This window comes from Mesorhizobium sp. M0862, from assembly GCF_040319795.1.
Lineage (GTDB): Bacteria > Pseudomonadota > Alphaproteobacteria > Rhizobiales > Rhizobiaceae > Mesorhizobium.
Window position 1 is genome coordinate 167,089 of sequence record NZ_JAMYOJ010000009.1, and the last position, 53,796, is coordinate 220,884.

Sequence of the window (53,796 nt, forward strand, 5' to 3'; positions counted from 1 at the left end):
ACGGACCATGTCGAACGGCAGCCGCAGCCGGGCAATCGCCTTCTTGGCGTCTGCCATCTCGTCGGCATTCATCTGGGCAAAGTCCTTGCCGCGCAGCACTTCATTCCCGGAGAAGGTTAGCCGGGCGTCGACTTCGATCTCCGGGATTTCCCTGACCGGCCGATTCTTCTCGTGGCCTTCGAACATGGCCTGGCTGACGCGGTTTTCTGCCGCGCGCGGCTTTTGCTTCTCCCTGGTGTCGGGCGCCACAGGCGAGAACATCGCCAGAAGTTTCTCGATCAGCTCGCGCGATTTCCAGAACAGCCGGAAGGCTTCGTCGAAAACAGGGTGATCCTCGTGCCGCGACACAAGCACGGCATGCAGCGTCCAGTAGAAATCGTCGCGCGAACCGATGCCGGCGGCCAGCACCGCCTCGATCGCATCCTTGACCGAAGCCGGCCCGACGCGCATGCCCGCTTTGCGCAAGGTGCGGGCGAAATAGACGATGTTGTCGGCGATGCGCCCGTCTTCCGTCGCCTCTCTGGGTTCGGTCTCTTTGGGGTAAGCACCCGGCGCCTTCACTGCCCTACTCCGCCGCCGCCAGTTCGGCCTTGACCTCATCGAGGATGCGCCGGCCCTCGCCCGCGCCGATGCGGGCAATGTCGTCCTGGTATTTCAACAAAACGCCGATCGTGTCGGAGACGGTTTCGGGATCGAGCGCCACCTTGTCGAGTTCGGTCAGCGCGCCGGCCCAGTCGATGGTTTCGGCGACACCCGGCGCCTTGAACAGCTCGACCCGGCGCAGCTTCTGGATGAACGACACCACTTCCGCGGAAAGTCGGCTGTTGGCCTGCGGCACCTTGCGGCGCACGATCTCCAGCTCGCGCTCGGCATTGGGATAGTCGACCCAGTGATAGAGGCAGCGCCGCTTCAGCGCGTCGTGGATTTCGCGGGTGCGGTTGGTGGTGATGATGACGATCGGCGGCTCCTCCGCCTTGATCGTGCCAAGCTCGGGCACCGTCACCTGGAAATCGGACAGGATTTCGAGCAGGAACGCCTCGAAGGCTTCGTCGGTGCGGTCGAGCTCGTCGATCAGGAACACCGGGGCCGCACCCGCCTTGCCGGTCAGCGCATCGAGCACCGGCCGGCGGATCAGGTATTTTTCGGAAAAGACATTGCGCTCCATGTCGGAGCGGTCGACCGAGCCTGCCGCCTCCTCCATGCGGATTTCGATCATCTGCGCAGCGTAGTTCCACTCGTAGACGGCGGAGGAGACGTCGAGCCCTTCATAGCATTGCAGGCGGATCAGCCGGCGGCCGAGCGCCTGCGCCAGCACCTTGGCGATCTCGGTCTTACCGACGCCGGCCTCGCCTTCTAGGAAGAGCGGCCGCTGCATGCGCAGCGACAGGAACAGCACCGTTGCCAGCGAGCGATCCGCGACATAGTCCGCACCGGTCAGGAGATCGAGCGTTTCGTCGATCGTCCGCGGCGCGGGGCGCGGTTTCAGCTCGGTCATTCTTTCTCCGTTGCCGCCTCTGCTCCGCTCTGCAGCACGTGGTAGTCGCGGGCGTGGTAGATCAGCGGCCGCAAATTATCGCCCATGCGCAGGCCTGTCACCTTGCCAAAAAGCACACGATGGGTGGCGAGATCCTTGGTATCGATCAATTCGCAGTCGAAAACCGCAAGAGCGCCCTTCAGGGTAGGCGCGCCCGTCGATATGACATCCCACTCGCCAAGCGCGAAACGCTCATCGGCCGACAGGCCGGTCAGGCCTGAAAACGCCACGGATAGGGGCTGCTGGTGCGAAGCCAGCGTGTTCAGCGCAAACCGGCCGTTTTGCACGAACAGCTCGTTCTTGGCATTCTCGCGGTTGAGACAGACGAGAACCGTCGGCGGCGTGTCCGACACCGAACAGGCGGCAATCACCGTCGTGCCGCGTTTGCCGGCGGCCCCGTCGGTGGTCACCACATGGACGTGGCCGGCAAAATGCGCCATCGCGTCGCGATAGGCCTGCGGCCCTATGTCGTTCAACTTCAACACCGATGATTTTCCATAAGCAGGAATCCAAGCGTTATATATGGCGGCACACAATAGGCCACAAGCGAAGTGGTTGACGCCAATCCGCAATTCCCGTGTTGCGCCTGGGGCGGGCAGCCTTTAGGTCTTGGCACAAGAGACGCTGGAAGCATGCGACCGGCACGGAGGAATTCGTCGTCAGAATGCGACCCCTAACAGCTGTAATAGCGGCACTGCTCTGGCTGCTGCCGGCAAGCGCCGGCGCGCAGACTTTGCTTGTCGGCGTCGCCGCACCCCTGTCCGGTCCGTCGGCGATACTTGGCAAGCAGATCGAGGCGGGTGCTGCCCTGGCAGCAGAAGCCAACGGCGCCGAGATCAAGACGGTCGACGATGCCTGCACCGCCGATGGCGGGGCTGCCGCCGCCAGGGAATTCGCCGCTGCGAAGGTCGATATCGTCGTCGGCTTCCTCTGCACCGAGGCGATCCAGGCGGCGCTGCCGATCCTCAAGGACGCCAACATACCGGTCATCACCGTTGGCGTGCGCACCGAAAGCCTGACCGACCGCCGCGCCAAAACCGGCTGGCCGGTCTACCGGCTGGGGCCACGCGGCGACGACGAGCGCAATGCGGTGGCCGGCATCCTGACCCGGCTGTGGCAGAGCGAATTGTTCGCCATCGTCGATGACGGGACCATCTATGGCCGCGAAATCGCCGAGACGCTGCGCGCAGCGGCCGAACAGGCGGCGCTGAGGCCGGTCTTCACAGACACGTTCCGGCCGCAGCTCGACAACCAGATCGGGCTGATTGGCCGGCTTAAGAAATCAGGCGCCACGCATGTCTTTGCTGGTGGCGACGGCGACGACATCGCCATTATGGGCCGCGACGCCGGCCAGCTCGAGGCCGGCATCGTCTTTGCCGGCGGCGAGAATTTGCGCACGCCACCCGGCGATGTGCCTTACGCCGTCGGCACGCTGATGATCGCGCCGCCGGAATGGGCCGATGTCGCCGATCCCACGGTGCTGGCGGCGTTTACGGCCAAAAACATCGCGCCGGATGGCTATGCCTTGCCGGCCTATGCGGCGGTGGAGATTGCCAAGGCGGCCTCGGCCCCGGCCGCGCCCGAGACCTCGGGCAAGGGGCTGGCCGACGCGCTAACCGGGCATGATTTCACCACCGCGATCGGCCCGCTGCGGTTCGACGACAAAGGCGATCTGAGCCAAAACCTCTATCGCGCCTTCCGGTTCGACGGGACGCGTTTCGTGCCGGCGGAGACGAATTGATGTTTCGCACCGGGCCGCGCAATCTGATCACCGATGTCGCCGGCCTGCGCGTCGGCAACGCGTCGGACGCAAGGTTGAAATCGGGCGTCACGACCGTGCTGTGCGATGAACCGGCGGTCGGTGGCGTGCAGATCCTCGGCGGCGCGCCGGGCACGCGCGAGACCGACCTGCTCGAACCGCACAATTCCATCGAGGCGGTCCATGCCGTGGTTCTTTCGGGCGGTTCGGCCTTCGGCCTCGACGCCGCATCGGGCGTGCAGGCGGCGTTGCGTGAAAACGGCATAGGCATCGATGTCGGCGGCTTTCGCGTGCCGATCGTGCCGGCGGCGATCCTGTTTGACCTGCGCAACGGCGGCGACAAGGATTGGGGCCGTTATCCTCCCTACCGCGACCTCGGCTACGAAGCCGCCCAGGCGGCAACAGTCGAATTTCCGCTCGGCACAATTGGCGCCGGCACCGGCGCGCTAAGCTCCGGGCTGAAGGGCGGCCTCGGCTCGGCCTCGACCGTGCTCGACAGCGGCATCACCATCGGCGCGCTGGCCGCCGCCAACCCGACCGGCTCGGTGACGATTGCCCGTACACGCTATTTCTGGGCGGCGCCCTTCGAGATCGGCGATGAGTTCGGCGGGCTTGGTTATCCCTCGCCAATGCCGGACGATGCTAGGCGGATCCTGTTGAAATACCGCGACAAGCGTGTCGGTGGACAAGCCGAGGCCGGTGGCAACACCACCATCGCCGTCATCGCCACCGATGCCGTGCTGTCCAAGGCAGCAGCCAAGCGGCTGGCCATTTCAGCGCATGACGGCTTCGTGCGCGCCATCTGGCCGGTGCACACGCCGGCCGACGGCGATCTGGTGTTCGCGCTGGCGACGGGGAAGAGCGGCATAGAACTCAGTGCCGACGATGCCGTCGATTTCTTTGCCGCCGCCGGCGCCACCATGGCGCGCGCCATCAGCCGCGGCATCCATGCCGCGACGCCGGCCGAAGGCGATCTGTTTGCGGTGTGGTCGTCGCGCTGACTTTCAATCAGGTCGGGTCGGACTCTTCTTCCTCGAAGCTGACCGCGACATCCGAATTCGCCGACAGCCAGACTTTCTGGCCCTCGACCTCGGCAAGCAGGCTCAAGGGAATGTAGTGGTGATGCCCCTGATGGGCGCCCTCGCCGCTGTCGGCCTTGGTCAACTTGATCCGCTCGCCATCGACCCGGTCGACGGTGCCGATGTGAACGCCGTCGGCGCCGATCACTTCCATATGCTCGCGAATCTTGCTGGCCTCATTCATGGGGTGTTCTCCTTTTGAAAACGATCGACGATAACAAACAGAGGCGAAATTGGATGCATCGCCTTTTGAATGGCACGATGTTTTGACTGTCTCGTGATAGGGAACGATCGAACCACGGCAGGCGGAGCGGAACCCCGATGCGAAATCTCGTCCTGATTGGCGTTTGCCTGCTGGTCCATCTGGCATCCGCCATCGCCGCCCGAGCGGGCGATGTCGCCGAGCTTGAAATCCTCGGCTTCAGCAAGGATGGCGGCGTCTTCGCCTTCGAGGAATATGGTGTGGCAGACGGTTCGGGCTTTCCCTATGCCAATCGCCACTACATCAACACCGCCGACGACACGTTCCTGAAGGGCACGCCAATCCGGGTCCGGCTGGAGGATGAGACCGCCTCGCTCGAGACGGCCCGTCAGCAAGCCAGGCAAAAAGGCGAAGCAATCATTGCCCAGGCCGAGCTTACCGCCAACCGCGGCATCACCGCCGGCTTCAACCCGGTGACCGAACTGTCGGCCGACCCGTTCCGCATGGTGGTGAACCCACGGCCGATCTTTTCGCCGGTCGACCCGCCGCTGGAATTCCGGCTGGACGAGATCGGCATGAATGACACCGAAAGCTGTCAGAGCCAGGGCGAGGTCAACGGTTTTCGCCTGCTGCGGATCGAGGCCAGGGATGGCGGCCAGACCCATCTGCTGCATGAGGATAAATCGATCCCGAAAAGCCGTGGCTGCCCGAACGGCTACAGGATCGGCGCGGTGCAGACGTTCTCGATGGACAGCATCAGCGCCTATGCGGTGCTGATCGCGGTGCGCCAATACGGCTTCGAAGGGCCGGATTTTCGCTGGATCGCCGTGACCGGACGCCTGTGACAGCGCTCGATCAATCCAGCTGGCGCAAGCGCGCCGGAAATCGCGTCAGCCGCGCCATACCATCGACGGGCGCGGCGCTTGTCGGCGCCTTGCTGTGGGCGATGGCCATGGGCGCCAGCGCGCTGACCGGTCTTTGGCTCGACAGTTGGGAGACCCCGGAAAAGATCCGCTTCGTCGTCCTGCTGTTTGCGACCGGCGCGGCATTGGCCTTTCCCGTCGGGTTGTTCGCGGCGCGGCTGGTCTCGCTCGACCGGCATTGGGAGGTGGCGTTCGCCGCCGCCTTCGTCTGCCTGCTTGCCACGACGCTCGCCTTCACCGGCGGGTTGTTTGCGCTGCAATACCGCTCCTATTATGCCGAATGGCACGCGGAGGCCTTCACCGCCCGGTGGGCGTTCGAACTGGTCTTCACCTCGCTGACGGCGCTCTACCAGTTCGTGGTGCTGGGTATCAGGCTCTATTTTCCGCTCGGATTCATCGCGCTTGCCGCCGCCAGCGTGTGGTTTGCACGCCAGCAGCGTTGAGCATTCGGTCCGCCTCTGATAGGAGGCGCACTTAACCACCGACATATCAGGACTGACGGATGATCCCTCGCTATTCCCGGCCGGAAATGGTCGCCATCTGGTCGCCGGAAACCCGCTTCCGCATCTGGTTCGAGATCGAGGCCCATGCCTGCGATGCGCTGGCCGAGCTCGGCGTCATTCCCAGGGAAGCCGCCAAGACCATCTGGGAAAAAGGCGGCGCCGCCCAATTCGACGTCGGCAAGATCGACGAGATCGAGGCCGTCACCAAGCACGACGTCATCGCCTTCCTCACCCATCTCGCCGAATTCGTCGGGCCGGATGCGCGTTTCATCCACCAGGGCATGACCTCATCGGATGTTCTCGACACCTGCCTTGCGGTGCAGCTCGGCCGCGCCAGCGATATCCTGCTGGCCGACCTCGACGGCCTGCTCGCCGCGCTGAAGCGCCGGGCCTTCGAGCACAAGGACACCGTCACCATCGGCCGCAGCCACGGCATTCATGCCGAGCCGACCACGTTCGGCGTCAAGCTGGCGCAGGCCTATGCCGAGTTCTCACGCTGCCGCGAGCGGCTGGTGCACGCGCGAGAGGATATTGCCACCTGCGCCATATCGGGCGCGATCGGCACCTTCGCCAACATCGATCCCTATGTCGAAGAACATGTGGCGAAAAAGCTTGGGCTGAAGCCGGAGCCGGTGTCGACGCAGGTCATCCCTCGCGACCGCCATGCCATGTTCTTTGCCACGCTCGGCGTCATCGCCTCGTCGGTCGAGCGGCTGGCGACCGAGATCCGCCATCTGCAGCGCACCGAGGTGCTGGAAGCGGAAGAGTATTTTTCGCCGGGCCAGAAGGGCTCGTCGGCAATGCCGCACAAGCGCAACCCGGTGCTGACCGAAAACCTCACCGGCCTTGCCCGCATGGTGCGCTCCATGGCCTTGCCGGCGATGGAGAATGTCGCGCTCTGGCACGAGCGCGACATTTCGCATTCCTCGGTCGAGCGCATGATCGGCCCGGACGCCACGATAACACTCGATTTCGCGCTGTCGCGGTTGACCGGCGTCATCGACAAATTGCTGGTCTATCCCGACAACATGCTGAAGAACATGAACAAGTTCCGTGGCCTTGTGCATTCGCAGCGCGTGCTTTTGGCGCTGACGCAAGCCGGCGTCAGCCGCGAGGACGCCTACCGCCTGGTGCAGCGCAACGCCATGAAGGTATGGGAACATGGCGCTGATTTCCTTGAGGAATTGTTGGCCGACAAGGAAGTCACCGCAGCGCTGCCCGAAGCCGAGATCCGCGAGAAATTCGACCTGGGCTATCAGACCAAGCATGTCGATACGATCTTCAAGCGGGTTTTCGGATAGGATCTTCCATGCGGCTGGATGTCCTTTCCGACATCCATGGGAATCTGCGCGCGCTTGAGGCGGTTCATGCGCAGATCAAAGACGCTTCTCCCGACATCATCGTCAATCTGGGCGATTGTCTCTCCGGGCCGCTATGGCCTGAAGAAACCGCGCAATATCTGATTGCACAGAATTGGCCGACCGTGCGCGGCAATCACGACCGTGTGCTGGTCGAGCCGCCTGCTTCCGGGTTGGAAGACGTCGATGCTTTCACTCACCAACGCCTGTCCCAGGCGTCATTGACCTGGCTCTCGGCATTGCCGGTCGCCCTGTCGCCTGCCCCGGACATCCTGCTTTGCCACGGCAGCCCGAGTGACGACAACGTGTTCCTGCTCGAGCAAGATGGAGGCAGCCACTTCCACCCGTCCAATGAAAAGCAGATCAGGCACAAGCTCGGCAGCGCCGGCGCCGGGCTGACCTTGTGCGGCCATACACATACGCCGCGCCTTGTGCGCTTGTCGGACAACCGGACAATCCTCAATCCCGGCAGCGTCGGCGTCCAGGCATTCCCCGGCCTGACCGTGACCGGCAGTCCGCATGCCCGCTACGCCATCGCGACGCGCAAGGACGGACAATGGTCGTTCAGCCATCACGTGGTCAATTATGACTGGACCGAAGCATCCGGCCGCGCCACGGCGACCGGATTCGACAACTGGGCGCACGGGCTGCTGACGGGCTACGCCGCCGGCTCGGTGTAGGACCCGAACCGCCGCTCAGCCTGCGGTGCCCGGCACGGTGCGGATAACCGTGCCCCACGGATCTTCACGGCTCGTTTCCTCGGTTGCCTTGTCCGAGCGCATCTCGACCCAGGCCAGCCCCGAGCGGGACGGATCGCGGCGGCCGGCGCCGGCGCTGTGCCACGAATTGCCACCGATATGATGGTGGTAGCCTCCCGACGACAGGAACACCGCCTGCCCTCCATACTTAGCGACCGTGTCGAAGCCAAATTCGTCGTGCCACCAGGCCTCGGCATCTTCCGGCCGGCCGACGCGCAGATGGACATGGCCGATAATGCTGTTTTGCGGCGCGCCCTGCCAGCCGGCGTCACCGGCCGGCACGCTGCCAACCACGGCGGCCAGATTCAGCCGCTCGGTCGCCATGGCGATCTTGTCGCCGTTCCACTTCCACTCCTGCGGCAGACGGTCCCTATAGATTTCAATGCCGTTGCCTTCGGGGTCGGTCAGGTACAAAGCCTCGCTGACCAGATGGTCGGAGGCGCCCTCGATGCGGATCTTGTTGGCGGCGGCATGGTTTATCCAACGGCCGAGATCGGCGCGGCTGGGCAGAAGGAAAGCGGTGTGGAAAAGGCCGGCGCTGCGCGGATCGTCGGGCTTGGCCGCTGCGTCAGGCTCGATGACCAGCAGCGGGCGCTCTGCAGCGCCCAGCGTGATGGCGCCATCGGCGCGGCTCAATTCCTGCAGGCCGACAACAGCCCGGTAGTAATCGGCAAGTCCTTCGGCGTCGCGCGCCTTCAGGCCCACGCGTGAAACGCTGACGGGGGTCGTCGCGGCAAAAGGCAGTTCGCTCATAAAACTCTCCGTTCAGCGCATTATCCCAGGCCGCGCCACCAGTCTATTCTGTTGTCGATCTCTTCCTGCCTCAAATCGTCGATCCTGATCGTTCACACAAGATGGAAAGAATCGAACAGGTTGTTCACGATTGTGATGCACCGCATGCGTCAGCGCGGGTTGCACGAGACACGGCCGCTCGCTATCTCAGCGCCATGAAAGTCAAAGACGCAGATATTCTGATCGTGCCGGGCTACACCAATTCCGGCCCCGAACACTGGCAGACACGCTGGCAGTCGAAACTGTCGACGGCGCGCCGGGTCGAGCAGGCGGAGTGGTCGAAGCCGGTGCGCGAGGACTGGACGACGAGCGTGGCGAACGCTGTCAACGAGGCCGAGCGGCCGGTGGTGATCGTTGCCCATTCGCTCGGTGTGGCGGCCGCGGTGCAGGCCATTCCGCAGTTCAGGAAGCCGGTCGCCGGCGCGTTTTTTGTCGCGCCGCCCGACGTCGCCAACCCGGAGATAAGGCCGCGTCACCTGATGACCTTTGGTCCCTATGCGCGCGAACCGCTGCCCTTCCCGTCCATCGTCATCGCCAGCCGCAACGATCCGTTCTGCGCCTTCGAGGTTGCCGAGGACATTGCCGCTGCCTGGGGTTCGCTGTTCATCGATGCCGGCGAAACCGGTCACCTCAATGAGGATGCCGGCTTCGGCCCGTGGCCGGAAGGGTCGATGACCTTCGCCAAGTTCCTGACCGACCTCAAGGCCTGACCGGGCAAGGCACCACGCCTCAGCCCTTTATCGAATCGTTCATGCTTTTGATGAGTATCTTTGCGCCGAGCGAAATCAGCGCATGGTCCGAGCCCATCGCCAGCAGCCGGTAGCCCATCGCCACGACGCGGCCGGCAATCGCCGGCTCAACGACGTAGATCGCCGCATGCTTGCCCGCCTTGCGCGTCCGCTCGGCGATGGAGGCGACGGTTTCCATCATGCTTTCCAGCGTCGAATTGACGGTGGCGCCATTCGACCAGGCGATGGAGAAATCCGATGGGCCGAGGAAGATGCCGTCAATGCCCGGCGTGTCGAGGATGCCGTCCAGCGCATCGAGTGCGGCGCGCGTTTCGACCATGGCAAAGGCCATGGTGCGTTGATTGGTGTCGCGCAGCCATTCGGCGTGGTCGCCTTTGCCATGGCGCGGAAAAGCATAGGTCGGGCCCCAGGAGCGCTCGCCCATCGGCGGATATTTCATCGCCGCGGCAAAGAGTTTTGCATCGGCCACCGAATTCACCATCGGTGCAATCACCGCCTCGGCACCGAAATCGAGGGCGCGGCTGGCCATGTCGAAGCGGCCGACCGGAATGCGCACCAGCGCCGGCTTGTTGGCGGCCAGCACCGGCACCAGGCCGCGCAAGACCGAGTCTTCGTGGTGTCCGCCATGCTGCATGTCGAGCGTGACGGCGTCAAAACCCTGCTTGGCGATGATTTCGACCGTCAAAGCGTCCGGAACGCCGGACCAGGCGGTGAACAGCGTTTCATCCGCCGCCAGGCGTGACTTCAGGGACATGGGTGCTTTCCTCGTTGGGTAGAGCCTTGTAACAGGCCTACGCACAGTTTCAGCCGGAAAAGGCTGAAAAGGCAAAGAAAAACCGCCCGGCTGGACCGGGCGGTCGATTGGTCCAGCGCTACTCGCTCTAGGTGTTCTTGATCTGCTCGATCGCCTGCGCCATCAATTCGTCCATGGTGCGGCGGATCTGGTGATCCGACTGGTCGACGCCGGCGGCGTCGAAATCCTTGCGGATCTTGCGGAATACGTCGTGATCGCCAGCTTCCTCGATGTCGGAAACCACAACTTCCTTGGCATAGGCGTCGGCGTCAGTGCCGGACTTGCCCAGCTTTTCGGCTGCCCACAGGCCAAGCGCCTTGTTGCGGCGTGCCGAAGCCTTGAAGCGAAGTTCTTCGTCGAAGGCGAATTTGCGCTCAAAACCCTCTTCGCGGTCTTTCATGCTGCTCATGGCTTCCCTCCGATGAAATCGATTCGCGTTGGTGATGGATATGTGTGCTGCCGCAGCACAAACCAAAAGGGCGCGGGCCGGTCAATATGCTACATCGCTTGCTGCGCTGCGGCATTTCATTCCTGAAAGCGGTCGATGGAAAGGATTTGCCGATTGAGCAAACGCTGTGATTGGGATAGACCCGGCATTGAACCCCACCCGTCGCCGCACCAATTTAGGCAGACGGACAGGAACTGGTCGCTTGCCGCCTGCCCGCAAATCCAGAGAAAAATCAGATGAAAAATCGCCGCCGCGTTTATGAAGGCAAGGCCAAGATCCTCTATGAGGGACCGGAACCGGGCACACTTATCCAGTTCTTCAAGGATGATGCGACCGCATTCAACAAGAAGAAACATGAGGTCATCGACGGCAAGGGTGTGCTCAACAACCGCATTTCCGAGTACATCTTCAACCATCTGAACCGCATGGGCATTCCGACCCACTTCATCCGCCGGCTCAACATGCGCGAGCAGTTGATCAAGGAAGTCGAGATTATTCCGCTCGAAGTGGTGGTGCGCAATGTCGCCGCCGGCTCGCTGTCCAAGCGCCTCGGCATCGAGGAAGGCACCGTTCTGCCGCGCTCGATCATCGAATTCTATTATAAGGCCGATGCGCTCGACGATCCGATGGTGTCGGAAGAGCACATCACCGCTTTCGGCTGGGCAAGCCCGCAGGAGATCGACGACGTCATGGCGCTGGCCATCCGCGTCAACGACTTCCTCTCCGGCCTGTTCATGGGTGTCGGCATCCAACTCGTCGATTTCAAGATCGAATGCGGCCGCCTGTTCGAGGGCGACATGATGCGCATCGTCGTTGCCGACGAGATCTCGCCGGATTCGTGCCGGCTGTGGGACGTGGCAACGCAGGACAAGCTCGACAAGGACCGTTTCCGCCGCGATATGGGCGGCCTCGTCGAAGCCTATCAGGAAGTTGCCCGCCGCCTCGGCATCATGAACGAGAACGAGCCGCCGCGCCCGACCGGCCCGGTGCTCGTCGCCTCGACCGATGGCCTCAAAGGCAAGCCGCACTAAGTCTTCATTTCTTGACGCAATTCCGGACGAAAAACCGCTTCAGACTTTTCCTGGAATTGCTAAGTCTTCGAACAGGAACCTGTCCAGCATGATCAAGGCCCGCATCACCGTCACCCTCAAGAACGGCGTGCTCGACCCGCAGGGAAAAGCCATAGAGCACGCTCTGTCCGGACTGGGGTTCGGCGGCGTCGGCCAGGTGCGGCAGGGCAAGGTCTTCGACCTCGAGCTCTCGGAGACCGACAAGGCCAAGGCTGAAGCCGATCTGAAAGCCATGTGCGACAAGCTGCTGGCGAATACGGTGATCGAGAATTACGCGGTGGAGATCGCTTGATATGAAATCAGCTGTCGTTCTTCTCCCCGGCCTCAACCGCGACCGCGACATGATTGCGGCGCTGACCAAGATCTCCGGGCAGGCGCCGGCGACCGTCTGGCAGACCGACACCGAAATCCCCGATGTCGACCTGATCGCCATTCCCGGCGGCTTCTCGTTCGGCGACTATCTGCGTTGCGGCGCCATTGCCGCGCGCATGCCGGTCATGCGGGCGGTGGCGGAAAAGGCGGCCAAGGGCGTCATGGTCATCGGCGTCTGCAACGGCTTCCAGATCCTGGTCGAGGCTGGCCTTTTGCCCGGCGCGCTGATGCGCAATGCCTCGCTGAAATTCGTCTGCCGAGAGGTGAAGCTCGAAATCGCCAACGCCAACACCATGTTCACCCGCCGCTACCAGCCGGGTCAGATCATCCGCACGCCGGTGGCGCATCACGACGGCAATTATTTCGCCGACGCCGACACGCTTGCCCGTCTCGAAGGCGAAGGACAGGTGGTGTTTCGCTATGCCGAGGGCAGCAATCCCAATGGCTCGATGAACGACATTGCCGGTATCGTCAGCGAGAAGGGCAATGTGCTCGGCCTGATGCCGCATCCCGAAAACCTGATCGAGGCAGCGCATGGCGGAAGCGACGGCCGCGCCCTGTTCGAAGGCGCGCTCGGCATCGCCGCCTGATATCTCTTCGAATTCCTTTCAAAACGCGGGGGCGGTTGACCATGAGACTGATGATTGTTCGCCTAGGTCCCCTGGCTGCTGCCGGCTTGGCGTTGGCGTCCTGCCAGTCCAGCCCGAAGAGCGCGCCGGTCCCCACGGGCAAGAGCGCTTCGCTGCTGGCCATGGAACAGGTAGCGATATCGGCCCACAAATGCTGGATCGCCAGCAAGGATCCCGCCTTCAAATCCTATCAGATGGCCAATGAGCTGAATTCGTTCAGCGGCACGCCCCGCTTCCTGCTGGTGCCGGCCAAGCATTATGGCGGCAAGCCGCTGCTGGTCGTCCAGGCGCAAGGCAATTCCAGCCGCGTCGACGTGTTCGGTCCGCTGATGGACGATCCGCTCGGCGCGCGCATCGGATCCGACATTGCGCGCTGGCAAACGGGCAACCCCTCCTGCAACGCGGCCGCCTGACGCCATGGGCCGCTTCCTGCAGTTTGCGGGATTGGTCATAGGTCTGGCCGGGCTTGTCCTGCAAGCGTGCATCACCATCCCGGCATCGATGGAGGCCGGCCGCAGTTTTCTCGGCTCCATCGTCTTTCTGTTCAGCTTCTTCACCATCCTGACCAACATCGGTGCGGTGCTGGTCCATGTCTCGCTGCTGTCGCCTTCGGGCTACGCCTGGCTGCCCGCCTTTGCCGGACCGCGGATGCGGGCCGGCGTCGCCGTGTCCATCGCGCTTGTCTTCATCGTCTATGCGACGGTTCTGGCGCAGCTCTGGCAGCCGCAGGGGCTGTTCCTGCTCTGTGACGTGCTGCTGCACTATGTGACGCCGGTGCTGTTCGTGCTGTGGTGGCTTATTGCAGGCGCTGACGGCAGGACACGCTGGAGCGACATTTCGTGGTGGATGGCCTATCCGATCGCCTATCTCGCCTATGCGCTGGCGCGCGCACCGATCGCAGGCGAAGTGCCCTACCCGTTCCTCGACGTTGCGAAAAACGGCGCGGCCAACGTCGCCCTTGCGGCGCTGGCCGTCACCGGTGTTTTCCTGGTGCTGTGCATCCTCGCCGTGCTTGCCGATAAGGGCGTCTCACGCCTCAGGGCTCCGGGCACACGCCGCTGACCAGACTACAAGTTAGTCCCAGAATCGCCTGATGCCTTCGCGGTGAGCGTCGTCACGCGACACACCGATGTCCCTGAGCTGCTCGTCGGTCATTTCGAGCAAAGCCAGGCGGCCGCGACGGCGCTCGATCAGCACGTCGATCCATCGCGCCAGCGATCTGACCACATGCACGATCCGGCCGACAAAGCCTCGCCGGCTGGACGGGCAAGGCCCGACGAATTCAATGCCCGCGCAGCGAATTGTCTCGATTGTATCCATTGTCTTTCTGCCAACCTTGCAAATTGTACCCATCTTGGTACGGTTCTGATATGCATTGACACCCGATCTGGTGCAATATACAGAATTGTCACCATGACAAATTGGCTCCCTGACCTCACCATCGGTTCCGGCCCGCTTTACCAGCGCCTTGCCGACAGCATCGAGTCGGACATCGACAAGGGCGTCATCGATGCCGGGGCAAAATTGCCGCCGCAGCGCGATCTCGCCTATGATATCGGCACGACGGTCGGCACGATCGGCCGAGCCTATCAGCTGCTGCGCGAGCGCGGCCTGGTGAGCGGCGAAGTCGGTCGCGGGACCTATGTGCTGGCGCAGCAATCGGAAGCGTCACCCGAATTCGCCGAGCCTGCCGTGCAAGGCACGCGCTATGTCGATGCGCCGCCCGGCAAACTGCGTTTCGACAGCACTGCCGCGCCCGACATCGGCCAGGGCGCCATTGTCGCTGACATGCTCTCGCGCACGGTGCAGGAACACCCGCACGAGATTTCGAGCTACACCAGGGATTTTCCGGAGCGCTGGTTCGAGGCCGGCGCCCGGTGGCTGTCGCGCAATTCGTTCCGTCCGGCGGCCGACACCATCGTTCCCACGCTTGGCACGCATGCCGCGGTGATGGCGGCGATTGCGGCACTGACCACGCCGGGCGACTATGTCGTCTTCGAGCACCTCACCTATTCGCAGATCGCCCGCAGCGCCGGGCTGATCGGGCGGCGCATAGCACTGGTGGCATCGGACGAAGAAGGCCTCGATCCCGAGGATTTCGAACGCGTCTGCGCGCAGAAGCACCCGAAGATGATCTTCCTGATGCCGACGGTGCAGAACCCGACGCTGGCGATCCTGTCGGTTTCGCGCCGCGAGGCGATCGCCCGCGTCGCGCGCGCGTACAATGTCATCGTCATCGAGGACGATCTCTATGGCGGCCTGACCGAAGATCCGACGCCGCTCATCGCCGAATATGCGCCCGAGCGCACCATTGTCGCCGGCGGTCTGTCGAAATCGGTCGCGGCAGGTGTTCGCGGCGGCTGGCTCTCCTGCCCGCCCGCCTATCGCCATCGCATCCGCGTCGCCCACAAGATGATGACCGGCGGAATGCCGTTCCTGCTGGCGGAGGTGAATGCGCGGCTGGTGCTGTCAGGGCAGGCTGGCGATATCCGCAAACGCAGCATTGCCGAAATTGCCGCCCGGATCGCCATCGTGCGCGAGACACTGGCCGGTTTCGCCTTCAAGTCACACGGCAGCGTGCCCTTCGTCTGGCTGACGCTGCCCGATCCCTGGCTGTCCGGCACTTTCAGGAGCGCATGCCTCGAAAATGGCGTGCTCCTCGACGACGAGGACGAGTTCAAGGCGGGGCGTTCCGAGCAGGTTTTTCACGGCGTGCGTTTCGGCGTCTCGCAGCCAAGGCGGCGCGAGGACATCACCGGCGGCGTCGCGGTGATCCGGCGGCTGCTGGAGGAAGGCCGCGCCGGCTACGACAGTTCGTCCTGACTCGATCCTCCTGTATCCCGATCTTCAGGTTCAGCCCTCTGCCTTGAAGTTTTTGGCTTCCTTCGCGCCCTTGTCCTTGCCGTGCTTCTCGGCCAGGTCCTTGGCCTGCTTGGGCGAAACGTCGGTGGTCTCGGCAATATGCATGGCCTCCTTGTCGGAGAGGCGATTGTCTTTCTTGCCTTGCTTGGTGGCCATGTCGAAATCTCCTGATTGGTTTGAGGCCTAACGGCCGGGATGCCATAGCGTTCCCCAGCGGCTCCCCGCTACCATCGTCGCCCTGTGGTTTTCCGGCGTTTTTCGTCATCCAATGGGGTGTATCACGCCAAAGCTTGCGATATGAGGGGACTCAAATTCCCCTCTCCCATGGACATCAATCGCCGCCCATGACCATTTCCAATTCCGTGCCGATCACCCCGGAACTCATAGCCGCGCATGGGCTGAAGCCCGACGAATACCAGCGCATCCTCGATCTGGTCGGGCGCGAACCGAGCTTTACCGAACTCGGCATCTTCTCGGCGATGTGGAATGAGCACTGCTCCTACAAATCCTCGAAGAAATGGCTGCGCACGCTGCCGACCACCGGGCCGCAGGTCATCCAGGGTCCGGGCGAGAACGCCGGCGTGGTCGATATCGGCGACGGCGACTGCGTCGTCTTCAAGATGGAGAGCCACAACCATCCCTCCTACATCGAGCCCTACCAGGGTGCGGCGACCGGCGTCGGCGGCATATTGCGCGACGTCTTCACCATGGGCGCGCGGCCGATTGCGGCGATGAACGCTTTGCGCTTCGGCGCACCGGACCATCCCAAGACCAGGCACCTGGTCAGCGGCGTGGTTTCCGGCGTCGGAGGATACGGCAACGCCTTTGGCGTGCCGACCGTCGGCGGCGAGGTCAATTTCGACGCCCGCTACAACGGCAACATCCTGGTCAACGCCTTTGCCGCGGGCCTCGCCAAGACCGATGCGATCTTCCTGTCGGAAGCCAAGGGCGTCGGCCTGCCGGTCGTCTATCTCGGCGCCAAGACCGGGCGCGACGGCGTCGGCGGCGCCACGATGGCCTCGGCCGAGTTCGACGACAAGATCGACGAGAAGCGCCCGACCGTGCAGGTCGGCGATCCCTTCACCGAAAAATGCCTGCTCGAAGCCTGTCTTGAGCTGATGGCGTCTGGCGCCGTCATCGCCATCCAGGACATGGGTGCGGCCGGCCTCACCTGTTCGGCGGTCGAGATGGGCGCCAAGGGCGACCTCGGCATCGAGCTTCACCTCGACCAGGTGCCGGTGCGCGAAGAGCGCATGAGCGCCTATGAGATGATGCTGTCGGAGAGTCAGGAGCGCATGCTGATGGTGCTGCGCCCCGAGAAGGAAAAGGAAGCCGAGGCGATCTTCCACAAATGGGGCCTCGACTTCGCTATCGTCGGCAAGACCACCGACGATCTGCGTTTCCGCGTCATCCATCAGGGCGACGAGGTCGCCAATCTGCCGATCAAGGACCTTGGCGACAAGGCGCCGGAATATGACCGCCCCTGGGTCGAGCCGAAGAAGCCGGCGGCGCTCGCAGCCGGCGATGCGCCGAAGGCCGACGTTGCCGATGCGCTGTTGAAACTGCTCGGCGGGCCGAACCTGTCGTCGCGCCGCTGGGTGTGGGAGCAGTACGACACGCTGATCCAGGGCAATTCGCTGCAGCTTCCCGGCGGCGACGCCGGCGTGGTGCGCGTCGAAGGCCATCCGACCAAGGCGCTCGCCTTCTCCTCCGACGTCACGCCGCGCTATTGCGAGGCCGACCCGTACGAAGGCGGCAAGCAGGCGGTGGCCGAATGCTGGCGCAACCTCACCGCCACCGGCGCGCTGCCGCTGGCGGCCACCGACAACCTCAATTTCGGCAATCCGGAACGGCCTGAGATCATGGGCCAACTGGTCGGCGCGGTGAAAGGCATTGGCGATGCCTGCCGGGCGCTCGGCTTCCCGATCGTGTCGGGCAATGTCTCGCTCTACAACGAAACCAATGGCCAAGGTATCCTGCCGACGCCGACCATCGGCGGCGTGGGGCTGATTGCCGACTGGTCGAAGATGACCCGTATCGGCTTTGCCGCCGAGGGCCAGATGATCCTGCTGGTCGGCGCGCCCCCAAGCTGGGGCAGCCATCTCGGCCAGTCCGCCTATTTCAGAGACATTCACGGTCGGACCGACGGGCCGCCGCCACCCGTCGACCTCGCCCATGAAAAGCGCGTCGGCGACCACGTGCGCGCGCTGATCGCGTCGGGCGTCGTGACCGCGGCGCATGACCTTTCCGATGGCGGCCTGGCGATAGCCCTGGCCGAAATGGCGATGGCGTCCGGCATCGGCGCCACCATTCCGGGGCTCGCCGGCACCGACCCGATCCCGGTCTGGTTCGGCGAGGACCAGGGCCGCTACCTCCTGACGCTGTCCGTCGATCCGCAGAGCAAGGAATGGGACGCCATCCGCGACGAACAGAGCAGGCTCGGCATCTTTGCGCCATGGATCGGCTCGACCGGTGGAAACGAAGTGAAGCTCGGCGATGCCAGGGCGATCCCGGTCAGCGAATTGACCGCTGCCCACGAAGGCTGGTTCCCGAACTTCATGGACAAGTCCAGTTGACCAGCCTGGCAGCCCGGACGCTGATCGCAGTCGTCTTCTGGCCGTCGCTGTTCTTCTTCTGGTTCCTCGGGCCGTTCGTCTTTTTCCTGCTGTCGACGACCTCGAGCGAGGTCTGTCCGCTGCTGGAAAGGCGTGACCAGTTCCTTGAGGCGGCCAATGGCACACTGCAGATGCTGGCCTTGCAAAGTCTGATCTATGCGATCCCCATCGTCTGCCTGGTGCTGTGGAGCCGCCTTTTGCCGAACCCGGCGCGCGCAAGGCATGTCGCCACCTGCATCAAGCTATTTGCCATTGCGGTCATTACCGGCGCGCTGTGGGAATACGGGTCATCGCTGATCTGCGACGGCTATGGCCAACCATTCTTTTCGCCCTTGTGGCAGATGACCAGCTATCTCCCGATTATCACCCTGGCGCTCAACATCCCGCTCTATGTCCTGGTGTTCAGCCTTGGCCGGGGGTTCTCGACCCGCGACGACATTACAGAAGATGGTGTGGTTCACCCGCGGCAGGATGGCCCTTAGACACTGCGTCGCCGACAGAACGGCTTCAACCCGGACCAGAAAGGCTTTAGGCTGCCGTCCGAGTCACTCGTGCCTAGCCGCCCAGAACAGGATTTTGCCATGGCAATGGATGCCCACGACATCGAAAAACTGATCAAGGACGGCATTCCGGACGCCAAGGTGACGATCCGCGACCTCGCCGGTGACGGCGATCACTATGCAGCCGAAGTGGTGGCCGAAAGCTTCCGCGGAAAGAGCCGCGTCCAGCAGCACCAGATGGTCTATGATGCGCTGAAGGGCAATATGGGCGGCGTGCTGCACGCGCTGGCGTTGCAGACCAGTGTGCCGGACTGACGCCAGGCTGGCCTAGCGCGTCGGCGGCTGGCTTGCCAACACGGCAATGATCGGCCCTGCCGGATATCTTCCGCCGACAATCATCCTGTCGCCATCCGACAGCGCGGAGACCGCGCCGTCGAGGAACAGCGCGTTGCGGCATTGTAGCGCGTCGCGAAACAGCCGCGCAAAGCTGCCGAAACTTACCTCAGACCGCGAGATCGCCAGCAAAACGGTGTTTTCATCGCGCACGCCGACGCCGTTGCGGACGTAGCGCGAGGTTCCGTTCGGCTCGAAGCGTGGATGAATCTGGCCATCGATCACCAGCATCGGGCCCGACTGCGTGGCGAAGGCGACATCGGGTTTGGCGGCGGCATAGGCGTTGCTTTCCATGACAGCCGCCTTGCCGTCCTTGCCGACCAGAAAGACGCCGTTCGGCTTCAGGAAGAAATTACCTTCGCTATCGGCAAGGTTGAGCGGCGACTTTTCGCTGCCGTTCTCGACCAGCAGGCCGACCGGCGACAAATCCTCGTGATACATGCCGCCATTCATGGCGAGCAGCACCGGCCTCCCCTCGCCCGCAACCGCCTTGCCGAAGGCCTCCAGCGAGCCGAAGGGCTTGCCGTCGGCACCGACGTGAAAGACAGCGAGGTTGTAGGTCCGCAGGTCGACCGTGCAGACGACATAGGTCACCGCCTCGAAGGCGACATTCCGGCAAGGCGCGGGCAGGTCACCGCCAATGACCAGCGGCGGCGGCTCCGGGCGTCTCGGCCACCAGACAACGGCAATCGCGGCCAGCAGGATGGCGATCGGAAGGGCGGCGCCATATCGTCTTTTCATCATGTCCCGGAGGCTGCAATCGGCAGGGATGCTTGGCCCAAGACAGGCGATCCTTTGCGCCATTTCCGCGACGGCGGCGCAAACATCTTGTTTCGGCCCATCTATGGGTTTATTTGATGGCTATGCTTCGAGCCTGACTCCCACAGGCGTGAAAGGATATCTCATGAGCGGCATCAACGACTACATCGACAGCGAAGTGAAGGGCAACGACGTCGTCCTTTTCATGAAGGGCACGCCCGGTTTTCCGCAGTGCGGCTTTTCCGGCCAGGTCGTCCAGATCCTCGATTACATCGGCGCCGACTACAAGGGCGTCGACGTGCTGACCTCGGCCGAACTGCGCCAAGGCATCAAGGAATATTCGAACTGGCCGACGATCCCGCAGCTTTACGTCAAGGGCGAATTCGTCGGCGGCTGCGACATCATCCGCGAAATGTTCCAGGCGGGCGAGCTGCAGACGTTGCTCGTCGACAAGGGCGTCAGCGTCAAAGCGACAGCCTGATTCTGAGTTGAGACGGGGCAGCCCCGCCCCGGCAAAATGTTACCTCCCCCTATCGGAGTGAGGACGAACTTATGCGCCGGCATGCCGGCGCATATTCGTTTTGAAGATCGGACCCGCCGTGGACCAGCCAGCAAAAGCGCCGCAACAGGCACGCAAATTGCCTATTCCGCGCTGGGAATTCATCGCGCTTTGCGCGGCACTGATGGCGTTGAACTCGCTGGCCATCGACATCATGCTGCCGGCACTGCAGCAAATCGGCGCCACGCTTGGCGTTGAGAATGAAAACCACCGCCAGTATGTGATCACCGCCTATATATTGGGCTTCGGTGGCGGACAGCTTTTCTTCGGACCGATCTCGGACCGGTTCGGGCGCCGCGCGCCACTCGTTGCCGGGCTGGCGATTTATGTCGTGGCGGCGGCAGCTGCCGCCATCGCCCCGTCATTCGCCGTCCTGCTGCTGTGCCGGCTGGTGCAAGGCATCGGTGCGGCGGCGACCCGCGTCATCGCCGTCTCGATCGTGCGCGACACGTTCGACGGTCGGCGCATGGCCGAGGTGATGTCTCTGATCTTCATGGTGTTCATGGCCATCCCGGTGATCGCGCCTGGGATCGGCCAGTTCATCATGCTGTTCGCAACATGGCACTGGATCTTCGTCACCATGGCCGTCGGAGCGCTGATCGTGTCGGCGTGGTCGCTGCTGCGGCTGCCGGAGACGCTGCATCCGGAGTACCGCCGGCCGCTGACAGTCTCATCCGTCGTCGGTGGTTTCCGCATCGTGCTCACCAACCGCATGGCGCTTTGCTACGCCTTTGCCAGCACCTTCATTTTCGCCGCCATGTTCGGCTTCATCGCCTCCGCACAGCAGATCTATGTCGACATTTTTCATGTCGGCGAATTGTTTCCTGTCATCTTCGCGGGTGTCGCCGGCGTTCTCGCTTTTTCGAACTACCTCAACTCGCGCCTGGTCGGCCGCATCGGCATGCGCCGCCTGTCGCAGAGCGCACTGCTGTTGTTCCTGGTGATCAGCCTTGCCTGGCTCACCGTTTCGCTTCAAATGAAGATGCCACTCTGGCTGTTCATCACCTTCTTCGCCAGTGCGATGCTCCCGTTCGGCGCGCTCGGCGCCAATTTCAACGCGCTCGCGATGGAACCGCTCGGCCAACTGGCGGGCACCGCGTCGTCCATCCTGGGCTTCATGCAGACTTTTCTCGGCGGCATCCTCGGCACGCTGATCGGCCAGGCCTTCAACGGCACGGTGACGCCGCTTGCCGCCGGCTTCTGCAGCGTCTCGGTCGCGGCCCTGCTGATGATCCTGATCGCCGAGCGCGGCAAGATGTTCCAGCCGCACAACCCACCCATTTCAGGGCACGTCACCGACCTGCATTGAGCGACGCGCCTTGAGATTGTTGGTCTCAAAACCGCATCCACCTTTATGCGACGCGTTTCAGGATGCGCCGCCAATCACTGCCGTGAAACGAGGGAACAGCGGGCGCCCTGCGATGGCGCCACCCATGCTGTCCGACAGCGGCATCGGCAGAGCCTTGTCGAGCGCTTCGAGCACGGATGACACAAAGACCCGGTTGAGCGAGGCATCATCTCCCATATGGGAGAAAGTGGCGCGCGGCTTGCCCATCAGCGTGCCGTTTTTGCGAATTGAAAAACTCAGCGTCAGGGTCAGGCCAGCACTTCCAGGCGGCGGCTGCCAACAGGCAAAGATCGCGTCGAACATTTCGTCGATGGTGTCGATGGGATCGGGGCTACGACACGCGCGCTCCTGCGATCGTGCCTCAGTGGCGCAGGCGACCAGGGCAAGTGCAAGTGCCGTTGCGACAATTGCGGACCGATGTTTCATTTCGCGGCTCCGGCTTCGCGAGAGATTGGACCACTATAACAGAGCCAATATACTTGACGAAAGCGTCTACCGGCAGTTGGACCGACTATTGCGCCCAGAGTTCCCTGCGCAACTCCTGCCAGCTTTCCTTGTCCGGGGCGACAAGAATGCCGCCGTCGATATGCGAGGGCAGATAGGCGCTACCGTCGATCCGCGCGGTGTAGCCGCCGGCCTCGGCGTGGATCAGCACACCGACCAGATGGTCCCACGGCATCAGTTTGTTGTAGACGACGAAATGGGCATGGCCGCTGGCCAGAAGACGGTATTCATGTGCCGCGCAGCGATAGCCGAACTGCGACAGGGTCTTGGTCTGGTTGCGCGCCAGGAGCGAGCGTTGCGGTTCCGCCAGATATTGCCAGGAGACGGAGCCGGTCATCTGCGAGATCGGCACGGCATCGGCGACGTGCACCGTCTCCAGCGCGCCATGCGCATGGCGGATATGGCTGCCGGCGCCCTTGGCGCCGATCAGCCAGTCCCGGCCTACGGGGTCATGGATGATACCGGCGACGGTTTCGCCCTTGACGACGACGCTCAGCATGACGCCGAAGAGCGGCACGCCGGAGGCGAAGTTGAAGGTGCCGTCGACCGGGTCGACGACGAAGGCGAGGTCGGCATCGCCGAGCCCCTGAAGCAGCGCCGGATTGTCGGAACAGGCTTCCTCGCCGACGATCATCGCCGTGGGATAGCGCTCGCGCAGCCTGGCCGTGATCAGCCGCTCGGCGTTGATGTCGGCCTCGGTCACCAGGTCGGCAGCCGAGGTCTTCTGTCTGATGTCGCCCTCGCCCAGCCGGCGAAAGCGTGGCATGATTTCGGCCCTGGCTGCATCGGCGAGAAGCTCGGCCAGCCAGTCGATCGCTTGGTCGTCAAATATCATCGGAAATGTCTTGTCCTGTGCTGAGGCTGCCATTGAGGGCGGCAAAGTCGAACAGCTTTCTGTCGAGCAGATGCGACGGCCTGGTGTTGGACAGCGCGCGCAGCATCGTATCCTTGCGGCCCGGCATGCGCTTTTCCATATCGTCCAGCATCGCCTTCATGGCGTTGCGCTGCAGGCCTTCCTGGCTGCCGCAGAGATCGCAGGGAATGATCGGGAATTTCATAGCGGCGGCGAATTTTTCCAGATCGACCTCGGCGCAGTAGCTCAGCGGCCGCAGCACCATGACGTCGCCGTCGTCGTTGAGCAGCTTTGGCGGCATGGCGGCAAGGCGGCCGCCATGGAACAGATTCATGAAGAAGGTTTCGAGAATGTCCTCGCGGTGGTGGCCGAGCACCAGCGCCGAACAGCCCTCCTCGCGCGCGATGCGATAGAGATGGCCGCGCCGCAGCCGCGAGCACAGCGAACAATAGGTGCTGCCCTGAGGCAGCTTGTCGGTGACCACCGAATAGGTGTCCTGATACTCGATGCGATGGGCAATGCCATGCGCATCGAGGTAGTCGGGCAAAATGTGCTTCGGAAAATTCGGCTGGCCCTGGTCGAGATTGCAGGCCAGCAGCTCGACCGGCAGCAGCCCGCGCCATTTGAGATCGAGCAGCACGGCCAGCAGCCCGTAGGAATCCTTGCCGCCGGACAAGGCCACCAGCCAGCGGTCGCCGGGCCTCGCCATGGCGAAATCCTCGACCGCCTGACGGGTTAACCGCAACAGCCGCTTACGCAGTTTGTTGAACTCGACGGAAGACGGCACTTCGGCAAACAGCGGATGGAAGCCGCCTTCAGCAATCGGTTCAACTGTTTCGATGTCTGCCAGCATGTTCATGGCTTGTCGCTTTCCATAGCCGAGAGTGCCGGATTAGCGGACATGGCCGACAAAGAAAAGGCCGCCTCGACGGGCGGCCCTTTCCAGTATCGCAGAAAAGCGATCGCTTAGCGCGAATAGAATTCGACGACCAGGTTCGGCTCCATCTGCACGGCGAACGGAACATCGGCCAGGCCGGGGATGCGCGAGAAGGTCGCGACCATCTTGTTGTGATCGACTTCGATATAGTCCGGCACGTCGCGCTCGGCGAGGCCGACCGCTTCCAGCACGATGACCAGCTGCTTCGACTTTTCGCGCACTTCGACGACATCGCCCGGCTTGCAACGGTACGAGCCGATGTTGACGCGCTTGCCGTTGACGTTGACGTGGCCGTGGTTGACGAACTGGCGAGCCGCGAAAATGGTGGGCACGAACTTGGAGCGGTAGACGACCGCGTCGAGACGCGACTCGAGCAGGCCGATCAGGTTCTCGGAGGTGTCGCCCTTGCGGCGATCAGCCTCTTCATAGACTTTGCGGAACTGCTTTTCGGAGACATCACCATAGTGACCCTTCAGCTTCTGCTTGGCGCGCAGCTGCAGGCCGAAATCGGAAAGCTTGCCCTTGCGGCGCTGGCCGTGCTGGCCGGGGCCGTATTCACGCTTGTTGACCGGGGACTTCGGGCGGCCCCAGATGTTTTCGCCGAGACGGCGGTCGATCTTGTACTTCGCGGATTCGCGCTTGCTCATCGCATTCCCTTTCAAAACAAACCACCCGGAGCCTCATGGTCCGGGTGAAGGAAACGCGCCCTCCTCTGGCCTCCGTTTTCGAGGCCTGACAGGGTTTTCCCACGCAACGCGGCGGAAAACCCACGGGACACGTCAGTCTAGACAAAACCCAGGAAACGATAAACCTGCTTTCCCGGGCTTGCCATGCAAAAGAAACAACCGGGCATTGCGGCCCGGTGTTGGTGCGCTCGTTAAACGGAGATTTGAGCAGAGTCAAGCGCGTCGCTGGCGCTGGGCCCGGCAACCATATCACGTCTTTGGCGTTGAGTGCCGTGCCGGATGCGGCGGGAGGTTGTTGCGCCGACGGCATTTAGGAAGGGACTGGAGCCAAAGGAGCCCGAAGTCGCATGAAGAAGTTTTTCCTCTCGTTGGTCGGTGCGGCCGTCCTGGCCGGGACGATGTCGATCGCCGTGCCCGAGCCAGCGATGGCCAAGCATTGGCAGGGCCACAAGCATCGTCAGACCTGCCATGTCGTGGTGAAGAAGAAGGTCATCTGGCGGCATGGCCACAAGAAGGTCATCCGCTACAAGGTGAAGCGCTGCTGGTGACGTCAGGGGTTTCGGGCTTGGCCTGAACCGAAGAAGCCCGTGGTTTCGGCCACGGGCTTTGTTTATCGACTCGGTTCAAGGTTTCAGTCTGCCGATTTCTTCTCCGGCAGGCCTTTGCGCTTGGTCTCTGCGAATTCCTCGAGCTGCTTTTCGCTCATCGAATTGTACATCGACTTCGACGCGCCTTGAAGTTCGCTCTTCCTGGTCTCGCCGCGCTTGGCCGACAGGGCTGCGCCCGCGGCCTTTTGCTGTGCTTTTGAGGTTGCAGGCATATCGGCTTCTCCTTTGCTGCCAGAGGAAGAAACGTTGCGCTCCGGCGACGGTTCCAGCGCTGGCGGTCAACTTCCGTTCCGCGCTCATGCCTGCCCATGGTCGGCCGGCACTGCCGGCAAACCACCTTCCCGTGCCCGCAACGCCGGTGTAGGACGGCGCCATGAAATCGTTGAACGATCCCTCGCAGGCACTCGCTACCGGCCTCGCGAAAATCCGCACCGAGTTCCATGTGCCGGAGGCATTTCCCCCTGATGTAATGGCCATGGCACAGACGGCGGCCAGGCGCGTGCCCGACCAGCATGCCGACCGCACCGCGATGCCCTTCGTGACGCTCGATCCCGCGGCTTCCACCGATCTTGACCAAGCGTTTTCGATCGAAGCGAGCGGTAGCGACCTTCTGTTGCACTATGCGATTGCCGACGTAGCCTGGTTCGTCGCGGACGGCGACGCGGTGGATCGCGAAGCCTGGGCGCGGGGCGAAACCCTGTATTTGCCGGACGGCAAGGCCGGGCTCTATCCCCGGGTGCTTGCCGAGGGCGCCGCGAGCTTGCTGCCCAGCGGTCCGCGTCCGGCTGTCATCTTCACGGTCCGGATCGCCGACGACGGAGCGGTAAGGCTGGATGGCGCGGAGCGGGCAATCATTCAAAGCCGCGCCAAGCTCGCCTATGACAGCGTGCAGGCCGCCGACGTCCCAGTCGGCTTCGCCGAAATCGCGCGGCGCATGGCGGCGGCCGAAGAGCGTCGCGGCGCTTCGCGCGTCGACCCGCCCGAGCAGGAGGTGGAACAGCTTGCCGATGGCACGTTCCAGCTTGCGTTCAGACCGCTGCTGCAATCCGAGCAAGACAACGCAGCACTTTCGCTGGCCGCCAACATGGCGATTGCCGACGCCATGCTGGCACACAGGACCGGCTTGTTCCGGGTGATGGCGCCGCCCGATGCTTCCAAAGTACAAAGACTGCGCAGCGCGGCACGGGCCTTAGGCCTGTCCTGGCCTCCTTCGACCAGCCTGCCCGACTATCAGCGAACCCTCGATCCGACCAACAGGCAACAGGCAGCGCTGATGCTGGAAATCCGCCGCGCCGGCTCCGGTGCGTCCTACCAACCCTATGAGGAAGGCGTTGTCCCCTGGCACGAGGCGATGGCCGCGACCTATGCCCACGCCACCGCGCCCCTGAGGCGGCTGGCCGATCGCTACGTCGTGCGCTGCGTGCTGGCCATCGCCAACGGCCAGCCGGTGCCGCAAGCCGTTACCGAGGCGTTTTCCAGACTGCCGAAGGTGATGGGCCGCGCAGGCGCCCGCGCCTCGCAGATCAACCACGCGGCCATCGACCTTGCCGAGGCGGTAATGCTGAGGGGGCGCATGGGTGAAACATTCAAGGCCGTCGTCACCGACGTCGGTGATCAGCGTGTGCGCGTTCAGCTCTCGGACATGCCTGTCGTTGCTAATGTGAAGGCCTCAGGGTTCAGGCAGGGCGATGGCCTGACGCTAAGGCTTGTTTCGGCCGATCCGGATCGGCGCGTCATTGTCTTCGAGCCTGCCTAAAGCGCGTCGGCGACGCGCTTTAGTTTTTTCGTTTTATGCATGTCGTTGTCCCAAAACCGCTGCGCACTTTTGGGCGACATGCATTAGTCTAGCGCGCGCTCAATCCAAAACCCTGCATCAGCCGGCTGATGGCGAAGTCCGCCTTTCCCGAGGTAAAGACGGCGATGTCGGGCTCGCTTTGCGGCAATGGCCCGTCGACAGCCGGAAGCAGCGACAGAGCACGCCGCGCAATCGCTTCGGCCGGGTCGATCCAGTCGACCGGCCAGGGCGCGGTCTTGCGCATGCGATTGGCCAGGAACGGATAGTGCGTGCAGGCGAGCACGACGATGTCCGTGCGCAAATCGTCATGCTGGACGAAACACGGTGCGATCTCGGCACGCACGGCCTCCTCGTCGACAAAGCCCTCGCGCATGTAGGCCTCGGCCAGTCCGGCGAGATTGTTGCTGCCGACCAGCCGGACATGGCATTTCTGCGCCCATTTGCCGATCAGGTCGCGCGTGTACTGGCGCTTCACCGTGCCCGGCGTCGCCAGCACCGAGACCAGCCCGGACCGGGTGCGCTCGGCCGCCGGCTTGATCGCCGGCACGGTGCCGACAAAGGGATGGCCAGGGAATTTTTCCCGCAACGCATCGATCACCAGCGTCGAAGCGGTATTGCAGGCGACGACCGAAATTTCCGGATCAAAACGGTCGAGCAGCTTGGCGAAGAGCTCGACTATATGGGCCTGCAGCGCCGGCTCTTCCCACGCGCCGTAGGGAAAGGCCTTGTCATCGGCGACGTAGACGAAGCGCCGGTCGGGCATCAGCACGCGCGCTTCGCGCAGCACGGTCAATCCGCCAACGCCGGAATCGAACATCAGTATCGGACGGTGGCTCATTGATATCGGACCATGAAAGAGGCTGGATCAGAAGGCTTGGCGGTCATTGGCCAATGCCGTTCTATCTGCAACCATCATGGCCTTGAAGTGGCGAATGTTAGCAACTTCCATGCAAAGCCGGCGAAGACGACCTTGCCTCGGTTGCTCTAGAGCCCGCGCTTGCCGAAGCCGGCGGGCCGCGGACGGCCCAGAGGCTGGGCGGACGGCACCGAGCGCGTGGCCGGTGTGGCGTTGCGCATGGAAGACTGTGTCGTGCTGCTGGCCGTCCGGCCGGATGCCGCAGGCATGGGCGTATCGCCATCGAAATCGAAAACCGATGTCAGTTCGTCGATATTGATGCCCGCCACCGGCTTAGCCACCAGAATCGTGCACCAAAGGCCAAAGATCGACAGCGCCAGCAGGTTCAAACCGCTGGACGTGCTTTCCGGATTGTTGAAATCGATGACCAGCAGCGTGCCTGCCTGCAGAAAGGCGTAGATGGCGCAGAACACGATGTAGGACCACAGGATCCAGGCTTTGCCGTTGGCGTCGCGGCTGCGTCGCCAGGCGATGTTGGCACGCATGACCACGGCCAGGAGGGAAACGACCAGAACCGCGCCAAGGCCGAAATTGGCCATGGCGCGCGCGACCATACCGATATTCTCGCCGAGCTGCGGCTCGACCAGGATGATCGCCGGCCCGGCGGCGGATGCGTTTTCAGGATGATCGACGGCGGACATGATCTCAATGAACTGCTGTTTGCGGCATTTCAGCGTTCCCTGCCATATCCGCTTGGCAAAATGAAGCTTTTGCAAACACCGGTCGCGGCACAGACGACCCATTCTGCACGGATCGTCGTTTGCGCGGCCAAATAGGCTTTGATATACGCTCCGCATACCCGGCCGAAGCCATGCGGGCGAGGCCGTTTTGTTCCCCAAAAGCGAGGCATTCTTTTCATGGCGAAGATCAAGGTGGCGAACCCGGTCGTCGAGCTCGACGGCGACGAGATGACCCGCATCATCTGGCAGTTCATCAAGGACAAGCTGATCCACCCTTATCTCGACCTGAAGCTCGAATATTACGACCTCGGCGTCGAGCACCGCGACGCCACCAACGACCAGGTGACCATCGATTCGGCCAATGCCATCAAGAAATGGGGCGTCGGCGTGAAATGCGCGACGATCACGCCCGACGAGCAGCGCGTCGAGGAATTCAAGCTGAAGAAGATGTGGAAGTCGCCGAACGGCACCATCCGTAACATTCTCGGCGGCACCATTTTCCGCGAACCGATCATCATGAAGAACGTGCCGCGTCTGGTGCCGGGATGGACCAAGCCCATCATCGTCGGCCGTCATGCTTTCGGCGACCAGTATCGCGCCACCGACTTCCGCTTCCCCGGCAAGGGCAAGCTGACCATCAAGTTCGTCGGCGAGGACGGCAAGGTGATCGAGCATGACGTGTACGACGCACCCGGCGCCGGCGTTGCCATGGCGATGTACAATCTCGACGACTCCATCCGCGAATTCGCCCGCGCCTCGCTGAATTACGGCCTGCTGCGCAATTATCCGGTTTATCTCTCGACCAAGAACACCATCCTCAAAGCCTATGACGGCCGCTTCAAGGACATTTTCCAGGAGGTCTACGAGGCTGAATTCGAGGCCGAGTTCAAGGCGAAGAAGCTGTGGTACGAGCACCGGCTGATCGACGACATGGTGGCCTCCGCCCTGAAATGGTCTGGCGGCTATGTCTGGGCCTGCAAGAATTATGACGGCGACGTCCAGTCCGACACGGTGGCGCAAGGTTTTGGCTCGCTCGGCCTGATGACCTCCGTGCTGATGACGCCGGACGGCAAGACGGTGGAAGCGGAGGCCGCGCACGGCACCGTGACGCGCCACTATCGCCAGCACCAGAAGGGCGAGGAAACCTCGACCAATTCGATCGCCTCGATCTTCGCCTGGACGCGCGGCCTCGCCCACCGCGCCAAGCTCGACGATAATGCCGAGTTGAAGCGATTTGCCGACACGCTGGAGAAGGTCTGCATCCAGACGGTTGAGAGCGGCTTCATGACCAAGGACCTGTCGCTCTTGATCGGTCCCGACCAACCATGGCTGTCGACCACCGGCTTCCTCGACAAGATCGACGAGAATTTGCAGAAGGCGATGGCGTAAGCCGGCAGCCATGGCCAAGCCGGTCGTCTACGGGGCGGACTACAGCGTCTATGTGCGCATCGTCCGCCTCGTGCTGGCGGAAAAAGGCATCGACTACGACCTTGTGCCGGTCGATGTCTTTGCCGCCGAGGGCACTCCCGCCTGGTACTTCGAGCATCACCCTTTCGGCCGCATTCCGGCCGTCGAGCATGACGGGTTTCGCCTGTTCGAAACCAGCGCAATCGCCCGCTATGTCGACGAGGCGTTCGACGGCCCGGCACTGCAGCCAAAAGACGCCCGCACCCGCGCAACGATGAACCAGATCATCGGCATGCTCGACGCCTATGCCTACAGATCGATGGTCTGGGACGTCGCCGTCGAGCGGCTTGAGAAGGAAGCGCCAGACGAGGCACTGGTCGCCAACGGGCTGCGCCAGGCGGAAACGGTGCTGCGGGTGCTCACCGCACTCAAGCCTCCCGGGCCGTGGCTGCTCGGCGACCAGCTGACGCTGGCCGACCTGCATGCGGCATCCATCATCGCCTATTTCGTCAAGGTCGCCGACGGGCAAAAGCTGCTTGCGGCGTTCGCCGACATCCAGGCCTGGTGGGACGGCATCGCAAAACGTCCGAGCCTGGCGGCGGGCTGATATGGGTTCGGGCCATGGCTGACCCATCTCGCCAGGACGCGCTCACCATCGCCAGAATTGTCAGGGTCAACCACGCCGGTGAGTTCGGTGCGATCAGGATCTATTCGGCGCAGATTCTTGTCGCCAGGCGCTTCTGGCCGGATTGCGTGCCATCCTTGTCGGAGATGCTCGGGCACGAGCGCACGCATTGCGCCGCCTTCCGTGCCGCCATGCCGGCGCGGAAGGCGCGACCGTGCCGGGTGATGCAATTCTGGAGCTGGGGTGGCTGGCTGCTGGGTTCTGTCACCGCCCTGCTCGGTCCGCAAGGCATCTGGGCCTGCACGGCGGCGGTTGAAGCGGCGGTGCATCGCCATCTGGACGATCAGCTGTTTTTCCTCGCCAATCGCGACCACGACTTGCAAGGTCTCATCCTGGCGATCCGCGAGGAAGAGCTCGCCCATCTCCATCACGCCGAAGAGCAGCTGAAATCGCCCGGCCCGGCGCTGAACTTTTTACGGTCGCTGATTTCGATCGCCACGGACGTGCTGATCTGGCTGTCCACCTGGGGCGATTCCAGCAGAATGACGCGCGCCCTGAAGGCGGCGAAAAGAACTAGACTAGCTAGACGGACCGTCTAAGAGCTGATTGCCGGCTTGCCACTATCAGCCACAGAATGGCAAGCACGGCGGCGAAGGCCGGAAAGCCGCACACGAACCAGATACGACATAGGGTGGCTTTCAGGCTGCCTCCAGCGCCGCCCTCACCGCGGCGATCGCATCATTGGCCTTCGAGGCGTCCGGACCGCCGGCTTGCGCCATGTCGGGCCGTCCGCCGCCGCCCTGCCCGCCCAATGCGGCCGAGGCAACGCGCACCAGATCGACAGCGCTGAAGCGGCCGACGAGATCGTCCGTCACGGCGACCACGACGCTTGCCTTGTTGTCTTCGCCCGCACCGACGAAGACGACGACGCCGGAGCCGAGCGATGTCTTGCCGGCATCGGCCAGCGGCTTCAAATCCTTCGGCGACACGCCGGAAACCGCTTTGCCGAGGAAGCCGATACCGGCGACGGTTTCGGTGGTGGCCGGAGCATCGGCCGCGGCACCACCGCCCAGCGCGAGTTTCTTGCGCGCTTCGCTCAGCTCCTTCTCGAGCTTCTTGCGCTCCTCGAGCAGCGTCTCGACACGCGCCGGCACGTCGGCCGGCGAGATCTTCAGCACGGCCGCAGTTGCCTTCAGGCGCCTGTCCTGCTCATCGAGATGTTTGCGCGCGGCTTCGCCGGTCAGCGCCTCGATGCGGCGCACGCCGGCGGCGACCGCGCTGTCGGAGACGACACGGACCAGGCCGATATCGCCGGTCGCCCGGACATGGGTGCCGCCACAAAGTTCGACGGAATAGGGTCTATTGGCCTTGGCGCCATGCACGCCGGTGCCCATCGAGACGACACGCACCTCGTCACCATATTTCTCGCCGAACAGCGCCATGGCGCCCTCGGCAATGGCGTCATCGACCGACATCAGGCGCGTCGTCACCGGGCTGTTCTGGACGACGATTTCGTTGGCCATGCGCTCGACCTCTTCGAGATCTTCGGCCGAGATCGGCTTGTTGTGCGAGATGTCGAAGCGCAGGCGCTCGGGCGCGACCAGCGAACCTTTCTGCGCGACATGGGTGCCCAGCACCTCGCGCAGCGCCTCATGGATCAGATGCGTTGCCGAATGGTTGGCACGCAGCCGGGTGCGGCGCGCATGGTCAACCTTCAGCTCGACGGCTGCACCTGGCTTGACCGTGCCGTTCGTCACCTTGCCCAGATGCACGAACAGGCCGTCGGCCTTTTTCTGCGTGTCGGAAACCTCGATCGAGAAACCTTCGCCGGAGATGATGCCGGTGTCGCCCATCTGGCCGCCCGACTCGCCATAGAACGGCGTCTGGTTGACGACCACCGCCACCGCGTCGCCCTTGCCGGCGCTATCGACTGTCTTGCCGTCCTTGACCAGGGCCTGGATGAGGCCTTCCGCCTGTTCGGTCTCGTAGCCGAGGAATTCGGTGGCGCCGGCCTTCTCGCGTACAGAAAACCAGATGGTCTCGGTGGCCGCGTCGCCGGAGCCAGCCCAATGCTTGCGCGCTTCGGCCTTCTGCTGCTCCATCGCATGGGTGAAGCCGGCAAGGTCGACCGAGATGTTGCGCTGGCGCAGTGCGTCCTGCGTCAGATCGAGCGGGAAGCCGTACGTGTCATAGAGCTTGAACGCCGTCTCGCCATCCAGCATATCGCCGGCGTGCAGCGTATCTGTCGCCTCCGAGAGCAGGCCGAGGCCGCGCACCAGCGTCTTGCGGAACCTGGTCTCCTCGAGCTTCAGCGTCTCGGTAATCAGCTGTTCGCCGCGCAGCAGTTCGGGATAGGCCTGGCCCATCTCACGCACTAGCGCCGGCACCAGCTTCCACATCAACGGCTCCTTGGCGCCGAGCAACTGCGCATGGCGCATGGCGCGGCGCATGATGCGGCGCAGCACATAGCCGCGGCCTTCGTTCGACGGCAGCACGCCGTCGGCAACCAGGAAGGAGGACGAGCGCAGATGATCGGCAATGACGCGGAAGGAGGCGACCGTCTCCTTGTCCGGGCCCTGCCCGAGCGCTGACGAGGCCGCATCGATCAGATGACGGAACAGGTCGGTCTCGAAGACGCTCTCCACCCCTTGCAGGATGGACGCCATGCGCTCCAGGCCCATGCCGGTGTCGATCGACGGCCGCGGCAGGTCGATGCGCTCATCCTTGGTGACCTGCTCATATTGCATGAACACCAGGTTCCAGAATTCAAGGAAGCGGTCGCCATCCTCCTCCGGGCTGCCGGGAGGGCCGCCCCAGATGTGCTCGCCACGGTCGATGAAGATTTCCGAGCACGGCCCGCACGGTCCGGTGTCGCCCATAGCCCAGAAATTGTCGGAGGTCGGGATGCGGATGATGCGGTCATCGGAGAAACCGGCGATCTTCTTCCAGAAGCCGGCCGCCTCGTCATCGGTGTGATAGACGGTGACCAGCAGCTTGTCCTTGTTCAGCCCGAACTCCTTGGTGATCAGGTTCCAGGCCAGTTCGATGGCGCGCTCCTTGAAATAGTCGCCGAAGGAGAAATTGCCGAGCATTTCGAAGAAGGTCAGATGGCGCGCGGTGTAGCCGACATTGTCGAGGTCGTTGTGCTTGCCGCCGGCGCGCACGCTTTTCTGCGCAGTGGTGGCGCGCGAATAGGACCGCTTCTCCAGGCCGGTGAAGACGTTCTTGAACTGCACCATGCCGGCATTGGTGAACATCAGCGTCGGGTCGTTGCGCGGCACCAGCGGGCTCGAGGCCACGACCTCGTGGCCCTCCTTGCGGAAATAGTCGAGGAATGTCGACCGGATCTCGTTCACGCCACTCATGAGTGCTGCCTTTTCGCGAAAACCGCCGGCACGGCCGGCGGACACTGGTCTCTGCTTTTTAGAAGATTGACTTGGCCTTTTAGCGGGCACGCCCCACCCTGTCCAGAAACACGGAATTGGGCCAATCCGGCAACTGCCAAGCCGGCTTCACGCTGCCCAAAAACGAAAACCGCCGGCGCGAAGGCCGGCGGTTTGAAACGCAATACTAAAGAACTCGGTTACTTAAGCATCGGATAATAGACTGGATTTATGGCCGAACTCTGGCCGTGCCCTACATGGCGCCGGATTCTTCCTCGAAGCCGTCGTCGCTTTCGCCGCGCTCGGGGCCACCATTTTCAAGAAATTTCTCGGCGATCAGCCCGGCATTCTGCCGCAGCGCAAGTTCGATCTCACGCGCCGTGTCGGGATTGTCGCGCAGGAACAGTTTGGCGTTTTCGCGACCTTGGCCGAGACGCTGCGAATTGTAGGAGAACCAGGCGCCGGACTTCTCGACCACGCCGGCCTTGACGCCGAGATCGACCAGTTCGCCGGTCTTGGAGACGCCCTCGCCATACATGATGTCGAACTCGACCACCTTGAAGGGCGGCGCCAGCTTGTTCTTGACCACCTTGACCCGGGTCTGGTTGCCGACGACCTCGTCGCGGTCCTTGACCGAGCCGATGCGGCGGATGTCGAGGCGCACCGAAGCGTAGAATTTCAGCGCGTTGCCGCCGGTCGTGGTTTCCGGCGAACCGAACATGACGCCGATCTTCATGCGGATCTGGTTGATGAAGATGACCATGGTGTTGGAGCGCGAGATCGAGGCGGTCAGCTTGCGCAGCGCCTGGCTCATCAGACGAGCCTGGAGACCGGGCAGCGAATCGCCCATCTCGCCCTCGATTTCAGCGCGCGGCGTCAGGGCGGCCACCGAATCGACCACCAGAACGTCGATGGCGCCGGAACGCACCAGCGTGTCGCAGATTTCCAGTGCCTGCTCGCCGGTGTCCGGCTGCGAGATCAAGAGGTTTTCCAGATCGACGCCGAGCTTGCGGGCATAGACCGGGTCGAGCGCATGCTCGGCATCGACGAAGGCGCAGATACCGCCCTTCTTCTGGGCTTCGGCAACTGTGTGCAGCGCCAGTGTCGTCTTGCCCGAGCTTTCCGGCCCGTAGATCTCGACAATGCGGCCGCGCGGCAGGCCACCGACGCCAAGCGCGATGTCGAGGCCAAGCGATCCGGTCGGCACGGTTTCAATCTCGACGACCTGCTCGTTGGCGCCCAGCCGCATGATCGAGCCCTTGCCGAAGGCGCGCTCGATTTGCGACAGCGCCGCGTCCAGAGCCTTTGATTTGTCCACCGCTTTGTCCTCTACAAGCCGCAAAGTATTCTGAGCCATGATACATCACCCCTTGGTCGTCAATGAAGGCCGGACAATCCGTAATCCCTGCCCTATTTGTACCTTTTTTGTTCTCGTTTGGCAAGAGGGGTCAAATATCTGAAAAGCAATCTTTATCCGGATTTGTTCTTTTTTTGTCTCATGGTTTCGTTTCCGGATGTATCCACCATTGGGCCAGGCGCTCCGGCGGTTTGGCTCCGCCCGAATCGCTGGCTTGCTTGCGAAGCTCCGTCGCACAGCCTAGCGCTTGTCTGGTTCGAATAACAAAGGTCATATCGCCTACATGGTGAAATCAGCAAAAATACTGGCGGTGGGCGGCGCCCATATCGACCGGCGCGGTCAGGTGTCCGGTGCTTACGTGCCGGCGGCGTCCAACCCCGGCACGATGCGCGAGGATGTCGGCGGCGGCGTCTTCAACGCGCTGCGCAGCCTCGTGCGGCGCGGCGTCTCGGCCTCGCTTTTGTCGGTGCGCGGCGGCGATGCCTCGGCCGAGACGGTTGCGCGCGCCATCACTGAGGCCGGCATTGCCGATCTGTCGGCGGTGTTCCTCGACCGCACCACGCCGAGCTACACGGCGCTGATCGATCGCGACGGCGAGCTGATCACCGGCTTTGCCGATATGGCGCTCTACGATTTGGCGTTCCCCAAGCAGATCCGCCGCTCCAAGGTGCGCGAGGTGGTCGCCGAGGCCGATGCGGTGCTCTGCGACGCCAATCTGCCATCAACGGCGCTGGAGCGGCTGGTGGGGCTCGCCGCCGGCAAGCCGGTGTTCGCCATCGCCATTTCGCCGGCCAAGGTGGTGCGGCTGATACCGGTGCTGAAGGAACTCGCGCAGGTCTTCATGAACCGGCGCGAGGCCATGGTGCTGGCCGGCGTCGATGCCAATGCCACCGAGCGCGAGACCGTCGACGGACTGCGCTGCAGCGGCCTCACCAGTGGCGTGGTGACGGCGGGCGACGGCCCGGTGCTGGGATTCGACGAAGCCGGCGCCTTCTCTATCCTGCCGCCGGCGCCGAGAAAAGTCGCCGACGTCACCGGCGCCGGCGACGCGCTGGCCGGCGCCACCATCGCTGCCCTGCTGCGCGGCCTGCCCCTGCGCCAGGCATTGCGCGAGGGCGTTGCCGCCGCCACGCTGGCCATTGAAAGCGCCGACGCGGTTCCGGCCTTCACGATTGCGACCTTCACCGAGGCACTGGCTCTTGTGCCCGACGCGCAGGAAATGGCATGAGGGCGGCCAATTGCCATTGCCGGAGCGCGACGTCCAAGCGGACGCGCGGATCTCCGGATCGGAGACCATCATGACACCGCAAAGCGCCCGCCCCTTCATCGACCTCCACGCGCCCGTGGCCGAGGCGCTCGCCGCTGGCCGCCCCGTCGTGGCGCTGGAAAGCACCATCATCACCCATGGCATGCCTTACCCCGACAATGGCGCCATGGCCGCCAATGTCGAAAAGATAATCCTGGACAATGGCGCGGTGCCGGCGACGATCGCCGTGGTCGCCGGCCGCATCAAGATCGGGCTTTCCGACGGCGAGCGCGAGTCGCTGGCGATGACCGGCGACGCCATGAAGCTGTCGCGCGCCGATCTCGGCTTTGCGGTGGCGCAAGGCCGCACCGGCGGCACCACGGTCGCCGCCACCATGATCGCGGCCGACATGGTCGGGATAAAGGTGTTCGCCACCGGCGGCATTGGCGGCGTCCACAAGGGCGCGGAAAAAAGCTTCGACATCTCGGCCGATCTCGACGAGTTGGCGCGCACCCCGGTCATCGTCGTCTCGGCCGGCGCCAAGGCGATCCTCGACATCGAAAAGACCCTGGAAGTGCTGGAGACGCGCGGCGTGCCGGTGATTGGCCATGGCTGCGAGACGATGCCGGCCTTCTGGTCGCGGCATTCGCCGTTCCGCGCGCCGCTGACCCTGCACAGACCGGAAGAGATCGCGCATTTCTACAAGACCAGGGCGGCACTTGGCCTGGTCGGCGGCACGCTGATCGCCAACCCGGTGCCGCAGGACGATGAAATCCCGGCCGACGAGATGGCCGGCTATATCGAGGCCGCGCAGAAGGCGGCGGAAGTGCAGAATGTGACCGGAAAGGCGGTGACGCCGTTCCTGTTGGGCAAAATCCTCGAACTGACCGGCGGCCGGAGCTTGAAGACCAACATCGCGCTGGTCGAGAACAATGCGCGGCTGGCGGCGAGGATTGCCAAGGCGCTGTAGGATCGCCTACGTCGGCGGGACAGCACCCCCCTCTGGCCTGCCGGCCATCTCCCCCGCAAGGAGGGAGATTAACAGCTTAGCCGCAGGCTCCCATTTTCAACGATGGTGATTGGCGAAGGCCAATGTGACAACTGATCTCCCCCCTTGCGGGGGAGATGTCCGGCAGGACAGAGGGGGGTGGGAAGAAACGCGACGGTCCCGGTTCACTTCCCCGCCCGCCGCCCCGCCTCATACGCCCGGCGCGCCCACACCCTCATCTCGTCAGGATCATCAAACGCGTCGTCGGGAATGCTCCAGTACGGCATCGCGACCAGCTTGCCGTGGCGGGTGCCGGTATAGGTCCATTGCTTGCAGCCGGCGGCTTCGAAGTCGGGCGCGCTTTGCTCGTCAGCCTTGAGCAGCAATTCGCCGCGCAGCACGATAGCGACGATGACGCCGTCGAAATAGATACCCTTGCCGCCGAACAGTTTTCGGATACTGACCGGGCCGAGGCCTTCGAACAGCTCTTCGATGCGTTCATTGTCCATGCCGCAATCATGTCACCGGGCTTGCCATGGCTGCAACCAAAAACCATGCTGGCAAGTTGAGAGCCATCCGTCGGAGTTTTGTCATGCCGCTGCTGCTCAAGGGATCCTGCCGCTGCGATGCCGTCCATTTCGAGGTGGAGAGCAACACGCCGGTGCCGTTCATGCTGTGCTACTGCTCGATCTGCCGCAAGCAGCAGGGCGGCGGCGGCTTCGCCATCAATCTCGGCGCCGATTACAAGACGCTGAAAATCAAGGGCAAGCGCAATCTCGGCGTCTACCAGGCCGAGATCGCGGACGACGAGCATCCAAAGTGTGAGATTTCGACGGGCGAGCGCAATTTCTGCAAGAAGTGCGGTTCGGCGCTCTGGCTCTACGATCCGACATGGCCGGACCTGGTCCACCCCTTCGCCTCGGCAATCGACAGCGAGTTGCCGAAGCCGCCGGAGAAGGTGCATCTGATGTTGAAATACAAGGCGAGTTGGGTCGAGCCGGTGATCGGCAAGAAGGACAATGCGTTCGACGTCTATCCCGAGGAATCGATCGCCGACTGGCACAAGCGGACGAAGATGTGGGTGAAGTGAGGACTCGGAGCGCGACTTCCGATGGTTAGCGCTGCCCCTCACCCGGCCCTTCGGGCCGTTCGTCATTCGAAAAGCCAAGCAATTGGCTTTTCGCCCGCTGCGCGGACCATTCCTCACCTCCCCGTGAACGGGGCGAAGGAAAGATCAGGCGGAAGCGCGCGCTTCAGCCAGCGCCTTCAGGTCGGCGGGCTTCAGTTCGACGGATTCGCCGCAGCCGCAGGCCGAACTCTGGTTCGGGTTGTGGAAGGTGAAGCCGGTGCGTAGCGTCGTCTGCTCGAAATCCATCTCGGTGCCGAACAGGAAAAGCGCAGCCTCGGGCGCGACATAGACATGCGCGCCGTCGCGCTCGATATGGTCGTCCTTGGTGTTGGGCTCGGTCACCAGGTCGACCGTGTATTCCATGCCGGCGCAGCCGCCCTTCTTGATGCCGAGGCGAATGCCATGCGCATTGTCGCGCGTAGCGACGATCTCGCGCACCCGGTCGGCTGCCTTTTCGGTCATCGTGATGACGGCGAAGCGTCCCATTCTTTTTCCTCTTCCATTCCATGCAGGTTCAAGGCCTGCCGAATGATTCCTCACCTAAAATGGTGAAGTTTTACCACTGGTGCAAGTGCACCAACCTCAGTCAACCTAGTACCAGCCCACCGCCACCTGCGCCTCTTCCGACATGCGGTCGGGCGACCAGGGCGGGTCGAAGGTCATGTTGACCTCGACGCCGGAGACGCCTTCGACGGCGCCGACGGCGTTTTCCACCCAGCCGGGCATTTCGCCGGCCACCGGACAGCCGGGCGCGGTCAGCGTCATGTCGATCTTGACCGCGCGGTTGTCCTCGATGTCGATCTTGTAGATGAGGCCGAGCTCATAGATGTCGGCCGGTATTTCCGGGTCATAGACCGTCTTCAGCGCCGAGACGATGTCGTCGGTCAGCCGCGCCAGTTCGTCGGCGGGAATGGCCGAGGCGGAAACCAGCGGATTGATGGCTGCTTCCGGCGCGGTGGTGTGGCTCGCATCATCCATGGTCGTCATCCAAAGAACCTGTCACCCGAAGAACTTGCGCGCTTTTTCCAGCGCATCGGCCAAAGCGTCGACTTCGGCCCTGGTATTATACATGCCGAACGATGCCCTGCATGTGGAGGTTACGCCAAAGCGTTTCAACAGCGGCTGGGCGCAATGGGTGCCCGCGCGGACGGCAACACCTTGCCTGTCTATCACCATCGACACGTCATGGGCATGAATGCCCTGCAACTCGAAGGAAATGATGGCGCCCTTGTCCGGCGCGTCGCCGAAGATGCGCAGCGAGTTGATGGCGCGCAGCCGCTCGTGCGCGTAGGTCTTGAGGTCGGCCTCGTGCGCGGCGATGCGCTCGCGGCCGATCTTTTCCATGTATTCCAATGCTGCGCCCAGCCCGATCGCCTGGACGATCGGCGGCGTGCCGGCCTCGAAGCGGTGCGGCGGCTCGTTGTAGGTGACGACGTCTTCCGCCACTTCCTCGATCATCTCGCCGCCGCCCATGAAAGGGCGCATGGCCGAGAGAATATCCTTCTTGCCGTAAAGCACGCCGATGCCGGACGGCCCGTAAACCTTGTGACCGGTGAAGACGAAGAAATCGCAGTCGAGGTCCTGGACGTCGATCGGCATGTGCACGGCGCTCTGGCTGCCGTCGACCAGCACCGGAATGCCGCGTGCATGGGCGATGCGCACGATTTCCTTGATCGGCGTCACCGTGCCCAGCGCATTCGACATCTGGGTGATGGCGACGAGCTTGGTCTTGTCGGTCAGGCGCTTTTCGAAGTCCTCGATGTGGAAGACACCGAGATCGTCGACCGGCACCCACACCAGCTTGGCGCCCTGCCGCTCGCGGATGAAATGCCACGGCACGATGTTGGAGTGATGCTCCATGATCGACAGCACGATCTCGTCGCCCTCGCCGATGTTGGGCATGCCATAGCCGTAAGCAACCGTGTTGATCGCGGCTGTCGTGTTCGACGTGAAGATGATGTTGTCGGTGCTCGGCGCGTTGAGGAAGCGGCGCACCGCCTCGCGCGCCTTTTCGTACGCGTCGGTCGCGGCATTGGACAGGAAATGCAGGCCGCGATGGACGTTGGCGTATTCCTGGGAATAGGCGTGCTGGATCGTATCCAGCACCACCTGCGGCTTCTGCGCCGAGGCGCCATTGTCGAGATAGACCAGCGGTTTGCCGTAGACTTCGCGCGACAGGATCGGGAAGTCGCGGCGGATCGCCTCGACGTCGTATGGGGTGGTTTCGATCTTCTGGTCCATTACAAGCTCTCTTGAGGCACCGCCTCACTTCGTCACGCACCCCTCATCCGACCGAGCTTCGCTCGGCCATCGCCCGGGGCGAGTCACTTGCCTCGCCCGTCCTTCGGACCCCACAAGGGGAGAAGGGAAAGAGGCGCTTACCCGTGCGCCACAAACCAGTCGTCGAGCCTTGTTTCCAGGGCCTCGACGATGGTTTCGTCGTCCAGTTCCTCGATCACTTCGGCGACGAACGCCTTGACCAGCAGGCCGCGGGCGCTCTTCTCGTCGATGCCGCGCGCCATCAGATAGAACAGATGGTTGTGGTCGATCTCGGTGACGGTCGCGCCATGGCCACAGATGACGTCATCGGCGAAGATTTCGAGCTCCGGCTTGGTCGAGAACTCGCCATCATCCGACAGAAGCAGCGTGTTGCAGGCCATCTTGGCGTTGGTCTTCTGCGCGTATTGGTGGACGTTGATGCGGCCCTGGAAGACGCCGCGCGCCTTGCCGGTCACGACATTGCGGATTACTTCCGTCGACGTCGTATGCGGCACGGCATGGTCGAGCACCATGGTCACGTCGGTATGGGTGTCGCCGGCGAGCAGGTTGATGCCGCGCAATTTGAAGTCGGCGCCTTCGCCCGTGGTCTTCACCACGATCTCCTGGCGCACAAGCTTGCCGCCGGCATTCATGAAAAACAGTGTCAGTTTCGAATTCTTGCCGAGATGCGCCTTGAACTGCGCCAGATGGGTGGCCGTCTCCGGCTGTTCCTGAATGATCAGCCAGGTCACCTCGGCGCCTTCGTCCAGCACCAGCTGGCTGACGGAGCTGGCCAGAGCCGCGCCCTCGCCCGCCTGACGCTCGACGATCGCAGCCTTGGCGCCGGCGCCGACACGCACGGGAAAGCGCACATGGGTCTGTCCGCCGGCTTGCAGGTTCTGCAATTCGATCGGCTTCTCCAGTGCTGCGCCATCGGCGACGTCGACGAAATAGCCGTCGGCGACGAAAGCAGTGTTCAGCGCGCCGATGGCGTCATCGCTGCCATAGGGGTCGAGGCCGGGCGCAATCGAGCCATCGGTCAGCTTTTCCGACAGGCGCTGGACGGTCACGCCTTCGATGGCAGGGAATTTCGCAATCGAGACGCCGTTCAGAACTGCCAGCACGGCGGAACCTTCGACGATGGGCGCCAGCCCCTTGGCGGCGGCCGTCGGATCGAACGCCGGCACCGCAGTCAACAGCCGGCGCAGGTCAGTGTAATGCCAGGATTCGATGCGCCGCGTCGGCAGCCCGTGCTTGATCGCCTCAATGGCGTCGTCGCGCTTCAGCATCACCGCGCCGTCGCCCGGCAGCAGCGACAGCCGCTCGCCGAAAGCGTCGATCAACGCCGTTTCGGCCTGTGTGCGCTGGGGTTGTGTATGCATATTCATCAGTTTTGCCCCGCCTTTCAGCATAAAATGGCCTTCTGGCATCTCACGCGGCTTCGCCGATCACGCCGGCATAGCCATTGGCTTCGAGATCGAGCGCCAGCGACTTGTCGCCGGACTTGATCACCTGGCCCTTGTACAGGACGTGCACGCTGTCGGGCACGATGTGCTCGAGCAGGCGCTGGTAGTGGGTGATGACTATGATGGCACGGTCGGGCGAACGCAGCGCGTTGACGCCGTCCGAGACGATCTTCAGCGCGTCGATGTCGAGGCCGGAATCGGTCTCGTCGAGCACGCAGAGCTTCGGTTCCAACAGCTTCATCTGCAGGATCTCGGCCCGCTTCTTCTCGCCGCCGGAGAAGCCGACATTGAGCGGCCGCTTCAGCATCGCCATGTCCATCGAGAGCGAGGCTGCCGCCTCTTTCACCCGCTTCAAAAATTCCGGAATTTTTAGCGGCTCCTCGCCGCGCGCCTTGCGCTGCTCGTTCATCGCCACCTTCAGGAATTCCATGGTCGCGACACCAGGTATCTCCATCGGATACTGGAAGGCGAGGAAGATGCCCGCGGTGGCGCGCTCGGCCGGGTCCATTTCGAGAATCGACTGGCCATTATAGAGGATATCGCCTTCGGTGACCTCATAGTCCTCGCGGCCGGCGAGGATGTAGGACAGCGTCGATTTGCCCGAGCCGTTCGGGCCCATGATGGCGGCGACCTCGCCGTTTTTCACCGTCAGGTTCAGGCCGCGGATGATCTCGGTGCCGTCATCGACGATGCGGGCATGCAGATTCTTGATCTCAAGCATTTTTTCTTTCCTGGATATATATTGTCCGGTCAGCCGACCGAGCCCTCGAGGCTGATGCCGATAAGCTTCTGCGCTTCGACCGCGAACTCCATCGGCAGCTGCTGGATGACATCCTTGACGAAGCCGTTGACGATCAGCGCGATCGCCTCTTCCTCGGGAATGCCGCGCTGCATGACGTAGAATTTCTGGTCCTCGGAAATCTTCGACGTCGTCGCTTCGTGCTCGAACTGCGCCGTCGAATTCTTGGCTTCCATGTAGGGCACGGTGTGCGCGCCGCACTGGTCGCCGATCAGGAGACTATCGCAATTGGTGAAGTTGCGGGCGTTGGTCGCCTTGCGGTGCGCCGAAACCTGGCCGCGATAGGTGTTCTGCGAGAAGCCGGCGGCGATGCCCTTGGAGATGATGCGGCTCGACGTGTTCTTGCCGAGATGGATCATCTTGGTGCCGCTGTCGACCTGCTGGTAGCCGTTCGACACGGCGATCGAATAGAACTCGCCGGAGGAATCGTCGCCGCGCAGGATGCAGCTCGGATATTTCCAGGTGATCGCCGAACCGGTCTCGACCTGTGTCCACGAGATCTTCGAACGGTGGCCGCGGCAGTCGCCGCGCTTGGTGACGAAATTGTAGATGCCGCCCTTGCCCTCGGCATCGCCGGGGTACCAGTTCTGCACCGTCGAATATTTGATCTCGGCATCGTCGAGCGCCACCAGTTCGACGACGGCGGCATGCAGCTGGTTCTCGTCGCGCTGCGGCGCCGTGCAGCCTTCGAGATAGGAGACGTAAGCCCCCTCCTCGGCGATGATCAGCGTGCGCTCGAACTGGCCGGTGTTCTTCTCGTTCATGCGGAAATAGGTCGACAGCTCCATCGGGCAGCGCACGCCCTTGGGCACGAAGACGAACGAGCCGTCGGTGAAGACAGCCGAATTCAGCGTGGCGTAGAAATTGTCGGATGTCGGCACGACCGAGCCGAGATATTTCTGCACCAGCTCCGGATGCTCGCGGATGGCTTCCGAGATCGAGCAGAAGATGACGCCGGCCTGCGCCAGTTCCTTCTTGAACGTGGTGACGACGGAAACGGAATCAAACACCGCGTCGACGGCGACACGGCCCGATTTGTAGACGTTGTCGCTGGGCTCCTCGAGATCGGAGACGTCGGTTTTCTGCACGCCGGCGAGGATTTCTTGTTCCCGCAGCGGAATGCCGAGCTTCTCGTAGACCTTCAACAGCTCGGGATCGACGTCGCTCAGCGAGGTCGGGCCGGGCGTGCTCTTGGGCGCCGCGTAGTAATAGAGGTCCTGAAAATCGATCTTCGGATAATGGACGCGCGCCCAGGTCGGCTCTTCCAGCGTCAGCCAGCGCCGATAGGCTTCCAGACGCCATTCCAGCATCCAGGACGGTTCATCCTTCTTGGCCGAGATGAAGCGAATAATGTCTTCGCTCAGGCCCTTGGGGGCCTTGTCCATCGCGATCTCTGTCTGGAATCCGTATTTGTACTGGTCGACGTCGATCTTTCGGACCCGATCGATCGTGTCCTGCACAGCAGGCATAAGCGTTCTCCATCCACGCCGGGGTCAAGGCCCGACAGTTTTCAAACTATGGCATCGCCGAGGGCTGCCCATGAGGCGCCGAAGGCGGCGTAAGTTTCATATAGTGCGTCTCGGCCGGGAATTCACCCGGCCACTTGCAAACGCACGGCTCTACCAGGCCGCGAGGCCTGAATTCTTTGTCGCCGCCTCAGGCGGCTTGTTCCCTGCCCGCCCGGCGCTGGGCAATACCGGCCAGCGCAGCACGGAACAGTTCGATATCCCCGGCACTCGTTGCGTGGCCGATGGACACGCGCAAAGCGCCCAGGCTGTCGCCGTAACCCATGGCTTTCAGCACATGGCTCGGCCCGACCTTGCCCGACGAACAGGCCGATCCCGCCGACAGCGCAACGCCAGCCAGATCGAAAGCGATCTGCGCCGTCTCGGCCTTGATGCCGGGAATAGCGAAGAATGTCGTATTGGCAAGCCTTGGCGCGCCGGTTCCGAAGATTTCTGCGTCCGGCACCAGTGTTTTGAGTGTTTTCTCGACCTCGCCGCGGCGTTGCGCGATCGCTTCGACGTCTTTCAGTCCAGCCAAAGCCTGCCGCGCCGCGGCGCCAAAGCCGGCGATGGCCGCCAGGTTTTCGGTGCCGCCGCGATGGCCCTTTTCCTGGCCGCCGCCATTGATCAGCGGCTTCGGCATCATCAGATCGGCTGCCGCAACGACGGCGCCGACACCCTTGGGGCCGCCGATCTTGTGCGAAGACAGAATCAAATAGTCGGCGTAAGCCGCTGACATATCGATGGGAACACGGCCCGCAGCCTGCACCGCGTCGACCACCAGAACGCCGCCCGCCGCCTTGACGATCGCGGCGATGCGATCAATCGGCTGGATGACGCCGGTCTCGTTGTTGGCCGCATGGATCGCGACCAACGGCAGGCCTTCGGCCTTGTCATGCGCGGCCAGAGCGGCTGTCAGCTGAGCGAGGTCAGCGATGCCATCGGCGTCGACGCCGATCCGCGAAACCTGTGTTGCCGGGAAGCGGCCGCCGTTCAACAGGCAAGGGTGGTCGGCCTCGCAGACATAGAGCTGGCTCATGCGCACCGTGCCACGGCCCATCCGCCAATCCGGTGTCAGCAGCGTCGATGCGGCTTCCGTCGCGCCGGAGGTGAAGACGACATGCTCGGCCTTGGCGCCGACAAGTGCCGCCACATCGCGCCGGGCAGTGTCGATCAGGCGCCGCGCCGCGCGCCCCTCGGCATGCACCGACGACGGATTGGCGACGAGATCGAGCGCGGCAATCATCGCCTCGCGCGCCTCGGCAATGAGCGGCGCGCTGGCATTGTAGTCGAGATAGGCGCGTGCTGCGGCCATTTTCACCCAATCGATCCCGTCAAGACCCTTTCCGCAAGGATAGCGCGTTATTTCCTTGAAATTGCAAGGCAAGACGTCCTATTTACGCGGCTTGCGGCGAGGATGGCCGGGCCGTCACGGCTGGCTATCCAGTTTTGAACAATTCTAAACTAGCTTCTAAGAAGACGCTTGCCCTGCGTCAAGGCCCGGAAGGGCTGGGGCTGGAGTAAGAATTGTTCCGGGCGCCGCGCATTCGTATGCCATTTGGAGTATTTCATGCCTGAGGTCATTTTCACCGGTCCGGCCGGCCGCCTGGAGGGCCGCTACCAGCCTTCCAAGGAGAAGAGCGCGCCGATTGCCATCGTGTTGCATCCGCATCCGCAATTCGGCGGCACGATGAACAACAAGATCGTCTATGACCTCTTCTACATGTTCCAGAAGCGCGATTTCACCACGCTTCGCTTCAACTTCCGCGGCATCGGCCGCAGCCAGGGCGAATTCGACCACGGTACCGGCGAATTGTCGGATGCCGCCGCAGCGCTCGACTGGGTGCAGTCGCTGCATCCGGATTCCAAGAGCTGCTGGGTGGCCGGTTATTCCTTCGGCTCCTGGATCGGCATGCAGCTTCTGATGCGCCGGCCCGAGATCGAGGGCTTCATCTCGATCGCGCCGCAGCCCAACACCTATGATTTCTCGTTCCTGGCGCCCTGCCCGTCATCGGGTCTGATCATCCATGGCGATGCCGACAAGGTGGCGCCGCCCAAGGATGTGCAGGGCCTGGTCGACAAGCTGCACACGCAAAAGGGCATCACCATCACGCAGAAGACCTTGCCAGGCGCCAACCACTTCTTCGCCAACGACGCCGATCTGCTGCTCGAGGAATGCGCCGACTATCTCGACCGACGGCTGGCCGGCGAATTGTCCGATCCGCGGCCGAAGCGGCTGCGCTAAGAGCAATTCCAGGAAAAGTGTAAACGGGTTTTCCGTCCGGAATTGCGTCAAAACAAAAACTCCCGGTCCGATGCCGTCACAGTCGTGCCCATCCTGGGCGCGACAATGCCATTTCGGCTGATCCAAACGGTGAAGCCAGCCTGACATGTGGCGCGGCTCGGCTGAACGGTGCACAATGCCGGTTCAGCCAGCGCAAGAAGGCATGACCGATCATGTACCAGCCTCCCCATTTCCAGGAAACGCGGCCGGACGTCCTGCACGGGCTGATCCGGACGCATCCGCTGGGGTTGCTGATCTCCAACGGCACCGATGGCCCGGTCGCCAATGCCATTCCTTTCCTGCTTGATGCAGAGGTTCGGCCGAATGGCCGGCTGCGCGCCCATCTGGCCAGGGCCAACCCGCAATGGCGTCAGCTGGCCGACGATCCGACATCGCCGGTGCTGGTCGTCTTCCAGGGCGCCGACGCCTATGTGACGCCGTCCTGGTACGAGACCAAGCGCGAGACGGGCAAGGTCGTGCCGACCTGGAACTACGCCATTGTCCAGGTGCGAGGAACCGTCAGAGTGATCGAGGATTCCGCCTGGATCGCACAGCAGATCACCGAGCTGACGCTGTCGCAGGAAGGCGCCCGCGAGGCACCCTGGGCGGTGACCGATGCGCCGCCGACCTTCATCCAGTCGCAAATCAAGGGCATTGTCGGGCTTGAGATCGAGATCGCCGAAATCAGCGGCAAGTGGAAAGTCAGCCAGAACCGGCCTGTCGCCGACCGCGTCGGTGTCGCCGAAGGGCTGGAGAAGGACGCCGCCGGCGCGCCTGACATGGCTCGGCTGGTGCGGAGCTGGGGTGGCATCGACAGCTAGCTGGGGTGGTCTTAGATGGTTCCAAAGGCGTCAGCAATTCAGTTGCTTGCCGGCGCTGCTCCAATGCGGAAATTCGTCTTGTCTCGGCGCATCGTTTTGGTTTGGTTTGCGAGCCCGACGGAATAGGCGGAACGTAGTTTTTGCCACCGGCAACCCCGACGCCGTGTAGCGAAAGATACATCCCAGCCGGCCAAGCACCATCGCGCAGACGATGGCAACAGCACAGCCAAGGCCGAAGCCGGCGACAGTGTCGCTCGGATAGTGCGCGCCGATAAAGATCCGGGTCGATGCGACCGACAAGGTTGCAGCCAGCAGCACCCATCTGCGCTGGGGCAACAACAGCAGCGCAATGCCGAAAATGACACCCATGGTCGTGGCATGGCCGGATGGGAAGCTGGCAAAGCGCGCCTCCATGGAAAAAGGATGCAGCGACAGATCGCCGAGCTTGTCGAAATTCATTGGCCTGGCTCTGCCCACGCCATATTTCAGCACGTTGACGACCATGGCCGAGAGTGCGATCGAACCCAGCACCATGAAAGCAAAGCAGGTCCAGTTGTAGAAGGTCATCCGCGCGCGCCGGGAAAGGCTGCGCCAATCCGCCAGATTCGCCGCAATCAGCACCAGTACCGACGGGACAAGATACCAGCCGCCGAGGCCGAAGAAGGTAAAAAACTCGGCGATGCGGAAGACATTGGTCGAGCCTAAAGCCCACTGCCTCGCCATGGTGCCCGCAAGATGGTCGAAACGGAGCGACACCGCGACCGTCAGCAAAAGCCAGGCCACGACCCAGACCGACCACAGGATTTTCGGGTAGCGCGCCGGGCGCGTCGCCAGGCGATGCCGTACAATCCCGAAAGTATCGCGGAAATTATCGACAGACTGCCGGAGCATGGCAGGCATAGCGGCACGCGCCGGTGATGGCGACTTCGTCAACATGCGGAGCTCGAAGCGATCATCGAAGAGATATCAGTTCGCCACACGGTACAGGCCGAGCGACAATTTATCACCTGACGAATAGTTGATGCCGTCGATCTCGGCGACGCGGCTGGCCTTCTTGCCTTGCCCTGCCAGCAGGTCATCCAGCCGTTTTTCATCGCCGACCGGCGCCAGGCCCAAAGCGCAGGCCGGATCGCCAAGCAGATGTTGCGCAACCCCATCGACATCGGTCAGTACCGTCTTTGTGCCCACCAGAAATACCAGGCTCGGTTCGTGATATTGCGCGGAGGCGAGCACGCTCATCTCACAGGGACGATCGGCGCGAACCGCCGCCTCGATTTCCCGACTCATCCAAATCGGTTTCAGTGACGGCACGATGACACCGAACAGCAGGGCGTAGGTTATACCGGCGCAAACCGCAGCCCCGCCGATGCGGACCAGCGGCACCAGCGTCTGGCGCGAAACAGCGAGGTAGCCGGCGCCCAATGCTGCCGCGGCGGCCGGAACGCTCCACCATAAAAATGTCTTCATGAGATAGATCGGCGCACCGACGCAAAGCACGGCGAGACCGACTGTCACCAGGACGGTGCCGAATGCGGTCGCCCACCACAGCCATGTCTGCCAGCGCCTGAGCGGCGCATTTGCCTCTTGCGGCGTCAGCGTCAAAAGCCAGCCAATGAGCAGGGCCATGCCGGGATAGGCCGGCAGCACATAATGCGGCAGTTTCGTCGGGATCAATTCGAAGACGAGCCAGAACGGAACGTACCAGGCGAGGCAGAAACGCAGGCGCGGATCGTCGCGCAATCGGTTGAGCGCCTGCAGTCCGGCGCCGAGCGCCACAAGGCCGAACGGCCACATGAACAAGCAATAGGTCAGCACGTAGAAGCCCGGCGGAACGCCGTGCGACTCCTCGCCTTGCGCGACCTTGCCGAGCATATCCTTGCCGACGGCCTGCTGCAGGAAGGCGCCGTTGCTCTTCCAAGTGATGAGGGCGAGCCAAGGCAGCACGATCAACAGCACCAGAATCAGCCCACGCCCGGCTTTCAGCCTCGCCAGCCAGCGCCAGTCGCGCTCGAAAGCAACCAGCGTGAGCACCGTCAGCGCCGACAGCAGCGGTGCAATCGGCCCCTTGATGAGGATAGCCGCGCCCTGCGCAGCCCAGAAAATCCACGGCAGATGGCCGGCGACAGGCTCGTTGCGGCGCGATGCCAGATAAATCTGCGCCAGCGCGCCTTGCGCCAGAACGCAGCAGGCAAGCAGCATCGCGTCGGTCTTGGCGTCACGGCCTTCGAAGGCGGTGGCGAAAATCGCCGCCATGACCAGGCCGGCGGCAAGACCGGCATTGGCGCCGAACAGATTGGCCCCGGTCCAGGCGATTGCGACGACGGCGATGGCGATGCCCAGCGCCGAGACCAGCCGGTAAATCCAGATCGGCGCCTGTGCCCCCTGGCCGCTCAGCGTCACCGCCGCCGATTGCAGCCAGTAGATGCCGATCGGCTTTTGGTAGCGCGACGCGTCCTGGAAGCGGATGTCGACATAGTCGCCGGTCTCCGTCATCTGCTTGGTCGCCTGGACGAAGCGCGGCTCGTCGCGGTCGAGCGGCGGCAAAGAGGCCAGTCCCGACGCCGTCATCATCAGGCTGAACAGGAAGAGAAAGATGTAGTTCCTGCTCATTTCGACACCGGACAGACTGAATTTGGCGGGACTGGTGGCTCAGTCGACCTTGGTCATCGCCGCCTTGCGCTCATTGGCGATGAGCCATAAATTTCTGACATAGATCACCATGCCCATGGCCTGGCCGGCGATGAACACCGGATCCTCACGCTGGATGGCGTAGACGAGCAGCAGCCCGCCGCCGAACAGCGAGAAGAACCAGAAAGCGATCGGCACGACGCTGCGCTTGGCCTTTTCCGAAGCGATCCACTGCACCAGGAAGCGCATGGTGAAGAAGAACTGGGCAACGAAGCCGAGCAGAACCCAGGCGTCGAACTGCTTGACGAAAACCTGGTGCAGCCAGGTCGCCAATTCCTGAAACACGTTAGCCATGCGTGATTTCCTCTACCTTTGGCATTCTGCGGCGCCGGCGCCGAAGCCACCAGACGCCGGCGAGATCGAGCGCGCCCTGCAGGCCGCGATCGAAGATGCCGTAATTCGACTTGCCGTGGCGGCGCGAGCGGTCGACGACGTCGCAATGGACGACGCGGTAGCCTTCCTGGATGACCAGGGCCGGAACGAAACGATGCGTGCCGTCGAAGAACGGCAGTTTGCGCAGGATATCGGTGTGGATCGCCTTCAGGCCGCAGCCGGTGTCGCGGGTGTCGTCATGCAGGATCGCGCCGCGCAGCCAGTTGGCGAAACGCGATGCCAATTGCTTGATCTTGCTGTCGCGGCGCTTCAACCGCTGCCCCTGCGCGGCGCCGAAATCGGGCCCTGCCCGACGCAGCGCATCGACCAGCACGGGGATATATTGCGGGTCGTTCTGGCCGTCGCCGTCGATGGTGGCGATTATCGAGCCGCGCGCCGCCCAGGCGCCCGAGCGCACCGAAAGCGACTGGCCGGCGGATTTTTCGTGCCGAAGCTGCCGAAGCGGAAACGGACGTTTGGCGGCTTCAGCGGCAAGCACCGAAGCGGTGTCGTCAGTCGAACCGTCATTGACAACGATGATTTCGAAGTCGCGCCCGGTCATCGCCGCCTCGATCTCGTCGATCAGCAGCGGCAGGTTCGCCGCCTCGTTGCGGCAGGGAATGACGATGGATATCAATGCGTCCGGCATATCGCGTCGGGCTCTGTCACAAGATATGGCATTCGGTGGATGCCGTGCGGTGCCGTTCCAGCGGATCGAACCCGTTGGCGCGGCGCCTCATTACGCCAGCCGACAGGATGAAGCAAGCATGCGCGGCAGTGCAGAATAGGCTGTCCATGCCGGCGCAAAATCGGAAACCACTTTTGCTTGACGCGCTTGGATGCTAAACGCCCGCGTTCAGGCCATGCCGGGCCGTTCGGACCCGGCGCTTTCAGGAAGAAACAATGCCCGCCTTCAAGTCCGATTTCCTGCGCGTCATGAGCGAGCGCGGCTTCATCCACCAGATTTCGGATGAGACCGGGCTGGATCAACTTTTCGCGAAGGAAACCGTGACCGCCTATGTCGGCTACGACGCCACGGCGACCAGCCTGCACATCGGCAATCTGATATCGGCGACCATGCTCTACTGGATGCAGGAGACCGGCCACCGGCCGATCGCACTGATGGGCGGCGGCACCTCGATGATCGGCGACCCGTCCTTCCGTGACGACCAGCGCAGCCTTTTGACGCCCGAGGCGATCGCCACCAACATCGAGGGCATCAAGCGAATTTTTGGCCGCATCCTGCGCTTCGGCGACACTGGCAACGACGCCATCATGGTCAACAATGCCGACTGGCTGATGAAGCTCAACTATGTCGAGTTCCTGCGCGATGTCGGCCGCCACTTTTCGGTCAACCGGATGCTGACCTTCGACAGCGTCAGGCTGCGGCTCGAGCGCGAACAGTCGCTGTCCTTCCTCGAATTCAACTACATGATCCTGCAAGGCTATGATTTCGTCGAGCTCAGCCGCCGCCACGACTGCCGGCTGCAGATGGGCGGTTCGGACCAGTGGGGCAACATCATCAACGGCGTCGATCTCGGCCACCGCATGGGCACGCCGCAGCTTTATGCGCTGACCACGCCGCTGCTGACGACATCGTCGGGCGCCAAGATGGGCAAATCGGCCAAGGGCGCGGTGTGGCTGAACGGCGACCTCTTCTCGCCCTATGATTTCTGGCAGTACTGGCGAAACACCGAGGATGCCGACGTCGAGCGCTTCCTGAAGATCTTCACCCGGCTGCCGCTGTCGGAGATCGCGCGGCTGGCCGCCCTTGGCGGCTCGGAGATCAACGAGGCCAAGAAGGTGCTGGCCACCGAAACCACGGCCATCGTGCACGGCCGCGAGGCGGCGCTCGCGGCCGAGGAAACTGCGCGCAAGACATTCGAGGAAGGCGTGACGGCCGAAACGCTGCCGACCGTGGAAGTGGACGACGCCGCGCTGGAAGCCGGCATCGGCATCCTGTCGCTGCTGGTCAGCGCGGGCCTTGCCGGGTCAAACGGCGAGGCAAGGCGTCACATACAGGGTGGCGCCGTGCGCCTCAACGACCAGCCGGTGGCGGACGACCGGCGGATGGTGACGCCTCTTGATTTGAGTCCGGAAAACGTCGCAAAGCTTTCAGTGGGCAAGAAAAAACACGTTCTGGTGCGGCCGGTCTGACCCGTCTTCTGGGATCCTCAGCGATATTCGAAGATCGAGCGGAAAATGCCCGGCGCGATTACCGATAGCGGGTTGATGTCCAGCACCGGCTTGTTGGCGTTGCCCTTAAGCCGGTAGGTGACGCCGATCAGGCCTCGGTCGCGGCCGTTGCCGAGCAGAACGCCGACCAACGGCAACTCGCCGAAGATGCGGTTGAGGCCATAGGCCGGCATGAAGGTTCCGGTCATGTCCATATTGTTGTTCTGGTCGTAGAGCGTGCCTTGGAAGGTGGTGCCGATGCGCGGGCCGCGCAGCACGCCATTCGCCAATTTCAAATAGCCCGACCC

Annotated in this window: 60 protein-coding genes and 1 pseudogene (2 of these 61 cut by a window edge); 29 read left to right on the forward strand and 32 right to left on the reverse strand. The window is 63.0% G+C overall.

The window, feature by feature from the left end; all coding sequences use genetic code 11:
• The 3 genes in view from NKI15_RS16180 to NKI15_RS16190 are tightly spaced (at most 4 nt apart) and all read right to left on the reverse strand, a layout consistent with a single transcriptional unit that may run on beyond the window.
• Window positions 1-561, reverse strand: the 5' end (the start) of a protein-coding gene (locus NKI15_RS16180; RefSeq protein WP_286441947.1) for a vWA domain-containing protein. Its footprint begins 705 nt before the window's first position; only the first 561 of its 1,266 coding nucleotides appear in the window; its start codon is at window positions 559-561; its stop codon lies beyond the left edge, outside the window.
• A 4-nt stretch (window positions 562-565) separates the two neighbouring features.
• On the reverse strand, window positions 566-1,495 hold the full coding sequence (locus NKI15_RS16185; RefSeq protein WP_023700847.1) for an AAA family ATPase: 930 nt from the start codon (window positions 1,493-1,495) through the stop codon (window positions 566-568).
• Window positions 1,492-2,019: a flavin reductase gene (locus NKI15_RS16190; protein WP_023669080.1), complete on the reverse strand. Its 528-nt coding sequence runs from the start codon at window positions 2,017-2,019 to the stop codon at window positions 1,492-1,494. Before NKI15_RS16190 ends, NKI15_RS16185 begins: the two co-directional genes overlap by 4 nt.
• A gap of 179 nt (window positions 2,020-2,198) precedes the next feature.
• Here NKI15_RS16190 and NKI15_RS16195 point away from each other — a divergent pair, with 179 nt between their 5' ends.
• Together NKI15_RS16195 and NKI15_RS16200 are read left to right on the forward strand one after the other, a co-directional pair.
• Window positions 2,199-3,275: a branched-chain amino acid ABC transporter substrate-binding protein gene (locus NKI15_RS16195; RefSeq protein ID WP_023748571.1), complete on the forward strand. Its 1,077-nt coding sequence runs from the start codon at window positions 2,199-2,201 to the stop codon at window positions 3,273-3,275.
• Window positions 3,275-4,294: a P1 family peptidase gene (locus NKI15_RS16200; protein WP_023748570.1), complete on the forward strand. Its 1,020-nt coding sequence runs from the start codon at window positions 3,275-3,277 to the stop codon at window positions 4,292-4,294. The genes NKI15_RS16195 and NKI15_RS16200 overlap by 1 nt, the downstream gene beginning before the upstream one ends.
• 7 nt (window positions 4,295-4,301) lie before the next feature.
• Here NKI15_RS16200 and NKI15_RS16205 read toward each other — a convergent pair whose 3' ends face one another.
• Window positions 4,302-4,556, reverse strand: coding sequence for a DUF2171 domain-containing protein (locus tag NKI15_RS16205; RefSeq protein ID WP_023711484.1), 255 nt, complete (start codon window positions 4,554-4,556; stop codon window positions 4,302-4,304).
• A gap of 137 nt (window positions 4,557-4,693) precedes the next feature.
• On the opposite strand from NKI15_RS16205, the gene NKI15_RS16210 reads away from it, so the two are divergent.
• The 4 genes from NKI15_RS16210 to NKI15_RS16225 are packed head-to-tail and all read left to right on the forward strand — an operon-like array spanning window position 4,694 to window position 8,038.
• Window positions 4,694-5,419 (forward strand): DUF2259 domain-containing protein, encoded by a 726-nt coding sequence (locus tag NKI15_RS16210; protein ID WP_023706468.1) that lies wholly within the window; start codon window positions 4,694-4,696, stop codon window positions 5,417-5,419.
• A gap of 56 nt (window positions 5,420-5,475) precedes the next feature.
• Window positions 5,476-5,940: a hypothetical protein gene (locus NKI15_RS16215; RefSeq protein ID WP_023711485.1), complete on the forward strand. Its 465-nt coding sequence runs from the start codon at window positions 5,476-5,478 to the stop codon at window positions 5,938-5,940.
• A gap of 59 nt (window positions 5,941-5,999) precedes the next feature.
• On the forward strand, window positions 6,000-7,301 hold the full coding sequence (gene purB, locus NKI15_RS16220) for an adenylosuccinate lyase (RefSeq protein WP_023706466.1): 1,302 nt from the start codon (window positions 6,000-6,002) through the stop codon (window positions 7,299-7,301).
• An 8-nt stretch (window positions 7,302-7,309) separates the two neighbouring features.
• Window positions 7,310-8,038 (forward strand): metallophosphoesterase family protein, encoded by a 729-nt coding sequence (locus NKI15_RS16225; protein ID WP_023706465.1) that lies wholly within the window; start codon window positions 7,310-7,312, stop codon window positions 8,036-8,038.
• Window positions 8,039-8,053: 15 nt separating this feature from the next.
• On the opposite strand, the gene NKI15_RS16230 is transcribed toward NKI15_RS16225, so the two are convergent.
• Entirely contained in the window at window positions 8,054-8,869 is an 816-nt protein-coding gene (locus NKI15_RS16230; protein WP_023706464.1) for a VOC family protein, read from the reverse strand.
• A gap of 194 nt (window positions 8,870-9,063) precedes the next feature.
• Between NKI15_RS16230 and NKI15_RS16235 the strand changes: the two genes are divergently transcribed.
• Entirely contained in the window at window positions 9,064-9,618 is a 555-nt protein-coding gene (locus NKI15_RS16235; protein WP_023690188.1) for an RBBP9/YdeN family alpha/beta hydrolase, read from the forward strand.
• Window positions 9,619-9,637: 19 nt separating this feature from the next.
• Here the strand turns inward: NKI15_RS16235 and NKI15_RS16240 are convergent, their stop codons facing one another.
• Both NKI15_RS16240 and NKI15_RS16245 read right to left on the reverse strand, forming a co-directional pair.
• Entirely contained in the window at window positions 9,638-10,411 is a 774-nt protein-coding gene (locus tag NKI15_RS16240; protein ID WP_023669090.1) for an HpcH/HpaI aldolase family protein, read from the reverse strand.
• 127 nt (window positions 10,412-10,538) lie between these two features.
• Entirely contained in the window at window positions 10,539-10,859 is a 321-nt protein-coding gene (locus NKI15_RS16245; RefSeq protein WP_023669091.1) for a DUF1476 domain-containing protein, read from the reverse strand.
• 275 nt (window positions 10,860-11,134) lie between these two features.
• Here NKI15_RS16245 and purC point away from each other — a divergent pair, with 275 nt between their 5' ends.
• From purC to NKI15_RS16270, 5 genes are all read left to right on the forward strand, one after another.
• Window positions 11,135-11,929 carry a phosphoribosylaminoimidazolesuccinocarboxamide synthase gene (gene purC / locus NKI15_RS16250; RefSeq protein WP_352886360.1) on the forward strand — a complete coding sequence of 265 codons (795 nt, stop codon included), beginning with the start codon at window positions 11,135-11,137 and terminating at the stop codon, window positions 11,927-11,929.
• Between the two features lie 88 nt (window positions 11,930-12,017).
• A complete protein-coding gene (purS, locus tag NKI15_RS16255; RefSeq protein WP_023669092.1) occupies window positions 12,018-12,260 on the forward strand; it encodes a phosphoribosylformylglycinamidine synthase subunit PurS in 243 nt (80 codons plus the stop codon).
• A gap of 1 nt (window position 12,261) precedes the next feature.
• Window positions 12,262-12,930 (forward strand): phosphoribosylformylglycinamidine synthase subunit PurQ, encoded by a 669-nt coding sequence (purQ, locus tag NKI15_RS16260; RefSeq protein WP_023711489.1) that lies wholly within the window; start codon window positions 12,262-12,264, stop codon window positions 12,928-12,930.
• A gap of 41 nt (window positions 12,931-12,971) precedes the next feature.
• Complete coding sequence (locus tag NKI15_RS16265; RefSeq protein WP_023697575.1) at window positions 12,972-13,382, forward strand: hypothetical protein; 411 nt, start codon at window positions 12,972-12,974, stop codon at window positions 13,380-13,382.
• Between the two features lie 4 nt (window positions 13,383-13,386).
• Window positions 13,387-14,031 carry a Pr6Pr family membrane protein gene (locus NKI15_RS16270; RefSeq protein ID WP_023748569.1) on the forward strand — a complete coding sequence of 215 codons (645 nt, stop codon included), beginning with the start codon at window positions 13,387-13,389 and terminating at the stop codon, window positions 14,029-14,031.
• Window positions 14,032-14,043: 12 nt separating this feature from the next.
• Here NKI15_RS16270 and NKI15_RS16275 read toward each other — a convergent pair whose 3' ends face one another.
• Window positions 14,044-14,289, reverse strand: coding sequence for a DUF1127 domain-containing protein (locus NKI15_RS16275; RefSeq protein ID WP_023748568.1), 246 nt, complete (start codon window positions 14,287-14,289; stop codon window positions 14,044-14,046).
• 93 nt (window positions 14,290-14,382) lie between these two features.
• On the opposite strand from NKI15_RS16275, the gene NKI15_RS16280 reads away from it, so the two are divergent.
• Entirely contained in the window at window positions 14,383-15,792 is a 1,410-nt protein-coding gene (locus tag NKI15_RS16280) for an aminotransferase-like domain-containing protein (protein WP_023748567.1), read from the forward strand.
• 30 nt (window positions 15,793-15,822) lie between these two features.
• Here NKI15_RS16280 and NKI15_RS16285 read toward each other — a convergent pair whose 3' ends face one another.
• Complete coding sequence (locus NKI15_RS16285; RefSeq protein WP_023669098.1) at window positions 15,823-15,987, reverse strand: hypothetical protein; 165 nt, start codon at window positions 15,985-15,987, stop codon at window positions 15,823-15,825.
• Between the two features lie 188 nt (window positions 15,988-16,175).
• Between NKI15_RS16285 and purL the strand changes: the two genes are divergently transcribed.
• The 3 genes from purL (at window position 16,176) to NKI15_RS16300 (ending at window position 19,261) form a co-directional block, all read left to right on the forward strand.
• Window positions 16,176-18,407, forward strand: a complete 2,232-nt coding sequence (gene purL / locus NKI15_RS16290) for a phosphoribosylformylglycinamidine synthase subunit PurL (protein WP_023706459.1) — start codon at window positions 16,176-16,178, stop codon at window positions 18,405-18,407.
• Complete coding sequence (locus NKI15_RS16295) at window positions 18,404-18,928, forward strand: hypothetical protein (RefSeq protein ID WP_023706458.1); 525 nt, start codon at window positions 18,404-18,406, stop codon at window positions 18,926-18,928. The genes purL and NKI15_RS16295 overlap by 4 nt, the downstream gene beginning before the upstream one ends.
• A 99-nt stretch (window positions 18,929-19,027) precedes the next feature.
• Window positions 19,028-19,261 carry a BolA/IbaG family iron-sulfur metabolism protein gene (locus NKI15_RS16300; RefSeq protein WP_010909092.1) on the forward strand — a complete coding sequence of 78 codons (234 nt, stop codon included), beginning with the start codon at window positions 19,028-19,030 and terminating at the stop codon, window positions 19,259-19,261.
• A gap of 12 nt (window positions 19,262-19,273) precedes the next feature.
• Here the strand turns inward: NKI15_RS16300 and NKI15_RS16305 are convergent, their stop codons facing one another.
• Window positions 19,274-20,083, reverse strand: a complete 810-nt coding sequence (locus tag NKI15_RS16305) for a phosphodiester glycosidase family protein (protein WP_023724201.1) — start codon at window positions 20,081-20,083, stop codon at window positions 19,274-19,276.
• Window positions 20,084-20,243: 160 nt separating this feature from the next.
• Here NKI15_RS16305 and grxD point away from each other — a divergent pair, with 160 nt between their 5' ends.
• Entirely contained in the window at window positions 20,244-20,579 is a 336-nt protein-coding gene (grxD, locus tag NKI15_RS16310) for a Grx4 family monothiol glutaredoxin (protein ID WP_023669102.1), read from the forward strand.
• 118 nt (window positions 20,580-20,697) lie between these two features.
• Complete coding sequence (locus tag NKI15_RS16315) at window positions 20,698-21,966, forward strand: multidrug effflux MFS transporter (protein WP_023684881.1); 1,269 nt, start codon at window positions 20,698-20,700, stop codon at window positions 21,964-21,966.
• Window positions 21,967-22,023: 57 nt separating this feature from the next.
• Here the strand turns inward: NKI15_RS16315 and NKI15_RS16320 are convergent, their stop codons facing one another.
• From NKI15_RS16320 to rpsD, 4 genes are all read right to left on the reverse strand, one after another.
• Window positions 22,024-22,431 (reverse strand): UCP034077 family protein, encoded by a 408-nt coding sequence (locus tag NKI15_RS16320; RefSeq protein ID WP_023706454.1) that lies wholly within the window; start codon window positions 22,429-22,431, stop codon window positions 22,024-22,026.
• 85 nt (window positions 22,432-22,516) lie between these two features.
• Entirely contained in the window at window positions 22,517-23,344 is an 828-nt protein-coding gene (locus NKI15_RS16325) for an inositol monophosphatase family protein (protein WP_023684879.1), read from the reverse strand.
• Entirely contained in the window at window positions 23,334-24,221 is an 888-nt protein-coding gene (gene ttcA, locus NKI15_RS16330) for a tRNA 2-thiocytidine(32) synthetase TtcA (RefSeq protein WP_023706452.1), read from the reverse strand. Before ttcA ends, NKI15_RS16325 begins: the two co-directional genes overlap by 11 nt.
• Before the next feature lie 107 nt (window positions 24,222-24,328).
• Window positions 24,329-24,946 carry a 30S ribosomal protein S4 gene (gene rpsD / locus NKI15_RS16335; protein WP_023669107.1) on the reverse strand — a complete coding sequence of 206 codons (618 nt, stop codon included), beginning with the start codon at window positions 24,944-24,946 and terminating at the stop codon, window positions 24,329-24,331.
• Window positions 24,947-25,332: 386 nt separating this feature from the next.
• On the opposite strand from rpsD, the gene NKI15_RS16340 reads away from it, so the two are divergent.
• Window positions 25,333-25,533 carry a hypothetical protein gene (locus NKI15_RS16340; protein ID WP_023690200.1) on the forward strand — a complete coding sequence of 67 codons (201 nt, stop codon included), beginning with the start codon at window positions 25,333-25,335 and terminating at the stop codon, window positions 25,531-25,533.
• Window positions 25,534-25,616: 83 nt separating this feature from the next.
• On the opposite strand, the gene NKI15_RS16345 is transcribed toward NKI15_RS16340, so the two are convergent.
• Window positions 25,617-25,805: a DUF3008 family protein gene (locus NKI15_RS16345; RefSeq protein WP_023684876.1), complete on the reverse strand. Its 189-nt coding sequence runs from the start codon at window positions 25,803-25,805 to the stop codon at window positions 25,617-25,619.
• A 161-nt stretch (window positions 25,806-25,966) separates the two neighbouring features.
• On the opposite strand from NKI15_RS16345, the gene NKI15_RS16350 reads away from it, so the two are divergent.
• Window positions 25,967-27,349: an RNB domain-containing ribonuclease gene (locus tag NKI15_RS16350; protein ID WP_023739393.1), complete on the forward strand. Its 1,383-nt coding sequence runs from the start codon at window positions 25,967-25,969 to the stop codon at window positions 27,347-27,349.
• 88 nt (window positions 27,350-27,437) lie between these two features.
• On the opposite strand, the gene murI is transcribed toward NKI15_RS16350, so the two are convergent.
• Both murI and NKI15_RS16360 read right to left on the reverse strand, forming a co-directional pair.
• Window positions 27,438-28,226, reverse strand: a complete 789-nt coding sequence (murI, locus tag NKI15_RS16355) for a glutamate racemase (protein ID WP_023684874.1) — start codon at window positions 28,224-28,226, stop codon at window positions 27,438-27,440.
• Between the two features lie 578 nt (window positions 28,227-28,804).
• Window positions 28,805-28,945 (reverse strand): annotated as a pseudogene (locus NKI15_RS16360) (RNA methyltransferase); the annotation flags it as partial.
• Window positions 28,946-29,161: 216 nt separating this feature from the next.
• On the opposite strand from NKI15_RS16360, the gene NKI15_RS16365 reads away from it, so the two are divergent.
• The 3 genes from NKI15_RS16365 to NKI15_RS16375 are packed head-to-tail and all read left to right on the forward strand — an operon-like array spanning window position 29,162 to window position 31,615.
• Window positions 29,162-30,373, forward strand: a complete 1,212-nt coding sequence (locus tag NKI15_RS16365; RefSeq protein WP_023669114.1) for an NADP-dependent isocitrate dehydrogenase — start codon at window positions 29,162-29,164, stop codon at window positions 30,371-30,373.
• A 10-nt stretch (window positions 30,374-30,383) separates the two neighbouring features.
• Complete coding sequence (locus tag NKI15_RS16370) at window positions 30,384-30,998, forward strand: glutathione S-transferase family protein (RefSeq protein WP_023684871.1); 615 nt, start codon at window positions 30,384-30,386, stop codon at window positions 30,996-30,998.
• A gap of 14 nt (window positions 30,999-31,012) precedes the next feature.
• On the forward strand, window positions 31,013-31,615 hold the full coding sequence (locus tag NKI15_RS16375; RefSeq protein ID WP_352514087.1) for a demethoxyubiquinone hydroxylase family protein: 603 nt from the start codon (window positions 31,013-31,015) through the stop codon (window positions 31,613-31,615).
• 99 nt (window positions 31,616-31,714) lie between these two features.
• On the opposite strand, the gene alaS is transcribed toward NKI15_RS16375, so the two are convergent.
• Both alaS and recA read right to left on the reverse strand, forming a co-directional pair.
• Entirely contained in the window at window positions 31,715-34,381 is a 2,667-nt protein-coding gene (gene alaS / locus NKI15_RS16380; RefSeq protein ID WP_286461055.1) for an alanine--tRNA ligase, read from the reverse strand.
• Between the two features lie 271 nt (window positions 34,382-34,652).
• Window positions 34,653-35,756, reverse strand: coding sequence for a recombinase RecA (gene recA, locus NKI15_RS16385; protein WP_023684868.1), 1,104 nt, complete (start codon window positions 35,754-35,756; stop codon window positions 34,653-34,655).
• 283 nt (window positions 35,757-36,039) lie between these two features.
• Between recA and NKI15_RS16390 the strand changes: the two genes are divergently transcribed.
• Both NKI15_RS16390 and NKI15_RS16395 read left to right on the forward strand, forming a co-directional pair.
• Window positions 36,040-36,984 (forward strand): carbohydrate kinase family protein, encoded by a 945-nt coding sequence (locus NKI15_RS16390; RefSeq protein WP_023684867.1) that lies wholly within the window; start codon window positions 36,040-36,042, stop codon window positions 36,982-36,984.
• Between the two features lie 70 nt (window positions 36,985-37,054).
• Window positions 37,055-37,972, forward strand: a complete 918-nt coding sequence (locus NKI15_RS16395; RefSeq protein WP_023684866.1) for a pseudouridine-5'-phosphate glycosidase — start codon at window positions 37,055-37,057, stop codon at window positions 37,970-37,972.
• A gap of 203 nt (window positions 37,973-38,175) precedes the next feature.
• Here NKI15_RS16395 and NKI15_RS16400 read toward each other — a convergent pair whose 3' ends face one another.
• Entirely contained in the window at window positions 38,176-38,499 is a 324-nt protein-coding gene (locus tag NKI15_RS16400; RefSeq protein ID WP_023669120.1) for a TfoX/Sxy family protein, read from the reverse strand.
• A gap of 83 nt (window positions 38,500-38,582) precedes the next feature.
• Between NKI15_RS16400 and NKI15_RS16405 the strand changes: the two genes are divergently transcribed.
• Window positions 38,583-39,080 (forward strand): GFA family protein, encoded by a 498-nt coding sequence (locus tag NKI15_RS16405; RefSeq protein ID WP_023669121.1) that lies wholly within the window; start codon window positions 38,583-38,585, stop codon window positions 39,078-39,080.
• Window positions 39,081-39,224: 144 nt separating this feature from the next.
• Here NKI15_RS16405 and sufA read toward each other — a convergent pair whose 3' ends face one another.
• The 7 genes from sufA to NKI15_RS16440 form a co-directional block, all read right to left on the reverse strand.
• The gene (gene sufA, locus NKI15_RS16410; protein ID WP_013532156.1) at window positions 39,225-39,605 is read right to left on the reverse strand and encodes a Fe-S cluster assembly scaffold SufA; all 381 of its coding nucleotides are present in this window, start codon (window positions 39,603-39,605) and stop codon (window positions 39,225-39,227) included.
• Between the two features lie 105 nt (window positions 39,606-39,710).
• Window positions 39,711-40,097: an SUF system Fe-S cluster assembly protein gene (locus NKI15_RS16415; protein WP_023709315.1), complete on the reverse strand. Its 387-nt coding sequence runs from the start codon at window positions 40,095-40,097 to the stop codon at window positions 39,711-39,713.
• A 21-nt stretch (window positions 40,098-40,118) separates the two neighbouring features.
• Window positions 40,119-41,360, reverse strand: a complete 1,242-nt coding sequence (locus tag NKI15_RS16420) for a cysteine desulfurase (RefSeq protein WP_352514088.1) — start codon at window positions 41,358-41,360, stop codon at window positions 40,119-40,121.
• 137 nt (window positions 41,361-41,497) lie between these two features.
• Entirely contained in the window at window positions 41,498-42,766 is a 1,269-nt protein-coding gene (gene sufD / locus NKI15_RS16425; RefSeq protein ID WP_023806466.1) for a Fe-S cluster assembly protein SufD, read from the reverse strand.
• A 43-nt stretch (window positions 42,767-42,809) separates the two neighbouring features.
• Window positions 42,810-43,565, reverse strand: coding sequence for a Fe-S cluster assembly ATPase SufC (sufC, locus tag NKI15_RS16430; RefSeq protein ID WP_023684862.1), 756 nt, complete (start codon window positions 43,563-43,565; stop codon window positions 42,810-42,812).
• A 29-nt stretch (window positions 43,566-43,594) separates the two neighbouring features.
• Window positions 43,595-45,112, reverse strand: coding sequence for a Fe-S cluster assembly protein SufB (gene sufB, locus NKI15_RS16435; protein ID WP_023706434.1), 1,518 nt, complete (start codon window positions 45,110-45,112; stop codon window positions 43,595-43,597).
• A 187-nt stretch (window positions 45,113-45,299) separates the two neighbouring features.
• Window positions 45,300-46,463, reverse strand: a complete 1,164-nt coding sequence (locus tag NKI15_RS16440) for a cysteine desulfurase family protein (protein ID WP_352514089.1) — start codon at window positions 46,461-46,463, stop codon at window positions 45,300-45,302.
• 255 nt (window positions 46,464-46,718) lie between these two features.
• On the opposite strand from NKI15_RS16440, the gene NKI15_RS16445 reads away from it, so the two are divergent.
• Both NKI15_RS16445 and NKI15_RS16450 read left to right on the forward strand, forming a co-directional pair.
• A complete protein-coding gene (locus tag NKI15_RS16445; protein ID WP_023669128.1) occupies window positions 46,719-47,393 on the forward strand; it encodes an alpha/beta hydrolase in 675 nt (224 codons plus the stop codon).
• A gap of 212 nt (window positions 47,394-47,605) precedes the next feature.
• Window positions 47,606-48,253: an FMN-binding negative transcriptional regulator gene (locus NKI15_RS16450; RefSeq protein WP_352514090.1), complete on the forward strand. Its 648-nt coding sequence runs from the start codon at window positions 47,606-47,608 to the stop codon at window positions 48,251-48,253.
• 30 nt (window positions 48,254-48,283) lie between these two features.
• Here NKI15_RS16450 and NKI15_RS16455 read toward each other — a convergent pair whose 3' ends face one another.
• The 4 genes from NKI15_RS16455 to NKI15_RS16470 form a co-directional block, all read right to left on the reverse strand.
• On the reverse strand, window positions 48,284-49,024 hold the full coding sequence (locus tag NKI15_RS16455) for a phosphatase PAP2 family protein (protein ID WP_352886369.1): 741 nt from the start codon (window positions 49,022-49,024) through the stop codon (window positions 48,284-48,286).
• Between the two features lie 195 nt (window positions 49,025-49,219).
• On the reverse strand, window positions 49,220-50,863 hold the full coding sequence (locus NKI15_RS16460) for an ArnT family glycosyltransferase (protein ID WP_352514092.1): 1,644 nt from the start codon (window positions 50,861-50,863) through the stop codon (window positions 49,220-49,222).
• Window positions 50,864-50,902: 39 nt separating this feature from the next.
• Window positions 50,903-51,235 carry a lipid-A-disaccharide synthase N-terminal domain-containing protein gene (locus tag NKI15_RS16465; RefSeq protein ID WP_023669132.1) on the reverse strand — a complete coding sequence of 111 codons (333 nt, stop codon included), beginning with the start codon at window positions 51,233-51,235 and terminating at the stop codon, window positions 50,903-50,905.
• Window positions 51,228-51,962, reverse strand: a complete 735-nt coding sequence (locus NKI15_RS16470; protein WP_023690217.1) for a glycosyltransferase family 2 protein — start codon at window positions 51,960-51,962, stop codon at window positions 51,228-51,230. Before NKI15_RS16470 ends, NKI15_RS16465 begins: the two co-directional genes overlap by 8 nt.
• 254 nt (window positions 51,963-52,216) lie before the next feature.
• Here NKI15_RS16470 and tyrS point away from each other — a divergent pair, with 254 nt between their 5' ends.
• Window positions 52,217-53,470 carry a tyrosine--tRNA ligase gene (gene tyrS / locus NKI15_RS16475; RefSeq protein ID WP_352459436.1) on the forward strand — a complete coding sequence of 418 codons (1,254 nt, stop codon included), beginning with the start codon at window positions 52,217-52,219 and terminating at the stop codon, window positions 53,468-53,470.
• Between the two features lie 17 nt (window positions 53,471-53,487).
• Here the strand turns inward: tyrS and NKI15_RS16480 are convergent, their stop codons facing one another.
• Window positions 53,488-53,796, reverse strand: the final stretch of a protein-coding gene (locus NKI15_RS16480; RefSeq protein ID WP_352514093.1) for a hypothetical protein. The gene runs 3,078 nt beyond the window's last position; only the last 309 of its 3,387 coding nucleotides appear in the window; its start codon lies off the right edge, out of view; the stop codon is at window positions 53,488-53,490.

What these genes read in the sequence shown, in the direction of transcription:
- NKI15_RS16405 (WP_023669121.1), top strand. Translation starts at nt 38,583, where the DNA reads ATGCCGCTGCTGCTCAAGGGATCCTGCCGCTGCGATGCCGTCCATTTC.
- purL (WP_023706459.1), top strand. Translation starts at nt 16,176, where the DNA reads ATGACCATTTCCAATTCCGTGCCGATCACCCCGGAACTCATAGCCGCG.
- sufD (WP_023806466.1), bottom strand. Translation starts at nt 42,766, where the DNA reads ATGAATATGCATACACAACCCCAGCGCACACAGGCCGAAACGGCGTTG.
- NKI15_RS16470 (WP_023690217.1), bottom strand. Translation starts at nt 51,962, where the DNA reads ATGCCGGACGCATTGATATCCATCGTCATTCCCTGCCGCAACGAGGCG.
- NKI15_RS16265 (WP_023697575.1), top strand. Translation starts at nt 12,972, where the DNA reads ATGAGACTGATGATTGTTCGCCTAGGTCCCCTGGCTGCTGCCGGCTTG.
- NKI15_RS16345 (WP_023684876.1), bottom strand. Translation starts at nt 25,805, where the DNA reads ATGCCTGCAACCTCAAAAGCACAGCAAAAGGCCGCGGGCGCAGCCCTG.
- NKI15_RS16460 (WP_352514092.1), bottom strand. Translation starts at nt 50,863, where the DNA reads ATGAGCAGGAACTACATCTTTCTCTTCCTGTTCAGCCTGATGATGACG.
- NKI15_RS16325 (WP_023684879.1), bottom strand. Translation starts at nt 23,344, where the DNA reads ATGATATTTGACGACCAAGCGATCGACTGGCTGGCCGAGCTTCTCGCC.
- recA (WP_023684868.1), bottom strand. Translation starts at nt 35,756, where the DNA reads ATGGCTCAGAATACTTTGCGGCTTGTAGAGGACAAAGCGGTGGACAAA.
- NKI15_RS16465 (WP_023669132.1), bottom strand. Translation starts at nt 51,235, where the DNA reads ATGGCTAACGTGTTTCAGGAATTGGCGACCTGGCTGCACCAGGTTTTC.
- NKI15_RS16350 (WP_023739393.1), top strand. Translation starts at nt 25,967, where the DNA reads ATGAAATCGTTGAACGATCCCTCGCAGGCACTCGCTACCGGCCTCGCG.
- NKI15_RS16200 (WP_023748570.1), top strand. Translation starts at nt 3,275, where the DNA reads ATGTTTCGCACCGGGCCGCGCAATCTGATCACCGATGTCGCCGGCCTG.
- NKI15_RS16305 (WP_023724201.1), bottom strand. Translation starts at nt 20,083, where the DNA reads ATGATGAAAAGACGATATGGCGCCGCCCTTCCGATCGCCATCCTGCTG.
- NKI15_RS16420 (WP_352514088.1), bottom strand. Translation starts at nt 41,360, where the DNA reads ATGGACCAGAAGATCGAAACCACCCCATACGACGTCGAGGCGATCCGC.
- NKI15_RS16245 (WP_023669091.1), bottom strand. Translation starts at nt 10,859, where the DNA reads ATGAGCAGCATGAAAGACCGCGAAGAGGGTTTTGAGCGCAAATTCGCC.
- murI (WP_023684874.1), bottom strand. Translation starts at nt 28,226, where the DNA reads ATGAGCCACCGTCCGATACTGATGTTCGATTCCGGCGTTGGCGGATTG.
- NKI15_RS16230 (WP_023706464.1), bottom strand. Translation starts at nt 8,869, where the DNA reads ATGAGCGAACTGCCTTTTGCCGCGACGACCCCCGTCAGCGTTTCACGC.
- purB (WP_023706466.1), top strand. Translation starts at nt 6,000, where the DNA reads ATGATCCCTCGCTATTCCCGGCCGGAAATGGTCGCCATCTGGTCGCCG.
- NKI15_RS16320 (WP_023706454.1), bottom strand. Translation starts at nt 22,431, where the DNA reads ATGAAACATCGGTCCGCAATTGTCGCAACGGCACTTGCACTTGCCCTG.
- NKI15_RS16205 (WP_023711484.1), bottom strand. Translation starts at nt 4,556, where the DNA reads ATGAATGAGGCCAGCAAGATTCGCGAGCATATGGAAGTGATCGGCGCC.
- rpsD (WP_023669107.1), bottom strand. Translation starts at nt 24,946, where the DNA reads ATGAGCAAGCGCGAATCCGCGAAGTACAAGATCGACCGCCGTCTCGGC.
- NKI15_RS16210 (WP_023706468.1), top strand. Translation starts at nt 4,694, where the DNA reads ATGCGAAATCTCGTCCTGATTGGCGTTTGCCTGCTGGTCCATCTGGCA.
- NKI15_RS16300 (WP_010909092.1), top strand. Translation starts at nt 19,028, where the DNA reads ATGGCAATGGATGCCCACGACATCGAAAAACTGATCAAGGACGGCATT.
- NKI15_RS16225 (WP_023706465.1), top strand. Translation starts at nt 7,310, where the DNA reads ATGCGGCTGGATGTCCTTTCCGACATCCATGGGAATCTGCGCGCGCTT.
- purC (WP_352886360.1), top strand. Translation starts at nt 11,135, where the DNA reads ATGAAAAATCGCCGCCGCGTTTATGAAGGCAAGGCCAAGATCCTCTAT.
- NKI15_RS16280 (WP_023748567.1), top strand. Translation starts at nt 14,383, where the DNA reads ATGACAAATTGGCTCCCTGACCTCACCATCGGTTCCGGCCCGCTTTAC.
- NKI15_RS16235 (WP_023690188.1), top strand. Translation starts at nt 9,064, where the DNA reads ATGAAAGTCAAAGACGCAGATATTCTGATCGTGCCGGGCTACACCAAT.
- NKI15_RS16270 (WP_023748569.1), top strand. Translation starts at nt 13,387, where the DNA reads ATGGGCCGCTTCCTGCAGTTTGCGGGATTGGTCATAGGTCTGGCCGGG.
- sufA (WP_013532156.1), bottom strand. Translation starts at nt 39,605, where the DNA reads ATGGGACGCTTCGCCGTCATCACGATGACCGAAAAGGCAGCCGACCGG.
- purQ (WP_023711489.1), top strand. Translation starts at nt 12,262, where the DNA reads ATGAAATCAGCTGTCGTTCTTCTCCCCGGCCTCAACCGCGACCGCGAC.
- sufC (WP_023684862.1), bottom strand. Translation starts at nt 43,565, where the DNA reads ATGCTTGAGATCAAGAATCTGCATGCCCGCATCGTCGATGACGGCACC.
- NKI15_RS16240 (WP_023669090.1), bottom strand. Translation starts at nt 10,411, where the DNA reads ATGTCCCTGAAGTCACGCCTGGCGGCGGATGAAACGCTGTTCACCGCC.
- ttcA (WP_023706452.1), bottom strand. Translation starts at nt 24,221, where the DNA reads ATGAACATGCTGGCAGACATCGAAACAGTTGAACCGATTGCTGAAGGC.
- NKI15_RS16375 (WP_352514087.1), top strand. Translation starts at nt 31,013, where the DNA reads ATGGCTGACCCATCTCGCCAGGACGCGCTCACCATCGCCAGAATTGTC.
- NKI15_RS16445 (WP_023669128.1), top strand. Translation starts at nt 46,719, where the DNA reads ATGCCTGAGGTCATTTTCACCGGTCCGGCCGGCCGCCTGGAGGGCCGC.
- NKI15_RS16285 (WP_023669098.1), bottom strand. Translation starts at nt 15,987, where the DNA reads ATGGCCACCAAGCAAGGCAAGAAAGACAATCGCCTCTCCGACAAGGAG.
- tyrS (WP_352459436.1), top strand. Translation starts at nt 52,217, where the DNA reads ATGCCCGCCTTCAAGTCCGATTTCCTGCGCGTCATGAGCGAGCGCGGC.
- grxD (WP_023669102.1), top strand. Translation starts at nt 20,244, where the DNA reads ATGAGCGGCATCAACGACTACATCGACAGCGAAGTGAAGGGCAACGAC.
- NKI15_RS16365 (WP_023669114.1), top strand. Translation starts at nt 29,162, where the DNA reads ATGGCGAAGATCAAGGTGGCGAACCCGGTCGTCGAGCTCGACGGCGAC.
- purS (WP_023669092.1), top strand. Translation starts at nt 12,018, where the DNA reads ATGATCAAGGCCCGCATCACCGTCACCCTCAAGAACGGCGTGCTCGAC.
- NKI15_RS16440 (WP_352514089.1), bottom strand. Translation starts at nt 46,463, where the DNA reads ATGGCCGCAGCACGCGCCTATCTCGACTACAATGCCAGCGCGCCGCTC.
- NKI15_RS16340 (WP_023690200.1), top strand. Translation starts at nt 25,333, where the DNA reads ATGAAGAAGTTTTTCCTCTCGTTGGTCGGTGCGGCCGTCCTGGCCGGG.
- NKI15_RS16275 (WP_023748568.1), bottom strand. Translation starts at nt 14,289, where the DNA reads ATGGATACAATCGAGACAATTCGCTGCGCGGGCATTGAATTCGTCGGG.
- NKI15_RS16185 (WP_023700847.1), bottom strand. Translation starts at nt 1,495, where the DNA reads ATGACCGAGCTGAAACCGCGCCCCGCGCCGCGGACGATCGACGAAACG.
- NKI15_RS16370 (WP_023684871.1), top strand. Translation starts at nt 30,384, where the DNA reads ATGGCCAAGCCGGTCGTCTACGGGGCGGACTACAGCGTCTATGTGCGC.
- alaS (WP_286461055.1), bottom strand. Translation starts at nt 34,381, where the DNA reads ATGAGTGGCGTGAACGAGATCCGGTCGACATTCCTCGACTATTTCCGC.
- sufB (WP_023706434.1), bottom strand. Translation starts at nt 45,112, where the DNA reads ATGCCTGCTGTGCAGGACACGATCGATCGGGTCCGAAAGATCGACGTC.
- NKI15_RS16390 (WP_023684867.1), top strand. Translation starts at nt 36,040, where the DNA reads ATGGTGAAATCAGCAAAAATACTGGCGGTGGGCGGCGCCCATATCGAC.
- NKI15_RS16415 (WP_023709315.1), bottom strand. Translation starts at nt 40,097, where the DNA reads ATGGATGATGCGAGCCACACCACCGCGCCGGAAGCAGCCATCAATCCG.
- NKI15_RS16195 (WP_023748571.1), top strand. Translation starts at nt 2,199, where the DNA reads ATGCGACCCCTAACAGCTGTAATAGCGGCACTGCTCTGGCTGCTGCCG.
- NKI15_RS16395 (WP_023684866.1), top strand. Translation starts at nt 37,055, where the DNA reads ATGACACCGCAAAGCGCCCGCCCCTTCATCGACCTCCACGCGCCCGTG.
- NKI15_RS16450 (WP_352514090.1), top strand. Translation starts at nt 47,606, where the DNA reads ATGTACCAGCCTCCCCATTTCCAGGAAACGCGGCCGGACGTCCTGCAC.
- NKI15_RS16400 (WP_023669120.1), bottom strand. Translation starts at nt 38,499, where the DNA reads ATGGACAATGAACGCATCGAAGAGCTGTTCGAAGGCCTCGGCCCGGTC.